This is a genomic window from Streptosporangium sp. NPDC049376 (genome assembly GCF_044466505.1).
Lineage (GTDB): Bacteria > Actinomycetota > Actinomycetes > Streptosporangiales > Streptosporangiaceae > Streptosporangium.
The window spans coordinates 111,462-169,132 of sequence record NZ_JBITMT010000005.1; the positions used below are offsets into that span (position 1 = coordinate 111,462).

The window sequence follows — 57,671 nt, forward strand, 5'->3', positions numbered from 1 at the left end:
ACAAGGCGGGCACCGTCGCCCAGCTCGACATGGGGGTGGGGGACGCTGTCACCGGTGGGCACGTCCTGTGTCTCCTGCACGACTGAACGGTCCGATCAGGACGGGTGTATGCCGGTTCCGTCTCTCGCCGCGCCGCCACAGGTGCCGCCGTAGAGTGGGCGGGGCCCTTCGGCCCTCCCCTACGGAGAGGTCTGCATCCATGGAACGTGAACTGACGCTGATGGCCGTCCACGCGCACCCCGACGACGAGGTGCTCGGGACGGGTGGCGTCTTCGCCAGATACGCCGAGGAGGGCATCCGTACCGTCCTGGTCACCTGCACCAACGGTGAGCAGGGCGACGGGCCCGGCGGGGTGAAGCCCGGGGAGCCCGGGCACGACGAGGCGGCCGTCAGGGCGCGGCGGCTTGAGGAACTGAACGACTCGGTGGCCCACCTCGGGATCGAGCACGTCGAGTTGCTCGGCTACCGCGACTCGGGCATGGACGGCTGGGAGGGCAACCAGGCGAAGGACGCCTTCGCCAATGTGTCCTTCGAGGAGGCGGTCGGCAGGCTCGCCGCGTTGATGGAGCGCTACCGGCCGCAGGTCGTGGTCACCTATGACGAGAACGGCAACTACGGTCATCCCGACCACATCCAGGCCAACCGCATCGCCCTGGCCGCGGCCGAGGCGACCGGCATCCCGGACAAGCTCTACTACACCGCCGTGCCCAGGGAGCGGATCGCCGAGATGTTCGCCGCCCTGCGCGCGGCCGGTGCCGCCGAGATACAGGACCTGCCCGAGGACTTCGGCACCCCCGAGGAACTCATCACCACCGTCGTGGACGTCGCGCCGTACGTCGAACGCAAGCGCAAGGCCCTGCAGGCGCACGCGAGCCAGGGGGACAGCATCTTCCTGCTGCGCATGCCGGAGGAGGTCCAGCACAGGGCGCTGTCCTACGAGGCCTTCGTCCGTCACTTCAGCCGGGTGACCGCCGCCGCCGAGCGTGAGGACGACCTCTTCGACGGTCTCCGCGAGGCGTGAGCAGTTGACCTCAACATTGGTTGAGATTGCAGATTGGAGGTCCGCACCGGCGAGTGACTGAGTGAAGGAGTGTGCGATGAGGGTTGTGGCCGTCACCGAGTTCGGCGGGCCCGAGGTGCTCAAGGTGGTCGACCTGCCGACCCCGCAGGCCGGGCCCGGCCAGGTCAGGGTCAGGGTGAAGGCGGCGGGTGTGCAGCCGTTCGACGTGGCCGTACGGCAGGGCTGGCTGCCCGCCGGGGCCACGGCCGACCTGCCCAGGGTGCCCGGCAACGAGTTCTCCGGCGTCGTGGACCAGGTGGGACCGGGGGTCGACGGGGTGGCCGTCGGCGACGAGGTGCTGGGGTTCAGCCTGCTGAACTGCTACGCCGAGTACGTCGTCGTCCCCGCAGAGAACGTCACGGCGAAGCCGGAGAACATGCCCTGGGAGGTGGCGGGCGGCTTCACCGCCGGGACGCAGACCGCCTACATCGCCCTCAGGCAGCTCGGGGTCGGGCAGGGGGACACCGTCCTGGTCCACGCCGCGGCGGGCGCGGTCGGCACCGCCGCGGTACAGCTCGCCAGGCTGTGGGGCGCCACGACGGTGATCGGCACCGCGCGGCAGGAGAACCACGACTACCTGCGCGCCCTCGGCGCCGTCCCGGTCGTCTACGGTGAGGGCCTGCTCGACCGGGTGCGCGAACTGGCCCCCGGCGGGGTCGACCTCGTCCTGGACGGCGCGGGCGGCGACGCCCTCGACGTCTCACTGAGCCTGGTGCCGGGGGAGCGGATCATCACGCTGGTCGAGCACGACAAGGCGGAGAGCCTCGGCGTCCAGCTGACCAAGGGGGTGCGCCTGGCCTCCAGGCTCGCCGAGCTCGCCGAGCTGTACGCCAAGGGGGAGCTGACCTTCCCGGTGCGCGTGACCTACCCGCTGGACCGGGCGGCGGACGCCCACCGCGAGGTCGAGGGACGCCACGGTCAGGGCAAGGTCGTCCTGGTGACAGGGTGAATACCCGCGCGATGTAGCCGCACGGAAGGTGTTTTTAGTAAGGTTTCTTGTTAATAACGTGCTATCCGTCGGCCGTTGGACATGTCCTGCCTCCATCCCCCCATTCAGGAGGAGTCCACGTGCATCTGCGAAACAAGGCGGTGGCCGGTGCCGCCGCGCTCACTTTGGGAACCGTGCTCGCGCTGGTCCCGGCGACCGCGGCCGACGCCCACGGCAGCATGTCGAACCCACCGAGCCGCGTCTACCTCTGCAAGAACGAGGGGCCGGAGACACCCAAGTCCGAGGCCTGCAAGGCGGCTGTCGCGGCCGGTGGGACCCAGGCCATCTACGACTGGAACGAGGTCTCCCTGCTGGAGGCCGGCGGTAACCACCGCGCGCTCATCCCGGACGGCAAACTCTGCAGCGCGGGCCGCGAGAAGTATCGCGGCCTCGACCTCCCCAGGGCCGACTGGCCCGCGACGCAGGTCTCACCGGGGCCGCTGGAGATCACCTACCACGCCACGGCCCCCCACGGCGGGAGCAACTTCGAGTTCTACATCACCAAGCAGAGCTGGGACCCCACCAAGCCGCTGAAGTGGTCGGACCTGGAGCCCCTCAAGACGTTCAACAACCAGAACCCTGTCACGTTCACCAAGTGGACGCTCAACCTCCCGCAGCGTACGGGCCGCCAGCTCATCTACTCGATCTGGCAGCGCGTCCTGTACAGCAACGAGGCCTTCTACACCTGCTCCGACGTGGACTTCGGTGGTGGGACCAACCCCTCACCCACCCCGACCGTGACGCCCACGGTCACCCCCACCGTGACGCCGACGGTGACTCCCACTGTGACGCCGACGGTGACGCCGACCGTCACCCCCACGGTGACGCCGACGAAGCAGGAGGGCGCCTGGACCTCGGGCACCTCCTACACCGCGGGCGCGACCGTGACCTACAACGGTTCGACCTACCGTTGCCTGCAGTCGCACACCGCGCTGCCCGGCTGGGAGCCGCCGAACGTCCCCTCTCTGTGGCAGCGGGTCTGACCTCGTCGGACCGGGCCTGACCCTGCCGGGTGGGGCGGTCTCGCCGCCCCGCCCGGGCACCCCCCCAACAGGAGTTCCCCATGTTGAAACGCGTCGTCCCGCTCGTGCTGAGCGCCGTTCTCCTCGCGGGCTGCGGCTCACGCAGCCTCCAGGAACTGCAGGGCGGTGGCCAGCTGACGGTCGGGGCCGCCGCCAGCGCGGCACCCGGGCTCGTCGCGGGCCCTGACTTCAACCCGGCCGATGTGATGTTCCTGCAGATGATGCTGCCGCACGACGCCCAGGGGGCGAAGCTGGCGAAGCTCGCCGCAGGCCGGAACATCAGCGAGAACGCCAAGGTCCTGGCCGCGGCGATCGCCACCACCCAGGACGCGGAGGTGACGATGATGACCGGCTGGCTGAAGGGCTGGAAGCGTCCCACGGCCGCTCCGGCGGGCGCGCACTCCGGTCACGGAGGCCATGGGCTGAGCGACGCCCAGATCCGGATGATCTCGAAGTCCCCGGACTCCGAGTTCGAGAAGCGGTTCCTCAACGCGCTGATCTCCCAGCAGGACGACGCCATCCAGATGGCCAAGGTGGAGAAGATGGCCGGTCAGAACGCCGAGACCAAGGCGCTGGCGGACCGGATCGAAGCCTCGCGTACCGCGCAGATCGACCAGATGAAGGCGATCGTCGGCACGTGACCGGCGGGTGACCGCGTTGTCCGTCGGCAGATGATCGGGTTGTCGGCGGACCTTCGCTGTGCCATATTTCCTACTAAATCTACTGGAATTTGGGGGAAGTGTGCGCAGACTGCTGGGAGTCGTGACCGGGCTGATCCTGGCCGGGACCCTCACCGCGTGCGGCGGATCACAGACGACCACGTCCGCGGCCTCGACCGGCGGAGGATCGTCGCCGAAGGCCGACGCGCCGCTCAAGGTCGGCGTGAACCCCGTGCCCCACGGTCAGATCCTGAAGTTCGTCAAGGACACCCTCGCCGCCAAGGCCGGGCTGAACCTGGAGATCGTCGAGTTCACCGACTACGTGCAGCCGAACGTCCAACTCGACGAGGGACGGCTCGACGCCAACTACTTCCAGCACGTCCCCTACCTTGAGGAGTTCTCCAAGGGCAAGGGCGTCACCCTGAGCTGGGTCGCCCCGGTCCACATCGAGCCGCTCGGGCTGTACTCCAAGAAGATCGACGACATCGCCAAGCTGGCCAAGGGGGCCCAGGTCGCGCTGCCCAACGACGCGAGCAACCTGGGCCGCTCGCTCAAACTCCTCGCCGACAACGGGGTGATCACCCTCAAGGAGGGCGTGGGCGTCAAGGCCACCGAACGCGACGTGGCGGCGAACCCCAAGGAGCTGCGGTTCAGGCCGCTTGAGGCCGCCCAGCTGCCCCGCTCGCTCCAGGACGTGGACGCCGCGGTCGTCAACGGCAACTACGCCCTCGAAGCCGGGCTCCAGCCCGCGACCGACTCGCTGATCCTGGAGAAGGGCGAGGGCAACCCCTACGCCAACGGCCTGGTCACCGTCCCCGCCAAGGTCGGCGACCCCCGCGTCAGGAAGCTCGCCGAACTGCTCCAGGGCCCCGAGGTGAAGAAGTACATCCAGGACACCTACAAGGGCGCCGTCCTGCCGGCCGTACCGTAACGCTCACCTCCCCGGGTACGGCCGCACGACGCGGGGACGTTTGAGATCCGTACGGGGGATAGGGGATGGGGCGTTGGTTCAAAGGAGGGAACCCCCATGACCATCGCAGGTGGCATCATCCTCATCATGCTCGGCGCCATCCTCACCTGGGCGGTCGAGTTCGACATCGCGGGGCTCGACATCAACGTCGTCGGGGCCGTCCTGATGATCGGCGGCCTCGTGTGGCTGCTGTTCGCGATCTACCGGGTCAGGATCGCCCGCAGGGCGGTCGCGCCGACCACCACCGTGGTCGAGGAGGACCCGGTGACCCACCGTCGCGTCTACCAGGAGCGTCCCTACGACGACCCGCCGGTCGTGTGACGGCGCTTCCACGCCCCCGTCAGGTCATGGCGGGGGCGCTCGAATGTCTTTCTCAAGGAGAGGGTGAACGATGAGCAGGATCGTTTCCCGAGGGGCGGGCGTCGTGAGCGGAATGCTCGGCGGCGCCGTCGCGGGGGTCGTGTTCAAGCAGGTCTGGAAGCTCCTCGCGGGCACGGATGAGGCGCCCCAGGCGACCTCGGACGAGTACGGCTGGGGCGAGGTCCTGGCCGCGGCGGCCATCCAGGGGGCCATCTTCGGTGTGGTCAAGGCCGCCATCGACCGCTCGGCGACCAGGAGCGTGCACCGGGCCATCGGCGGATAGCCGTACGGCCTTCCCTTTCGTTTCCTGTCGCGTCGCGTGTTGAGTAGTTTGAGGAACGACAGGGAAGAGGTGGCGTGGTGTCGCGGCAGCCGTACACGGTTGAGCAGGTGGCCGACCTGCTCGGTCTGCACGTCAAGACGGTGCGTGGCTACGTGCGGGACGGCCGGCTGAGGGCGACGCGCATCGGCAGGCGGTACCGCGTCGCGCGGGAGGACCTTGAGGCGTTCACCGGGCAGCCGGTCGAGCCGCCGGCCGCTGAGACCGCCGGGACCGCCACGCGCTCCCGCCGCGTCGAGGTGTCCTGTGTCGTACAGGTCGACGCGATCGGCGTCGAGGAGACGATGCGGCTGAGCAACACCCTCATCGCCCTGGCCACCGGGGGCACCCACGACGACGGGCGGCTGCGCGTCGAAACGATCTACGACGAGGAACGGGCCAGCCTGAAGATCATCATTCTGGGCGGGGCGGAGAGCGGCGCCGAGATCCTCAGGGTGATCACCACGCTGGCGGGGGAGCGGGCGTGACCGTGGGTCACTCCTCGTCGGCGGGCAGGGCGAACAGCCTGACGAACATGGGGCGCGCGTCCGGCGGGGCGTCCTCGGCCGGGCGGTTGTACTTCATCAGCAGCGCGATGTAGGCCTCGAAGAACTCCTCGAACTCCTCCAGAGTCATCCGCCCGAGGCCGCGTGAGAGCTTGGCCCACCGGGGGTCGCGCAGGTAGGCGGCGGGGAAGCGCTCGAACAGCTCGCGGTCCTCCGCGAGGTTGGCCCGGTGGAACTCGTTCAGCACGAGCCGGTCCTCCGGGGCGAGCTCCCCGGGCGACGGCAGCCGGATGTCCCTGAGCGCCTGGGTCCTGCGCCACCAGCGCTCCCTGCCGGTCGAGCGTTCCGGGATCTCCTCGATGAACCCCGCCTTCTCCAGTTGGCGCAGGTGGTAGCTGGTCGTGCCGGTCTTGGCGTCGAGCAGCTCGCCGAGCGTGGTCGAGGTCGCGGGGCCGTGCACGCTGAGGTGACGCAGCATGAGTCGCCGCATGGGGTGGGCCAGGGCCTTGAGCCTCACCGGGTCGAGCATCGGCGGCTTCTCATCCTTCATGATGATCAGTCTACTCCCGCAGAAGGAAATCTGCAGAGAACTCTTTGCAGAGACTTCTCTGCAAAGTATGTTCGGCATATGCGAAGAATCCTCCTGACGGCGGCGGTCCTCAGCCTGCTCGCCGTCCCCGCGACCGCCCCCGTGGCGACGGCCGCGTCCCCGCCCGCCGTACCCTCCGACCTGACATCCGTCGAGGTGAGCTTCCGTGGCGCCGGGGGACTCGCCATGCACGGCACGATCATCACCAAACCCACCGAGACCGACAGGACCAACGACAAGACCACCGATGAGCCCGCCGCGGGGGCTGGGCTCACCGGTGGTACGGCGGGAGCCGGACGCCCCGGCGTCGTCCTGGTGCACGGCGCGGGCACGGGGACGCCGCGCACGAAGCTGCTGGGAGAGGCCGTCGAGTTCGCCCGCCGGGGCATGGCCGTGCTGATCTACGACAAGCGGTCGACGGGCTACTCGCTCGTCCACCGGTCCTATCCGCAGCTCGCCGATGACGCGCTCGGCGCCGTGGCGACGTTGCGCTCCCAGCCGGGCGTCGATCCGGCGAAGGTCGGCATCTGGGGGCTCAGCGAGGGCGGCTGGGTCGCCCCGATCGCCGCCTCCCGGTCCAAGGACATCGCCTTCGTCGTGCTCGTCGGCGCCAACGGGCTGCCACCGTTGCGGCAGCAGACCTGGGCCGTGGCCGCCGGACTGCGCAAGGCCGGGGTCACGGGCTCACTGATCGACCGGGCCGAGCTGAACCTCTACCGGACGATCGCCGACGGCGGCATGTTCCCCGAGCCCTACTACGACCCCGCGCCGACCCTGGCCGTGGTCCGCCAGCCGGTGCTCGCCATCTGGGGCACCCATGACCTGCTGACCCCACCGCAGGAGAGCCCGCCGGTGTTCTCCCGGGCGCTCGGGGAGGGCGGCAACCGGTACTACACGGCCCGGTTCTTCCCCGACGCCGACCACGCCGCCCACCTGACCCCCGACGGGGGCGTCACCCGGCTGCCCGAGCTCGCCCCCGGCTACGCCGACCTGGTCGGCTCCTGGGTCGGGGAGGTCACGGCGGGCAGGCCACCTGCGACGAACTCCTCGGGCCCGGCCCCCGTCCAGGCCTCGCTGACCGTGCCGGTCGACCCTCCCGCCTGGTGGGAGTCGGCACCCGCGCAGCTCGTGGCGCTGGCGCTGTTCCTGGTCGCCTTCGTCTCCTACCCGGTGGCCGCGCTGGTACGGCGCCTGCGCGGCCGGTCGAGGGCCCCGGTGACCAGGGCGGTGTGGCTGCTCAGCGCGGGCGGTCTCGTCTCGGTCATCGGCTCGTTCTGCTACCTGGTCTATCTGATGATGACCGGCGGGAAACTGGCCGCCCCCGGCCCCGTACTGCTCGGCCGCCCGCTGGTCTGGCTGGCGCTGCAGGCCGTCGCGGTCGTCTCGGTCGTCGCGACGGTCCGCCTCGCCGTGGCCTGGCGCCGTACCCGGGACTCCGTCGGCGGAGGGCAGCTCGGCCTGCTGCTGGCCGGCGGCGCGGTGTTCGTCCCGTGGGCCCTCTACTGGGGCCTGCTGCTGCCCTGACGGCCGGCACGGGCGGTCGGCCCTGACGGCTGGCCCTGACGGCCGGCACGGGCGGTACGGCTCAGCGCCTCGCCCGGTGCACGGCCGTCGCGGCGGCGGCCCCACCGGCCAGGGCGAGGGCGGCCAGCCCGCGATGCCGGGACAGCCAGGCCTGGACGCTGTGCGGACGGGCGCGCTTGTCGAAGACACCGTGGGCGCCGTAGTCCCGTTCCTCGTCCGCGGGCTCCCACAGGTTGGCCACGTCGGTGGGGAACAGCGACTCGGTCTGCTGGCTTCTCCGTCCGGTGCGGGCCAGGAAACGGTCTATCAGCCCGGGGGCCAGGCGCTCTCCGAGCAGGGTCATCGCCGTCGAGGCGCCGACCCAGTACTCCCGCCGCCGTGGGTGCTCGGCGGCGAAGACGAGCGCCTTGGCGGCGACCTCGGGCTGGTAGATCGGGGGAACGGGCTGCGGATGATGTCTGAGCCTGGACAACACCCAGGAGAACTGCGGGGTGTTCAGCGCGGGAAGCTGCACCATGGTGATCTGGACGCCGCTTCCCTCGCCCATCAGTTCGGTCCTGACCGACTCGGTGAACCCCTTGATCGCGTGCTTTGCCCCGCAGTAGGCGGACTGCAGGGGAATGCCCCGGTAGGCGAGGGCGGACCCGGCCTGGACGATCACCCCCCGGTTCCTGGGGCGCATCAGGTCGAGTGCCACCCGCGTCCCCCAGACGTAACCGAGGTAGGTGACCGCGGTCGTCCGCTCGTACTCCTCGGGCGTGATCTCGGTGAAGGGGGCGAAGACCGAGGAGAAGGCCACGTTGATCCAGACGTCGATCGGCCCCATCTCCTGCTCGACGCGCTCGGCGGCCTGCCTGACCTGCCGGTGGTCGGCGACGTCCGCCTCGTAGACCAGCCCGGTGCCTCCCGCGGCGCCCACGTCGGCCGCCGCGGAGCCCAGGCCGGCCGTCCCCCTGGCGATCAGCGCAACGGACGCGCCCCGCGCGCCGTACTCCTGGGCCACCGCCCTGCCGACCCCGCCACTCGCACCGGTCACGACCACGACCTTGTTCTTCACGGTGTCCTCCATGGTTGCCTCCTTCGCCGGTTCAGGCGCCTCCCGTACCCGAACGGCCACCGACCATGCCCTCGTCCTGGATCACCACACGTTTCGCGGGGGCTTTCCCGGGAACGCGAGGTTTTTCGGAGGAAAGGAGTTCGACGATGGAGGCTCCGCAGTACGTCGCAGCGCGTGTGCAACGCGCACTGGCCGAGGACGACAGGACCAACGAGCTCGGCATCCGGGTCGACGTCCGGGGCGGACAGCTCTTCCTGCGCGGGCAGGTCTCCGGCGACGAACGCCGAACGCTCATCGCCGACGTGGCCCACGAGGCGGCCCCGGAGCTGACGCTCCGCAACGAGATCACCGTCCTCGACGTCAGGGGCCCGGGGGAGGAGGAACGGCTGTGAGGCAACTGCGCATCGCGGCTGTGGGAGACGTCCACCTGGACGAAAGGCTCAGGGGGAGTTACCGCAAGCGCCTTGACGACGTTGAGCAACACGCGGACGTGCTGCTGCTCGCCGGTGACCTGACCCGGCACGGCACTCTGGAGGAGGCGGCCGTGGTCACCGACGAGTTCCGTGACCTGCCGGTCCCGGTGGTCGCCGTGCTCGGCAACCACGACCACCACTCCGACCGCCCCGCCGAGATCGCGGCCATGCTGTCCGACGCGGGGATCACGGTCCTGCACGACGACGCGACCGTGCTCGACATCGACGGCGTACGGCTGGGCGTCGCCGGTGGCAAGGGCTTCGGCGGAGGATACGCGGGCAAGTGCGCCAGCGACTTCGGAGAGCCCGAGATCAAGGCCTTCGTGGGACACACCAAGCGGATCGCGGAACGCTGGCGGGTGGCGCTCAAGGAACTGCAGGCCGACCGCAGGGTCGTGCTGTCCCACTACTCCCCGGTCAAGGACACCCTCGCCGGGGAACCCCTGGAGATCTACCCCTTCCTCGGCAGCTACCTGCTGGCCGAGGCCGTGGACGCCGAGGGCGCCGACCTGATCGTCCACGGGCACGCGCACGCGGGCACGGAGAAGGGTGTGACCCCCGGCGGCATCAGAGTGCGCAACGTCGCGCTGCCGGTGCTCGGCCGGGCCTACGGGGTCTACTGCCTGTAGGGCCCGAGAAGCGGCGGGCCGGACGAATCCGGCCCGCCAGGGCTTCCAGGCGCCTGCACGGCGTTCGGCGTGCGGCGTCGAAGATGGTGCGGGCGAGGCCCGCATCAGACGTTGAAGATGCTCACACCTCCGGGGCCGACGAGGAATCCGAGGACGATGAGCACGATCCCCCACAGGAGGTCGCGGCGGGCCAGGATCACATAGATCCCGGAGATGACGAGAACGACTGCGATGATCCAAAGCAAGGTAGCCATAACGGGCCCCTGCCCTCACGATTCATCACATAACATCCCTGGTCCTGTGAAGATCGATGATCGGCTGGAGAATCCAGAACCACGCGCTGGACAGCGCCACGGCGCCGCCGAACAGTACGGCGGGCCAGGCGTTGATCACGGTCTCGGCCACCAGGGCGACCGAACTGGTCATCGCGATCGCCAGCCCGACGGCCCCGGCGATGCCCAGCTTGTTGGCCCGGTGCAGCATCTTCTCCTTCAGCGGGGTGCGGAACAGCAGGCGGTGCTGCGCGGCGGGGGTGATGAACAGTACGGAGGCCAGCGCGGCGCTCAGCAGCGAGATGAAGAACAGCCAGCGCCCCTCGTCCTCAAGCTTGTGGAAACCGGCGGCGAACGGAAGCGTCAGCAGGAAGGCGAACAGGACCTGCACTCCGGTCACGGCGACCCTGAGGCCCTGAAGCAGCTCGCCCAGCTCCCGGTCCACCCGCTCCTTGCGCGTCTCGTCGGTCTCCGGTTCCTCGACGTGGTCTTGTCCGGGGTCGTTCATTCAGGACTCCTTGAGCGTGGAACCCCTATACGGACGATTCCCAGCCGGCCGCCGACCTCCTCGGCGGACGGCCGGCGGCGAAGCGGTTCGTAGGGGTAAGGCTTAAGAGGGCGCTTTACCCTGGACCAGGTTTGCTATGCCTATCTGGGGATTCATGGGGTACCCGGGGGATATGGGAAGTCACGGCCACGAGGTGACCGACGCCATCCTGGAAACGCTGAAGCGAGCCAGCAGCGGTCTCAAGGACGCGGGCGTCAGGTTCGCGCTGGCGGGGGGATGCGCCGCCTACGCGCGTGGCGCCGCTCCCTCGTTGCACGACGTGGATTTCGTCCTGCCCCAGCAGGATGTGCCCGCCGCTCTGGAGGCCCTGGGAGGCCTGGGGTTCGAGACGGCCAAGCCCCCGGAGGACTGGCTGGTCAAGGCCTATGACGAGGGCAGGCTGGTGGACCTGATCTTCAGCGTCTGCGACCACCCCGTCACCTCCCGGCTGCTGGAGCGCGCGGAGCCGATGAAGGCCTCCGCCGTGATCGTGCCCGTCCTTGAGGCGACCGACCTGGTCATCACCTGGCTGCTTCCGCTGTCGGAGCACGGCTGTGACTACGGTTCGCTGCTGCCCCAGGTCAGGGCGTTGCGCGAGCAGGTCGACTGGGGACGTGTGGCGGCCGTCACGGGAGACTCGCCGTACGCGCTCACCTTCCTGACCCTCCTGGAACGGCTCGGCGTACTGGAGGGCCCCGTCAGCCCGGCGGGAGACCCCTCCTGGCCCTGACCTTCGGGGTTCCTGGAGACCGGTTTCTGAGGACGGCTCTTTCTGAGGACGGCTCCCGAGGCGTTCTCAGAAGGCCGGGACCGGTCACCGCCCCCGGAACGCGGCGAGGGCCCCGCCTCGAAGCGGGGCCCTCGCCGTGCGTGACGTCGCGGAAGGGTCAGTAGACGCCCGTCCCGCCGTAGGGGAAGCGGCCGTAGTATTCACCGACCGTGTCGCGGTAGACCGGCTCCTTGAAGTTCGACTCGTCGAACTCGGGAGCGTTCTTGATCTCTTCCTTGGTGCGCGAGACGTGGACCCGGCGCTCCTGAGGGTCGATCCGGGTCACGGTACCGGCGGGAAGCAGGACCTTCTTTCCGAAGATCCACGGTCCGGTGTCGACGACGATGTAGCTCTCACCGACCTCGTAGGTCGCCTCGTCGACCGAGCCGATCTTCCCGTCGGTGGCCTCCACGTGATAGCCCGCGATGTCGAGACTCTGGTTGACGTCGTAGGCGTCAGCGCGATAGCTCCACAGTTCAGGCTGCATGTTTCTCTCCTTTGGTGTGGTTCGTCGGCCTCCTCCCGCTACCCCGGCTGAGATCTCCAAACGGTCACGACCCCCACGCGTTCCACGATCAAGGCCATGGCCTGGGGCTGAGCGACGAAAAATTATGAAATGGCTGTCATCTCATGGCATGGGATGACAGTTGGGTTGTGTCGCTCCGTGTCCCAAGCACGGTCTCTCGTCCGGTAGTCTTGTCGAAGCCAAGCGCCGCTAGCTCAGTTGGTTAGAGCAGCTGACTCTTAATCAGCGGGTCCGGGGTTCGAGTCCCTGGCGGCGCACAGCGGAGGAAACCCCAGGTCGGCACGCCCGGCCTGGGGTTTTCTCGTCCGGTGACCACCGAGGGGGGACCGCCCGTGGAGCTCCGGCCCGTCGTCGAGGCCGATCTGGACGCCTTCGACCTGGCCTTCCAGAGCGAGGAGGGGGCGACGCCGTACCAGTGGTTCGGGTTCACCCCGACGGTCGCACCGCGGGAGGCCCTGCGCACCCGAGGGCTCCTGGCCGGGGCGGACAACATGCTCGCCGTCACCGTGAACGGCGAGCTGGCCGGGCGGGTCGAGTGGCTGGAGCGCCGCTGGGGGCGCCGCGACACCTCGCTGTGCTGGGAGATCGCCATCGGCCTGCTGCCGTCCTGGCGGGGGCGCGGCATCGGGACCCTGGCCCAGCGGGAGCTCGTCCGCTACCTGTTCACCCACACCAGGGTCGAGCGCGTCCAGGCGACGACCGACCCGGAGAACCTGGCCGAGATCCGCTGCCTGGAGAAGATCGGCTTCCAGCAGGAGGGCCGCGTACGGCGAGCCCAGTGGCGAGGCGGCCGCTGGCACGACCAACTCCTCTTCTCCCTCCTCCGCGACGAACTCCACACGGAGCCTCGTGACGGGGCCGACCGGACGATCGGCGCCTGAGCGAAGTCGTCCTCAGACCGGCAGGCTTCGCCAGGGTGGGGTGGGCAGGCTGGGCTCGTACTCGGCGTCCCACAGGTGCGCGAGCACCAGCATCCCGACCTGCAGGTCACCCGCGTCCAGCATCGGCAGATGCTTGCGCATGATCTGCTGGACCGGCCGGTGACGAACCTGTTCCTCCAGGGAGGAGTGGAACTGCTCGGCGTTCCCCTGGGAGCGGTGGGCGACGATCGGCAGGACGTCGGTCAGGTGCCCCGCCCGGTACAGCGCGATCTGGATCTCCCAGTCCTCGGACGCGGGGAAGCGCCGGTCGTATCCGCCGACCCCCTGTAACACCTCCTTGCGGTACATGCCCGTCGCCCTGCCGTGCGTGTGCATGAACAGGCTCAGCTCAGGGATGAACCCGGCGGGGGCGTAGGTGCTGTGGAGCAGGCCGGTGTACTGGGTGTAACCGACGACGTAGGCCAGGTCGGGATTGCCGTCGAGCGCCCTGCGCGCCGCGTCGAGGAAACCGGGCCTGATCGTGTCGTCGGCGTCGAGCGGCACCACGTAGTCGCCGCGGCCGTGCCGGATCCCGGCGTTGCGGGCGGCGCTGAGTCCCTGACCCTCCTGGCTGACCTTGACCACGCCGTTCAGCCCGTCGAACAACCTGCTCGTCGCCAGGTCCGCAGAACCGTCGTTCACCACCACGATCTCGGCCTCCGGCAGGTCGCGGCGGACCGAGGCGACGGCCTCGTGAACCCGCTGTTCGTGGTCGAACAGCGGGATGACCACGGAGACACGTCCCCGGGGAGTGTCCCCGGTTCGCAGGACGGTCCCGGCGTACCGGCGTACGTATCCGGCGGCCCAGCGGGCGAAGACCTCCGAGGGCGTCCCCGCGACGGTCCCGGTGAGCGGCTCCAGGTCGACCGTCTCGATCGTGGCGTCCTGGAACAGCCCCAGGAGCCTGCGGGCCCGCACGACCGTCAGGGCCAGCGCGGCGCAGCCGACGAAGGTCAGCGTGACGGGCTGCGACTGCCAGTCGTGGGCGAGCAGGGTCTCGAAGACGCGGTCGGCGTCGGCCTGCTCCCGGCACAGGTAACGGTGGCCGGGGTTGGGGTCGACGAGCTCGGCGATCCGCACCCCGGGGTCGATCCCGACGGTGTCCGGAATCAGCCACGGGTCGAGCAGCAGGCGGAGCCGTCTGCCCGCCGCCGCCCGCCGGTTGGCCAGCCGTACGGCCCTGCGCACGCCGGACAGCCCGGCGGCGCCGGTCGAGCACACGATGACCTGGAGAGGTTCACCGCCGGGCATGACGCCTCCCCGGTGCGCTCCCCGCAGGACGCGACCGGTCGTTCCCCGGCCCCGTGTCGCCGATGGACACGGCCGCCCCCCGGCGACCGCCTCCGCCCGGAAAACGCTCAGGAAACTCCGAGGAACGTCCCCGAACCTCCGGGGAGCGACTCGTCCCGCGAGAAACCTGTTTTCCCGGCGGCCCCGGCCTTCTTCCAGTGCCTTTGTCGTCTCGGCTGAACCGAGTTTCCCCCACACCGGCCTCCCACGCCTGGTCGTCTAAGGGAATGAAGCCCCGAAGCACAGTCGAACGCAGTCTTGCAGCACGCTCGCCAAAGCGGAAGTGTTCGGTGTCAGGCCTTTCATCTTCGGCGCTCCAGGCATCCGGCGGGCGGGGCCGGGCACCCCTCGCGGATCTCGCCATTCGGCGTATTCACCGAGCGGTAACGCTGTGAACTGGGAATTCTCCGGGCATCCAAAGCCGCTTCCCGGAGCGGAAGCGGACAGGGCACGTCCTGTCACCGAGAGAAAGCAGGAATGGTGGAAAGTTCTCACCGGTGCCGTACGGTGCTTCCCGTATGAATTTCGCCCGGCCTTTTCCCGCCTTTCTCCGCCTGGGCGAGGGAACTTCCCGACAACCGCCGACGCCGTACGGCCGGGTCTGGACCGGTGTTCAAACGAAGCGGCCGCAGGGCATTTCGGAGGACCGTGACCGGACGCGGTCGCGGGCATTCTCGCGACGCGTCGTCACCGCTTTGCACGGAGAAAGCCCAGGGGAGACCGCGCTCCGGCCGGAGATCCCCTGGTTCCCACCCGTCACCTGCGGCCCACGAGTAGTCTGTCCGTGACCATTCGCGTACTCTCCGTGTCCATTGTGCGGCGGTGCGCCAACCCGTCGCAGGAAACGGCCAAGCAGGCCGTCGGGCCCAGCCGAGGGAGGCTGCGCGTGAGAATCGAAGGCTCCGCGGTGCTCACCACCACGCCGGGAGAGGCGCTGAGCGACGAGGCGATCGACCACGTCCTGCACGCCCTGACCGAGGCGGCCTGTCAAGTCGAGGCCGACTACGTGGCGGCCGTGCGGCTCAGGCAGGAGCTGTACGAGAGCGACGAGCGCGGTTCGCGGCTGCGCGCTACCCAGACGTGGCCCCCGGCGGGTCTCAGGATCGACCCGCTTGAGTCACTGGGCGCCCGGCGGACGCTCCTCGCCGAGGAGACGGCGGAGAAACTGGAGGACGCGGTGACCGTCTTCGCCGCGTGGTACGCCGACGTGGCCGCCTGCGCCGTGGTCGCCCAGCTGGTGGGGACGGGCCTGACCCCCGTCCGCGTCGCGGCGGCCGACCCCTACACCCACATGGACGAACGGCAGCTGGCGCTGTTGCCCGCCATCTCCGAGACGGACCGCGAGCTCGCCGAACTGGCCGTGTGGATGGACGAGGGCCTGACCGACGTACGGCCGGGCGACCGCGGTCCGGCACCGGTCGGCGGTCGTGACTTCGCCGCGGAGCTGGGCATGGTCGTCCGGCGAACCCCCGACGGCAGGCCCGTGCTCGTCCAGGACGGGTGGACGGAGGCGCGACGGCGGCGTCTGTGGGGCCGGATGTGGCTCGACCACCAGATGCCCCTCCTGCCGCCCACCGGCGAGCTCGTCCACGCCCTGGACAGGGCCGGAGCCGCCCCCGGCACGGTCGAGGAGATCAGGCAGGCCTCCCAGGCCGTGGACGCGGCCCTCGGCGCCAGGATGCGCGCCCACGAACTGAACGCGCGGATGGAGTCCGTGCCCCTGGGGGAGGGGCTGGCCGACAGCGTCGCCGAACTCGACGCCGAGGCGGTGCTGCTGTGGAGACAGGCCGACGAGCTTCCCCACCTGCTCATCGCCTACGCCCGGGCCCTGGCCGGCAACCTCCCCCGGCTACGCCTGCTCAGGCGAGCCTAGGGCTCGAAGCCCGGATCAGCGCCTCACCGGCCTTTCGCCGCCCAAGCCGCGTTCCGGCTATAAGAGACGCCTGCGTCGCCTCCCGGGTTCTGGGAGAGGATCAGCGAGGTCCGGCCGCCCGATGTGCTGGACGAAGAACCGTTCGACATATGCTCGGTGCTTTCCTGACGGGGAGAACCGGAGGCGGCGGCGGACCGAACCGTTCGCGATCCACCCTGCCGGTCTCTCGCCAGGGGACGGGGAGCGGCGGGGCCGCTTGGGCTCCCCGGTTCTGTCGGTGCGGTGGAATATGGTCCATGGCATGTGCCGGAGCATCAAAACCCTTCGGGAGCCCTACGCCAGTGACGTGACCGACGAGGACGTGCGGGCAGCCGCGCTCCAGTACGTCCGCAAGGTCTCCGGGTTCCGATCCCCGTCCGCCCGTAACGCCGAGGCCTTCGACAGGGCGGTCGAGGCCGTCGCCGCCGCGACGCAGGCCCTTCTCGAAGACCTGCAACTGGGGCGTCTTCCTCGGACCTGACTCCGTCGTGCGTCAGGTGATCTCGTGGTTCAGCGTCTCCAGGTGTTCCACGTCCGTGCGGAGGTCGTCCTTCCTCGCGGAGGCGCGCCCAGAGAGCACGATCACCGCGTCGTCGGCCTCGAAGACGACCTTCCTGCTCTTCGGCGGGTTCAGGACGACGCCGCCGTCGCCGCGAGCCGTACGGTCTCCTCGGTAGCCGATCGCGATCTCGCCGTACGCACGGGCGGCGGCGACCACGGTGGCGTAGTCGACCGGGACCGACAGCCGCACGTAGTCACCCGCGGGCCTGAGAGAGACCTCCTGGCCCCCGGCGGCGAACAGGTCGGTGAACACGTCGTGGCGCCGGGGATGCTCGGCGATCTGGATCATCAGCAGGCCGGTCACCCGGGTGGGAACGATCAGGTCGTCGACCTCGGTGACCTCGGCCAGGCGCCGGTCGCACTCCCTGGCCATCTCCGTCACCAGGCTGTGCCGCCAGCCGTTGCTCCTGGTCATCTCCCTGACGTGCAGAAGGGTCAGGAGCGTGCGCGAGTCGGCGACATGTGCGCCGAGCCGGTCGTCGGCCAGGATCAGGACGTGGTCGTAGGTCCCGACGCCCAGCGCCTCAAGGGTGCCGTAACGGGTGATGTCGCCACTCTCGTGGGCGAGGGTCACGTTGGCCAGGGATCCCGCGAGGGCGTCCATCCGCGAGGCCATCCGGGAGTCGTGCGCGACGACCCTCACCTGTGACCCCGGCGGCATGCGGCGGTCGAACTCGGTCACGATCGCGGCGCCGCGGCCGTTCCAGCCGAGGATCAGGACGCGGTGCGCCGTTGGGGTGTGCTCCCCGGAGGCGATGATCTCGTGGCTGTCGGGCTCGGCCGAGGTGCGGAACTGCTTGGCGCCGCCGTCGCCCATGATCAGGACAAGCCGGTCGTTCGCGTCGATCCGGGTCTCCCCGGAGGGGTTGAGCATGATCCGGCCCCGGCGCTCCAGGCCGATGAGGGAGCCGTTCTCCAGGGCGGGCAGGGCGTCACCGAAGTTCTCTCCGACGAGGTCGCAGGGCTGCCGGAAGCAGATCTCGCTTCCTCCCGACCCGAGCAGGTCGCCGTAGACCACCGACAGGCCGGGGTTCAGGCAGCTCTGGACCACGACGCGGGCGGAGATCTCGTCGACGTCGACGATCAGGGCGCCGCTCCCGCCCGCCAGCCGGGCGGCGACCAGGTTGTCCGGGTCACGGACGCCGGCGACCAGCTGCACCCTCGGCCGGACCTCGGCGGCGTCGAGCGCGAGCAGGCTCTTGATGGTCCTGGCGTCGGAGTCGGTGTCCTCGGAACCGAGCACGATGACCGCCCGTGCCCGCTCCGGGCTGACGATGGCCACGTCCGCCGGATCCGTCGGGTTGCCCGTACGGCACACGACACGCAGGTTGCGCAGCGCGGCCCTGCCCCCGATGGCCTCCTCCATGGCGGTCCGGTCCATGTCGGCGAGGATCGCCACACAGGTCGTCCCGCCTCTGCCCTCGCCCGCGGCGGCCAGCTCGGACAGGATCAGGAAGACCTGCTCCGACCAGCCGAGCACCACGGTGTGGCCGCGCTCGACCACCGGCGAGCGGCCCTTGCGGAGTCCGGCCAGCCTGCGGTCGAGCCCCGTCTTGACGAGGCCGACGAGCGCGCTGAAGATCACGATTCCGGTCAAAGCGACCACCGGGGTGCCTCGGGGGAGTGGTGGCGGCCCCTCCTCGGGTGTCGCCGTCACCGGGGACAGTGTGCGTGTCAACCCCGACCAGAGCGCGAGGGGCAGGTCGGTGGCGTCCGGGACCAGGACGACGAGGGCCGTCGCCCCGGCGACCGAGACGGCGAGCGCCACGAGGACGAGCAGGCCGAGCACGGCCCAGCCTCCCCGGATGACGAGGTTGTCGAAGCGGTAGCGCAGACGCCTCACGACGAACCCTCCGTTGTCTGACGTTAAGTTACTTGGCAGACACCGAAAGTGATTATGGCCTGTCGTCGGTGGAGGGGGAAGGCGGGGAAGAGCCTGGGGCTCCCGCCGGACTGCCGGTGCTTCGGGGCCGGCGGTCCGGCGGGAGGGCGATCAGCTGACGTTGGCGCAGATCACGTAGACGCTGATGCCGACGTCGCTGTAGCCGTCCTGGCGGCCGATGCCGTACCAGCCGGCGCCGTCCTCGGTCGGGAAGGAGCCGACGAGGATCGCGCGGTTGCCCTGGGCCTCCGCGCCGCCGCCGATGGCGTGCTTGCCCGCCGGGCACCTGACCGCGCGCCGGGTGAAGTTGGGCACGTTGGCGTTGGGCAGCTTGACGATCTGGTAGCCGGTGAAGTCGGCGGCCGTGGAGGAGGCCGTGACGGGCGTGGTGCCCGCCGAGGCCGGGAGGGCGGTCGCCGCCGTCAGGCCCGCGCAGCCGACGAGGGCGGCGAGGGCGACGGTCGTGAGCGTGTTGAGTCGCATGCTTTCTCCTGTGACGGATGGTGCTACTGCGGTCACGAGAAGTAAACAATCCGCTACGTATGGTGTCCAGCCTGGGTTTTGTGGCCTGGGGGTCACATGTGTCGCCTTCCTGGGCTCCATGTCGTGCCACGTCATACCACGTCGTCTCTGGGCGTTACGTACATGTCTCCCATGGGCCGCCCGGCTGTGCGAGGGTGGGGGTATACCGTGTGATCGGGCCGGGCCGCGTCACCGGCGCCGGGAGGGGCAGGGGTGGGTGTGAGCAGGCAGCTGGTCGTCCGTGTCACCCACCACGAGGAGGCGCGCTGCGCCGTGCTCACCGTCGAGGGCGACATCGACCGGACGTCGAGCCCGCTGCTGCGAGAGGCCATCAGGGGGCTGGTCCAGGAGAGTCGTCCCAGGATCGTCCTCGACGCGGGAGGCATCACCTTCTGTGACTCGAACGGCCTGCGCACCCTTCTCGGCGGGATGGCCATGACCTGCGAGGCGGGCGGGTGGATGCGCCTGGCGGGTGTGCGCGGCCCCTTCGAGCGGCTGCTGCGGATGACCGACCTCTACGGCTTCTTCGCCGTCGACTCCGACGTGGTCGGCGCGCTGCGGCAGGCATCCGAGGGGAGCGCCCCGAACCCGGAGTGAGGGGTTGACGGGGCCGGTGCGAGCCGTACTATGACGTAGGGTAATCGTCGATTGACGCACCGTTTCCGGACGTGGGCGCCTCCGGTCGTCCATGGCGTTTCGCCGGTCTCCAGGATGAGAGGCCGCTCCGCTCGCGGGTCGTCGAGAGCCCGAAGAACGCTCAACCAGGTGTCTCCCCGGCTCTGCCATGCCGCCTCACGCTGCCCCATGTCACGGCCGCGGTCATGCCTGGCCGTACGTCCCCCTCGGCCGATGGAGAGCGGTATGCGTCGGTTGCGAAAGGTCATCACGTCGATCCTCTGCGTCCTCGGCGTGCTCACAGGTGACCTCACCGTCCCCGCGGCGGGAGCGGGAACGGCTGTCCCCGACCGCTGGGGGTTCGCCTTCGTCAACACGCCGAACGGCGTCCCCACCCTCGCCCGCCAGGCGGGAAGCTGGCCGCCCGGCCCGGTCGTCTCGATCCTCACCCCGGCCGGAGGCCCGACGTACGTCAGGTTCCCCCGGCTGGCGACCACGGGAGGCGTCGCGCACGTCACGGCCGTCTCCCCCCGCCCCGAGTGGTGCCAGGTCCTGTGGTGGGGCCCCTCGGGCGCCGACCTGCTCGTGGCCGTACGGTGCCACCGGTACGGCGGCGCCCCGGTGACCGTCCCGTTCACCGTCCTGTTCGAGGAGAGCGTCCCGCAGGTGGAGGTCGTGGACGGGAAGGCTTTCGGCTACGTCCACCACGACGGCGTGGCGGTCGTCTCACGCGCCAACTCCGCGGCGGGTGAGAACACCGTCACCGCCGGGCCTGCGGGCACCTGGGACGTCCTCATGCCCGGCCTCGGCACGGCGCGGAGGACGGGCGCCCTGCAGGTGACCGCGGTCGATCCCGAGCGGCCCGCGCGCTGCAAGGTCGCCGCCTGGACGTCCACGGTGGCAGGGCAGAGCGTCCGGGTGCGCTGTCACGACGCGGCCGACACCCCCGTCGGCACCGGCTGGACGCTCACCTACCAGCGTGAGCGGGCCATCACCGGGGTGGCGCTCCCGTCGGAGAACTTCGCCTACACCTTCGACAACCTCCCGGACGACGCCGGGCCGTATTCCCCGCGGCCCGGCGGGATCAGCCACAACTCCCGCGGGGCCGTCAACACCGTGCGCTCCGCGGGAGCGGGGCTGCGTCTGGTGACGTTCCCGCAGGTCGGCGGGCTCCTCGACCACGTGCAGGTCACCGCGTACGGGCCCGGCCCCGAATACTGCAACCTGCCGGCACCGTGGAACACCGGCGCGCTCGCGGTGACCGTCCGGGGCGTGGCCTGCTACAACGGTCTCGTCAGGACGGCCCAGGCCTTCATGGTCACCTACGCCTCCGCCGGGTAGGGACCGGTCCCCGGTGCCCCTCACATGTTGATCATGTGTCCGGCCAGGCCGTGGATCGCCTCCTTGACCGCCTCGCCGAGTGTGGGGTGGGCGTGCACGTTGCGGGCGACCTCGGTGACGGTCAGGTCCCACTTCTGGGCCAGTGTCAGCTCGGGAAGCAGCTCGGTGACCTCGGGGCCGATCAGGTGGGCGCCGATCAGCTCGCCGTGCTCACCGTCGCTGATGATCTTCACGAAGCCGACCGCGTCCCCGAGGCCGTGGGCCTTGCCGTTGGCGCTGAAGGGGAACTTGGCCACCTGGACGTCGTAGCCGAGGTCACGGGCCTGGGCCTCGGTGTAGCCGAAGCTGGCGATCTGCGGCTGACAGTACGTCGCCCTGGGGATCATGACGTAGTCGAGCTCCATGGTCTCGGCGTCCGCGATGGTCTCGGCCGCGATGATCCCCATGGACTCGGCCGCGTGCGCGAGCATCAGCTTGGCGGTCACGTCGCCGATGGCGAAGATGTGCGGCACGTTCGTACGGCAGCGCCCGTCCACGGCGATGGCGCCCCTGTCGGTCAGGGCGACCCCGGTGCGTTCGAGGCCGTAGCCCTCGACGCGGGCCTTGAAGCCGATGGCCTGCAGCACCTTGTCGGCTTCGAGGACCTCCTGCCGCCCGTCGCGCGAGACGGTCACCCGCACCTTGTCGCCGGACTCGTCGATGGACTCCACCCGCGTCGAGGTCAGCACCTCGATGCCGAGCCGCCGGTAGTGACGTGCCAGCTCGGCGGAGACCTCCTCGTCCTCAAGCGGGACGAGCCGGTCGAGGAACTCGACGATCGTCACCTTGACGCCGTAGTTGTGCAGGACGTAGGCGAACTCGACGCCGATGGCGCCCGCCCCGGCGATGACCACGCTGCCGGGAAGTTCCTCGCTGAGGATCTGCTCCTCGTAGGTGACGACCCGGTCGGTGACCGACGTCCCCGGCAGCAGCCTCGTGGTGGCGCCCGCCGCGATGATGCAGTGGTCGAACGTCACCGTCTGCTCGCCGCCGTCGGCCCCGGTCACCCGCAGCGTGTTCGCGTCGGTGAACTCGCCCCGGCCCTCGTACTCGGTGATGCCGTTCTTCTTCATCAGGTAGTGCACGCCCTTGACGTGCCGGTCGGCGACCCTGCGGCTGCGCCTGAACGCCTCGCCGTAGTCGAAGGTGACCGTGCCCTCGACCCGGATGCCGAAGGTCTTGGCCTCGTGGTTGAACAGGTGGGCGAGTTCCGCGTTGCGCAGCAGCGCCTTCGACGGGATGCACCCCACGTTGAGGCACACCCCGCCCCAGTAACGTTCTTCGACGATCGCCGTGCTCAGGCCCAGCTGGGCGGCGCGGATCGCCGCCACGTACCCTCCGGGGCCCGCGCCGAGGACCACGACGTCATAGTGAGTGCTCATGGATCGGACACTATTGAACGGCGGGCCGCTCCGCTCACAGGGGGTGGCGTTCCCGTGAGGTGAGGGGGGCCGGTCGCCACCCCCGCCGGATTCCGCGCGCGGGTTCGCTTTTCAGGCGGTTCGCGATCTCGTCGTGTACCGGCCGGTAGGCCGCGGCGGCGGTCAGGGCGGCGGACTGGAAACGCCCTCGCGCCTCCCGCAACTCGGCGGCGATCCTGCGGCGCCCACCGGGCAGCAGCCGTACGGGGCGCAGCCTGGCCCTTTCGTGCTCGGCGCGCAGCGCGGCGCCCGCCTCGCGCAGGGTCGTCACGTACTCGACCGCGGCCTGCCGCCACCGCCGGACCTCCTCGCCGGTGCACGGCACCAGGTGGCCGGTGCCGCGGTGGTGCAACGTGTAGAGGGAGGACATGCCGGGCGGCATGGGGGAGCCCTCAAGACCGCAGCGGCTCACGCCGACCCGGCCCCCGACGGGGGCGGGCGGCTGCGCCTCGGCCCTGTTCTTCAGGCCGACGTCGTAGAAGTAGGGGTAGACGGCGTTGTCGCGACGGCAACGGCGCAGGCGGCGGTTACGGGCGTTCCTGGTACGGATGTCCGAGACCAGTTCGGACAGCGACGTGCCCTCGACGAGGATCACCATGCTCACGAGAGCGACGAACAGACCGAGCACGAGCAGAATGGTCTGGAGCATCGGAGCTTCCCTCCGGCGTTCGCGAGGATCGCGAACGCTTCGATGACTGGCTTTCCGGACAGTCACTTAAGCGTCAGATTCACGTGCTCGCACTATGGTCAGGCGATTACTCAAGCAGCCCCGTGCTTTCCCCGGCCATTATGCTTTTCCGGATTGTAGTCCCCGCCTCCCTTCATCACACAAGGACACCCTTGTTCGGATGTCGTGACATATCGCGCGGCCACGGATGGGCCTGGACGGGAGCCGCCGGGCGCGGGCCGGTCCACCCGGCCACGTACGCCCACACCCCGGTCTCGCCTTTCGTCCGGCCACGCGCCTACGCCCCGGCCCGCCTTTCGCCCGGCCACGCTTTCGTCCCGGCCAGGCCGGGGACATTCCCCGCCGCGAATCACCGGGTCTTTCACCGGGATGGGCGTCCCGGAATACGGGTGGTTCCTCAGGCGGGCCCGTGACAACCGCTTCGGCGCCGTTTTCCCGTACCGGATGAGGCGGCGACGTCCTCGGCCGCTTAAGGCAAGGGCGCTTTCCGGATAACCGGCGGGGCTTCTTCACGGCGGGCCCTCCACAAAGGGAAACACGTGGGGTTCGCCACTCGCGGGCCGACGCTTTTCCCGGCGCGGCTCACCCCTGTGCCCGCAGGTCGCCGGGGCGGGGTTCTGGTATGACGACGGGGTCGGTGGGGAGACCACGGACACGACCGAAAGCCGCGAACCGCCCACGGGAGCACGTCATGACCGGAGCATCCACCGTCCTCTCCGCCGAGTCCCTGGGACGGGACGTCGGGGCGGTCGCGCTGGTGGACCACCACGTGCACGGAGCCCTGGCCACGGACCTGTCCAGGCGGGGGTTCGAGGAGCTGATCACCGAGTCCGACCGGCCGACGCCGTCCTGGATGACCCAGTTCGACTCCCAGCTCGGCTTCGCCGTCCTGCGGCACTGCGCGCCCGTCCTCGGTCTCGAACCGCACACCGACCCGGAGACCTACCTCGCCCGCCGTACCGAACTGGGCGTCGAGGAGGTCAACCGGCGGCTGCTGACCGCGAGCGGGGTGGGTCACTTCCTGGTGGAGACCGGCTACCGGGGCGAGGAACTCCTCGGCCCGGCCGGGATGACCGAGGCCACCGGACGCCCCGCCGAAGAGATCGTCCGCCTGGAGACGGTCGCCGAACACGTCGTGACCGAGGGGACCGACGCGGCCGGCTTCTCCGCCCGCTTCGAGGCGGCCCTGTGGGAGCGCAGCCGTACGGCACGCGGGGTGAAGACGGTCGTCGCCTACCGGCACGGTCTCGACGTGGACCCGGAGCCGCCGGCCCTCGGCGAGGTGACGGCCGCGGCGGGCAGGTGGCTGCGGGAGGCCGAGCGGACGGGAAGAGTCCGTGTCGACGACCCGGTGCTGCTGCGCCACCTGATCTGGAAGGGGGTCGAGCGCGGCCTGCCGCTGCAGTTCCACACCGGCTACGGCGACCCCGACCTGGACCTGCGCCGCTGCGACCCGCTGCTGCTGCGCGGCCTCATCGAACGGGCGCAACCGAGCGGCGTCCCGCTGATGCTGCTGCACTGCTACCCGTTCCACCGCAACGCGGGCTTCCTCGCCCAGGTCTACCCGAACGTCTACTTCGACGTGGGGCTCGCCGTGAACCACACCGGGGCGCGCAGCGCGACCGTCGTCGCGGAGAGCCTGGAACTCGCCCCCTTCGCCAAGATCCTCTTCTCCTCCGACGCCTGGGGACCCGCCGAACTGCACCACCTGGGCGCCCTGCTGTGGCGGAGCGCGATGACCCGCGTCCTGTCCGGCTTCGTCGCCGACGGGGAGTGGAGCAGGACGCAGGCCGTACGGGTGGCCACGATGATCGGCGCGGAGAACGCCCGCCGCGTCTACCGGCTGGAGGGGGAGCCGGGGGTCACGGTTCCGCGGTGACCAGCACCGGGCCGCCCCGCGGGTCCACGGCGGACAGCATGTCCGTAGGGACGCGGAACACCCGGCCCGGGGCCACCGGCCACCACACCCGCCTGCGCGCCACGACCCGGTCGCCCTGCCACAGCACCACGTGCGGGAGGCGGATGTGGCGATCACCCCACAGCAACAGCCGGCGCCGGGCGGGCACCGGGTCACCGGGACGCAGGATCTCCGGCGCGACCCACCGGAAGGGCTCCCCGGCCAGCAGCCGTACCCCCTCGCCGACCGGCCACGACCCGCCGTCCAGCCAGGTCGTGACGGGACGCGCCACATGGGCGCCGTCGATCGCCGCGACGTCGGCGGTGTCCACCGGGTGGAGCAGGTTGCCCACGGCGAACACACCCGGCCGGTCCGTGCGCAGCGCGCTGTCGACCAGCGGCCCCCGGGTGCCGGGGTCGATGGCGATCCCGGCGGCGCGTGCCAGCTCGTGGTCGGGAATCCAGTCACCGGTGAGGACGAGCGTGTCGCACTCGACGACCCGCCTGCGTCCCGTGTCGAGGTTCTCGATCTCGACCGCGCGCAGGTCAGGCCTGCCGATGATCCGGCTCACCCGGGTGCGGGTGGCGACCTCCGTCCCGAACAGCACCTTTCCCGGGCCGCTGAACACGGCGTAGGAGTCCGGCCTCGGATACTCGGTGGTCATCAGCACCGTACGGCAGCCCGCCTCCCGCAGCGTCAGCGCCGCCGACCAGCTGACCAGCTCCGCGCCCACGACGACGGCCCGCTCACCGACCCTGCCGTGCCGGAGATGGACGAGGTTCTGCAGGTGCCCGGTCGTGTAGACGCCACGGGGCCGGTCCCCGGGGATGAGCCGGGCCGGACGGGGACGTTCCCGGGCGCCGGTGGCCAGGATCACCGCCCCGGCCTCGACGCGGAGACGACCCTCGGGGCTGGTCACCTCGATCGCGCGTTCCCCGGACCACCCGGTCACGGTGGCGTTCGTCCGGATCGTCGCCCCGGCCTCCTCCGCCTGCCGGACAAGCTTGCGGGCGTAGGCGGGGCCGCCCATGAAACGCCCCATGTCCCTGACGCCGTAGCCGGGGTGGTCGCTGTGGCGGGGGATGCCGCCGGCCGTACTCTCGCGGTCGAGGACCAGGACCTCACCGCCGACCCGGGGGGCGAGCACCCGCGCGGCGCTCAGCCCGGACGGCCCCGCGCCGACGACGACCACGTCCGGGGTGAGGGTGGTGACGGTGTCGCTCATCGGTCGGCCTCCAGCAGGTTTCCGATCTCGGCGCCGCAGAAGAACCCCTGGCAGCGCCCGTTCATCGCCCTCGTACGGCGCCGCAACCCCTCAAGCCCGGCGGGCGGGATCGGTGAGGTGAGGGCGTCACGGATCTCCCCCTCGGTCACCCGCTCGCAGAAACAGACCACCTTGCCGTAGGCGGGGTCGGCGGCGATCCGCTCGGCGTCCTGGTAGGGACGCAGGAAGGACTCCCCGAGGTTGGGCATGCGGGGAGGTTCGGGCAGATCGGTCCTCGGCACGAGCGGCAGCCCGGCCTTGCCCGCCAGTTCGGTGACGTACCGGGCGATGGCCATGCCCGCGGTGAGCCCGGTCGAGCGGATACCGCCGACGAGGACGTAACGGTGCTCCGCGTCGGCCTCGATCAGATAGTCCTGGCGGTCGCTCGCCGCGCGCAGTCCCGCGTAGGTCGCGGTGACCTCCTCCCGCAGCAGCTCGGGCATGATCTTGCGCCCCTTCTCCAGGAGGAACTCAAGGCCCCGCTCCGAGGTCCCGGTGTCGGTCCGGTCGAGGAGGTCCTCGGCGGTCGGCCCGAGCAGAACGTTCCCGTAGACGGTCGGGCTGACCAGCACGCCCTTGCCGCGTGAGGACGGCACCGGCAGGATGATCCGGTCGGCCAGCGGGCGGGCGAGCTTGTCGTAGACCAGCAGCTCACCGCGGCGCGGCGTGACGGTGAAACGGTCGTAGCCGAACAGCCGGTCCACGACGTCGGCGCCGAGCCCGGCCGCGTTGACGACCCAGCGGGCGGTGACGTCCCCGCCCGAGGTGCGCAGCGTCGTCGACTCCCAGTGCTCCTCGACGGTCAGGACCCGGTGGTTCAGCAGCAGCGTCACCCCCCGCAGGACCGCCTCGGTGGCCAGCGCCAGATTGGTCGTCCAGGTGCAGATGATGGACTCGTCGGGCACGGTCAGCCCGCCGAGGGCCCCCTCACCCAGGTGCGGCGCCAGCCGGTAGACCTCCTCCGCGCCGACGATCTCCGTCTTGTCGTAGCCGTTGAGCCCGGCCTTCTCCTTCAGGCCCGGCAGCGCGTCGAGCTCCTCGGCGGTCCAGGCGACCAGCAGGGCCCCGGTGTGCTCGACCGGGATGCCCGTACGGGCCGCGTAGCCGTACAGGAGGTGATAGCCCTCGCGCACCAGACGGGATTCGAGGGTGCCGGGTTTGGCGTCGAAACCGGTGTGCAGGATCGCGGTGTTCGCCTTACTGGTGCCGTCGCCGACGTCGTCACGCGCTTCGAGCAGCGCCACACTCAGCTCGTGCCCCGCCAGCTCCCTGGCGATGGCGGAGCCGACGATGCCCGCTCCGATCACCGCCACGTCGAACGTGCCCACCCCCGTGGTGCTCACCGTTCCCCCTCCTGCTCCTGTCTCGTTGTGGTCGTCCGTACGGCCTCGTGCCAGCGGGCGCGGAACTCGGCCGCCCGCTCCGCCGGCCAGTGCGGCTCGTACGTCGTGGCCGGTTTCCACCCGCCGACCGCCTCCCGCAGCGGCAGGGCGGGGTCGAGCGCCGCGCGGGCCAGCGCGGCGGCGCCCAGCGGGGTCGCGTGCTCCGACGGGTAGACCTCGATCGTGACCTGCGCCAGGTCGGCGACCGCCTGCATGAGCACCCGGCTGCGGGTGAGCCCGCCGTCCACCCTGAGGGCGCTCAGCGGCCGCCCGAGATCGGCGGCGACGAGGTCGCCCAGCTCGGCGACCTGCGCCGCGACGCCCTGCAGTACGGCCAGCACCAGGTGCCCCCGGCCGGTGGAGAGCGTCATCCCGGTGAAGGAGGCCCTGGCGTCCGGCCGCCACCACGGGGCGGCGAGCCCGGCCAGCGCGGGGACGCACAGCACGCCCTCGCTGTCGTCGGCCGCCACGACGTCGAGGTCGGCCGCCGAGCCGATCATGCCCAGGTCCTGCAGCCACCGTACGGCCGAGGCCGCCGTGTAGACCTGCCCGTCGAAGCAGTAGGACGTCTCCCCCCTGACCCGCCAGGCGACGGAGGCGGCCAGGCCCGCCGTCGAACGCGTGGCCGAGGTGCCGGTGTTGGCCAGCAGGAACGCCCCGGTGCCGAAGGTGCACTTCGCCTCGCCCGCGGTGAGGCAGTTCTCGGCGAGCAACGCCGCCTGCTGGTCGACGACCAGCCCGCACACCGGCAGGTCCCCCCCGAACGCGGAGGTCGAGCCGACCACCTCGTCGTTGGCGGCGACCCGGGGCAGCCGCTCCCCGCCGAGCCCGAACAGTTCGAGCAGCCCGTCGTCCCAGTCCGCGTCGGCGAGCCGGGTGACCAGCGACCGGCTCGCCGTCGAGACGTCGGTGACGAACTCCCCGGTCAGCCGGTGCACCAGCCACGAGTCCGAGGTGGTGACCACACCCTCCCCGGTCACGTTCTCCCGCAGCCAGGCCATCTTGGGCGCGGAGAAGTACGGGTCCAGGACCAGCCCGGTGGCCTGCGCGACCCGGTCGGCGTGTTCGCGCAGCCGTACGCAGATCTCCTCGGAACGGCGGTCCTGCCACACGATCGCGGTGGACAGCGGCTCGCCCGTCGTGGGGTCCCAGGCCAGTACGGTCTCACCCTGGTTGGCCAGCGCCACGGCGTCGACGGGGACACCGGCCTGCGCGACGGCCCGCCGCCCGGCCTCAAGGACCGAGTCGAGCAGTTCCCTCGGGTCCTGCTCGACCCCGCCACCCGGCAGGTAGACGGGGCGCACCGGGTGCTCGGCCAGGCCGAGCACCCTCCCCTCACCGTCGGTCACGACCGCCTTGGTCCCCGAGGTGCCCTGGTCTATCGCCAGTACGGTCGTCATCGCCGGTTCACGTCCCCCCGATCCTGGGAGACGTCGTGCCCGGCGGCGGCGTCGGCGTCCAGCTCGGCGTCGATGGAGCGCATCTCCGGCATGGCCAGGCCACGTGCCCCGCCCCTGGTGGCGAGCAGGTAGACCAGGTAGGCGGCGCCGATCACCAGCATGATCAGCACATAGGTCCACGGGTCGGCGAACGAGGCGTCGCGGAACAGCAGCAGCTCGAACACCAGCCAGACCACCGCGACCGTGACCACCGGGATCTCCCAGCGGCCCAGGTCGAAGCCCCTGCTGGGCGGCAGCGAACGGCGCTTGACCACGTACAGGGCGACGGTCGAGGCGTAGATGATCGCGGGCAGCAGCGTCGCCGCGGCGAACAGCCCGAACAGCGCGTCCGTCCTGGTCGAGAAGATCGCCAGGATCAGCTGGCCGATGACGCACATGAGCACGGTCGCGTTCAGCGGCGTGCCGAACCTCGGCGAGATCTTCTGCCAGGCCTGCCAGCCGGGGAAGCGCTCGTCACGGGACATCGCCCAGACCAGGCGCACCCCGCTCATGAGGATCACCATGCCACAGGCGAAGATCGCGATGACCACCAGCACCAGCAGGGCCGTACCCACGACCGGGCCGAGGGTCCGGGTGATCACGTCCGCGATCGGCGTGTCCGACTTCGCCAGCTCGACCGGGTCCCCGGCGAGCAGGGTGACGGCGATGAGGAACAGGAAGCCCAGCACACCGGAGGCGAGGACCGCCTGCCACATGGCGCGGGGCACGACGCGGGCCGGGTCCTTGGTCTCCTCGGCCAGGTTGGCCGCCGACTCGAAGCCGACGATCGTGAACGCGCCGAGCAGGAAGCCCAGCATCCACGGGCCCGCCGAGGTGAGTGTGCCGAAGGACAGGTAGCCCTCGGCGGGGACGGCGCCGGTGCTGAAGAGGTTCGCGAAGTTGGCCTCCTTGGCGACGAACCCCACCCCGAGCAGCAGCAGGACCAGGGCGATCATGCCGGCCAGCTCGGCGGAGACGGCGAAGTTGTTGACCCGTTCGGTCCACTTCGTGGACAACCCGACCAGGAACGCCTGGGCGAGGATGACCACCCCGGTGATCACCCACGCGTTCAGCGCCGTCCCCTGGTAGTTCAGCAGCGCCGGAAGCACGGTCGAGGCGATGGTGTAGTCGACCGCGACCACCACGATCGCCAGGAATGTGAACGAGATCCAGCCGATGATCCAGCCCAGGACGGGATTGGCCAGGCGGGAGGTCCACTGGTAGGAGTAGCCGGTCACCGGGATGCGCGCGGCCAGGGAACCGAAGATGAACGCGACCGCGAGCTGACCGATGATCACGATCGGCCAGGTCCAGATGCCCGCGGGCCCCGAACTGTTCAGCACGGAGCCGTAGGTGGTGAAGATTCCCGTGGCGATCGAGACGAAGGCGAAGGCGACCGCGAACGACGCGAAACGCCCGGTTCCTCGCTTCATCGCCTGCTTGTAGCCGAACTCCTCGACGCTCGCCGTGGCCTGATCCGGGGACTCGTGTGGTGAATACTGGGGCATGGGTCCCAACTCCTGTGTTTCCTGTCAGATGGTGCATCGGCTGGGGATCCGAGCCGGGTGGCGTTGCCGCGCCTCCCGGCTCCTCGAACTCTCCGGCTCCTTGGTTTTTTGAGGCTTCGGGCCCTTTGGGACCCGGCCTTCGCTCTTGGGCCCGGCTTTCTGGGCCTGGCCTTTTCGGTCTTGAGCTCCTTCGGCATGGGACCCGTTTTGTGGATCTCTATGCCTACTGTGGTCGCCCATACTTCGTTATGGGCTCCTTCTCCGCCTCGCGGCGCGTCCACCTGGGCGATCCGTGCTACGGCGAAGGCCCGCAAGCAGGCCCAGGGCTCTCCGGAACTCGGACTTTCCTGGGTCTCAGGCTTTCCGGGTCTCAGGTTTTTCTGGGTCTTTCAGGTTTTTCTGGGTCTCAGGTCGCGGGACCTGACGTCTGGGCCGTTTTGGCGTCTTGCCGTACGGCCTCAGGCCTTCTTGGTTCGCGGTCTCGCGGTTCTCGGGGCTCTCGAAGGTCCCGCGGGTCTTGTGGCTCTCACGGCAGGACGACCACCCCGCCTCCGCGGGTGACGGCGTCTCGAATGCTCGGTGGTGGCTCGGTCTCCGTGACAATTCCGGCGAACTCCTCGATCCCCGCGACGCGATGCCGGGCGATCCTGCCGAACTTGCTCGAATCGGCCAGCACGAAGGAGCGGGCGGCGTTGCCGTGGATCGTCCGGCGCACGGCGATCTCGTCCAGGTAGTAGTCGGTCAGCCCGGCGACGGCGTCCACGCCTCCCGAGCCGAGGAAGGCGACATCCGGGTTCAGGTCGGCGAAGAAGGCCTGCGCCAGGGAGTTCGACAGTGCGAGGTCACCACTCCTGAGCCTGCCCCCGGAGACGAGGACCTCGACGCCGGGGCGCTCGGAGAGCTCGGCGGCGACCAGGAGGGAACACGTGGCCACGGTCCCGGTGAAGTCGAGCGGCAGGGCACGGGCCACGTCCACGGCGGTGGTCCCCACGTCGATCACGATCGTCTGGCCCGGCCGTACGAGCGCCGCCGCGGCCCGGCCGATGCGCCGCTTGGCCTCGGCGGCGGTCCCGGTCCGCTCGGTGAAGGGCGCCTCCTCCCCGGAGGAGCGCCCCGAGGCGACCGTCGCCCCGCCGTGCACCCGCGCCAGCCTGCCCTGACGTTCCAGCAGGACGAGGTCGCGTCGGATCGTCTCCACGGAGACCTTCAGCTCACGCGCCAGCTCCTCGGTGCTGACGACCCGGGAGGCCCGCAACGCCTCTCCGATCCGCGAGTGCCGCTCAGCGGGCAGCATGGCTGCCCGCTTCTGTGGATTTCTGTGCCTCCATGACGGGAAGTATGGTTCGCTGTGGTTTAAAGGTCAATGCAGAAGATTGAGACAAAAGAACTTTTTGTCCAAATCTTCACCAACGTGGGTTGGTTTGCGGGCTGTGGGGAGACGCGTGACCGGTGGTGGCCGTGTTCATGGTCATGGTGGTAGGAGCGCCGTCACGCCGACGGCGGACTACTGTCCTCCCGGTGCGTGCGCGTCCCGGTACGCCATGATCACGTGCTCGGGAAGACGCCCTCGGCCGCTGACGTCGTGACCGTGGGCGCGGGCCCAGGCGCGGACCTGCGCCCCCGTCACCTCGGTCAGTGGTTCGTCCACGTCGTCGGAGCCGTCGTCGAGCCCGCCCCAGCCCTCACCGTCCGGCAGAGGCATGGCGCTCCACGACGAGAGCGTGTTGTCCTCCCCAACGGTCACCTCACCGGGGAGGATTCCCCTGCGGTCGAGTTCGGCCCAGAGCGATTCCATCGCCGCCGCCGGATCGAAGTAGAACTCGCTTTCACGGACGCGCCAGAAGCGCCAGCCCGCACGTTTGAGCTCGCGTTCTCGATCGAGATCCGCCTCCCGCTGCTCGGGAGTACCGTGCCAGAAGTCCCCGTCGCACTCGACGGCGAGACGCCCCCTGGCGCCGCTCACCACGAGGTCGATGCGGCGGCCGTTGACCTCCACCTGCGGGACGACGTGGTAGCCGCGCTCGCGGATGCGTAGGAAGACCCGCTGTTCGAAGAGCGAGTCGAAGTCCGGGTGGGAATCGTCGGCGGTGACATCGCCCAACTGGGCCGTGAGCGGTGTCGTGGGCGGGTTCAGCATGTAGGTGAGCAACGACCTGCGAAGGCACATCGGGGACAGCAGGTCGGGACTGACGGAGTGGAACAGCCACATCTGGTCCCTGGCCCGTGAGGCGGCCACGTTGAACCTGCGCTGCCACTCGGTGCTCGTCACCGCCGAACGCCTCTCGGCGATCACCATCGACAGGAACATCACGTCGCGCTCGTCGCCCTGGAAGTCGGGGGGCGTGCCGACCCGCAGCCGTCGTCTCTCCCAGTCCTTCGGATCCATCCGGTCCAGCAGCAGATCGTGGATGAGCTGAACCTGCGCCGAACCCTGCAGCACCACCACGCCGAAGGTCCTGCCCTGATAGGCGGGATCCTCCTCGCAGGTCAGGATCCGCTCCACGATCGCCTCGGCCTCCACCTTGTTGCGCAGCCGGTTCGTGGTCCCCTCGTTCCACGCGCCCTGGACGCGGACCACCCGCAGGGGAGGCAGACGGTCGGCTCCGAACTGCCGCAGCGGAACCAGCGGCTCGTCGGCGTAGAACTGCCGCGAGGAGAAGTCGATGATCTCCGGCATGCAGCGGAAGTGCTCCTTGAGCCGCAGGACCGAACCGAACCTCGTCGCCAGCAGGTCGAACAGGCTCGACTTCGGGGTGAAGGCGTCCCGCAGGTAGGCGGGCATGTCCGGGAGATAGGTCAGCAACTTCGCGAAGATCGGCTCCAGTTCGCCGTGGCTCACGGTGGAGGGCGCGCACTGCTTGTCGTCGCCGACGACGATGACGCGGGGCGCCAGCCAGAGCAGGAAGAGCGCCTCGATGCTCGCCTGGCTGGCCTCGTCGACGATCACGACGTCGAAGGAGTCGCGGACGGGCGGGATCGTCTCCAGCACCTGCTGAAGCGGCATGATCCAGGCGGGGACGGCTCCGCGGGCGTGCGCCATCGCCTCACGGGCGAGTGCCTGGAACTTGCCGGCGTACCGTCCGGTGCCCTTGCCCAGCTTGCCGATGTGGTCCTGGTAGGCGCGCAGCGCCGTCGTCTGACGGGAGGTCATCCTGCCCAGCGCGGCCTGCCAGGCCTGTTCGGCGGCGAGTTCGGCGGTCAGCCGCATCTCCCGCGCGGTCGCGGACTCCAGCTCGCCCTCCAACCGCTGTTCGAGGCCGGGCTGACGCTGCTCGGTGAAGAACGTCTTCGCCCTGGCCCAAGCCCAGGCCCGGTCCCAGGTGGAGAAACAGGACTGCCACGCGCCCGCTTCCACCAGAAGCCTGAGCAGCGCCGGATGGGCGTCGCGGACCCGGCCGGAGAGATCGTCGCAGCGCCGCTGCTCGGCCTGCTGGCGCCGGGCGTCCATCAGGGCGGCGAGACACCGTTCGTACAGGGCGCTGTCCCGTACGGCCACCGCCCGGACCGCCTCGGTCAGCTCGGGAGCGGGGGTGCCGAGCCGGGCCGCCTGCTGGAGTGCCGCGCACAGTTCGTTCAGCGCCACGGTGGCCTGCTCGGCCTCGACGCTCAGCCGTACGGCACGCAGAGCCGTCACATACGACAGCCACTCCGCGTGGTTCCGCAGTCCGATACGCGCCCCTGCCTCGACGAGCAGCCGGGTCGTCTCCGCCACCGCGGACATGACCTGTCGTATCCGGTGCAGCCGGTCGAAGGCGTCGCCGAGCTGGGCCACGGTGCGTTGGAGGGGCTGGTCGTGCGGGAACTCCACCCCCACCAGCCGCCAGCCACGCAGCAACTCCTCGACCACGGCCCGGCTCTCGAAGTCGGTGATGACCAGCGACAGGAGTTCGGCATTGGAGGGCGTGATCCCGTCCACCGCCGTGCCCACCAGCCACGGCTCGGCCTGCTTTTGTACGGCGGGCCTGAACAGACCGCGTTTGAGCTGGTTGCCCGCGGCGAGATGGTCGCGCAGCGCCCGCATGGACTGGATGTAGGCACCCTTCGCGCCCGGCGAGTCCAGGGGCGGGTGGTCGACCGAGCGGAAACCGACCGAGCGGACCGTCTCCTGGGCCAGGGTGAGACGGTCAGTGTAGGCGGAGAGCTGTTCCCAGACGGCGGACTCACGGCCGCCCAGGCCGTCCGCCAGGGCTCGGACGATCCACTCGGGCGAGTCCGCGGAGGCGTCCTCGGACAGGCCGAGCTGGTGAAGGAGGAGATCGACGTCGGCAGCGACCGCCTCCAGGCGGGCGATCGCGGGGAGCGGGAGGTGCTCAAGGCGCCTGGACGTCTCTGTCTGGGCCCGCTGAGCCATGTTCTGCGCGGCGGACTCGACCGCGATCAGATCCTTGATCTTCTCTGTGCCGGGCAGCCCGGAGACGTCGGGGACGCTCTGGGAGAGCCGCGCCCGGCGCTCCGGAGTCTGCCCGGAGAGCAGGGTGATGAGCTCCGCGGCCTCGCCCACGGTGATCGGGGGTGTGAAGGGTGCCGAGGCCGGGAGCGGCACCGGCATCCAGGCGCAGTCGGCCTCCTCCCGCGTCAGCCGCCGGGCCACCTCGGAGAGGGTGCCCGAGTAACCGGCCGAGATCTCGGGATGGCGGTAGGTCTCCGACTCCCGCAGCGCCCGGATGCGCTCGGTCAGCGTGACGGTCGCGCGGTGGGCGGAGTCGAGCTGGTGGCGCTTCTCGGTGATGCCTCTCGCCTGCCTGGCCGGGTCGAAGGAGGAGAAGCGGTTCGACAGCGCCTTCACGCCGCCTTCGAGCTCCGCGGAGCCGCCGCGGCCGAGGTCGGTCATGGACACGCACAGTTTGGCGATCTCCGGGGGCAGTTTGTCGCGCAGGACACGCAGCGCCTGCGCCTTCTGGCTGGTGACCAGCACCCGCTGCCCTTGGGCGAGCAGCGCCGACACCAGGTTGGCGATGCTGTGGGTCTTGCCCGTTCCCGGAGGGCCCTGGACGATGACGCCGTTGTCCGCGCCCAGGCGCGTCATGATCGTGCGCTGTTCGGGGTTGGCGGGGAGCGGGAACAGCGGGTTTCGTCCGAGGACGTCACCCGCCACGACATCCCCCTCCCGCAGGAAGGCCGCGTGTTCCGCCGGTTCGAGGGAGTCGACGAGCTGCGCCAGGCCCAGGGGCGCCCGGGCGTCGGATCTGGTCAGCGAGGAGATCATCTCGTCGTAGTAGGAGATCAGCGAGCCCTGGTCCCGCCTGCGTAGCACCAGTGCCGGCGCGGGCCGTACCTCCGCGAGCTTGACGGCCGCGTCGCCGGGAGCCCAGTCGGGCAGATATCTGGGCCGGGGCTCGATCTCCAGGCCGCGGTCACACCATGACTCCAGCAGTTCGGTCACGCCGTCGTGCAGACCGACGCCCTCTCCCTCCCTGACGCGCCTGCGGAGGTGGTCGGTCCGCTGCGGAGCGAACCCCGCGAGGTCGGCCAGCAGCTCACGGTCCTGCAGGGCGGAGGCCGTCTCGCCCAGCACGACCTCCACCCGCTCGGTGTGCGGGTCGACCCTCAGGTGGAGGCGGGTCGCGATCAGGTGGTTGCGGACGCGGACGCCACCGGGGGCCGTCCAGGACAGCAGGCCGGTCGCCAGCACCAGCTCCCACTCGTCGTCGGCCTGGCCGAGCTGGATGGAGATCGAGTAGAGGTCGCGATGCCAGCATTGCCGCCGTGCGGGCTCCCGTTCCCGGTCGGCCCAGGCCCGCCACAGGGGAAGCCAGTCTCCGTACGCCTCCACCACGTCGGGCCGATCCGCCTGGTTCTCCCAGCGGGAGACCGGATGGCCGTGCTCGTCGGTCTCCTGGATGCGTCGAGGACCGTTCTCCGAGAGCGCGGGGACGTCCCGTTCCGGATCCGGGAGGTCGTCCTGCCGCAGCCAGCCGTGCAGCACCTCCGGGGGAGCCGGATGCGCGGTGATCCGGACGGGGTCGACGGAGAAGAGGACCTCCCCGTGCCCGGCGGAGCGGTTCGGCTCGATCGTGTCCGGCAGGTTCACCAGCCAGAGGGTCTGGTCGTGGTCGCGCAGGTCCCGGACCGGGACGCGGCGGGCGGCCGCAAGATCGCGAAGGAACTCCACCAGTCGCGTGGTGGAGTCGACGAGACGGGGATCGCGGGCCCGGGACTGCTGTATGCTCACGCGGCTCTCTTTCTCCTTCTGGTCGTCCACACGGGGCGGAAGCCGTTCGACGGCGAACTCCGAAGGTCCCTGCCTGTGACAGGCGAGATGCTAGTGGCCACAAGATCTGCGGAGTTGGAACGTTCCCGTAATGAGATCCATTTCCGGTTTCACCGCTAAGCGGGGAGAAGTCCGGTCACTCTCCCCGCCCGGTGTGCCATCGAGGATCAGCCGAAAAGCGCAAGTTGCCGCTCAAGATCCGGCGCCTTCACGAAGTCCGAGGCGGCGACCAGTTCGGGATCAGGATCCGAGGACTCGTCCGTGACGGACGCCGTCTCCTCTCCCAGCAGTCCTTCGAGGTCGTCGGCGGGCGACGAAGCGGTGGACGCGTCGTCCTCGTCGGCGACGGTGGGCAGCACGTACTGCTGCGCCAGGGCCGCCAAGTGGAGCGGCAACGGCAGAGAGAGCGAGTCCAGATAGTCGGGGGCCTGACGCAGCTGGTGCACCGCGAGGGCCAGTGCCTCTGGGCGGTCGCCCTCGTCCGCTTCGAAGGGCTCCGGATGGCACCCCATGACGGTGATCTCCATGAGGGCCGGGTTCCAGGCCGGTACGCCGGTGTCGATGGTCAGCTCGCCTTTGCGTTTTCCCTGGCGCAGTGGGCGAGGAGCGAGCTTGTCGGCTTCGACCGCGGAGGCGCGGAAGGTGGCCGCCTTGTCGGTGGTGCTGTAGAAGACCCGCTCGGAGGCCGCGACAGGGGTGACGGACTCGGCCCACAGGCCAGCGGCGAGCCCGTTGACCCCCGACGGGTTGTCGATCCCCCACCACTGAGGGGTCTCGCGTCCGGCCGCGCCGCGTACCCGCACCAGCCGCAGATCCGGATCGAGTCGACCGGCGGGCGCGTGACCGGTTCTGATCAGGTCCGCTACGGCCTGGCCGTCCTGGAGCCACGGCCAGTGCGACCGGCTGTTCTGGGAATGCGTGAGAAGCAGGGTGGGGTGTCCGCGCAGCGAACGGATCATCCGCTGGAGGTAACGAGCCGTCTTCCTGCGCTGTTCCTCCATGCTCTCCCGCCGGACCCGGTGGGTGACCCGGTGCGGAGTTCCCTCCTCCTCCGGCTCGACGTCCTTGACGTCAGGCGTGGGACCGTCCCCGACTCCGGCGTCACGGAGCTCGGCGAGCTCGGTCAGCCGGATCAGGAACGTGGGGTACGGAACCCAGGCACCCAGGTTCGGGTCCCAGCCGCTGATCACGGCCTGGCCCGATCCCGGCCTTCCGGGACTGACCAGGACGGCGACCGGAACGTGCCGTGGCAACCGGGTGGGGCCGTCGGCCCGGCGCTTGACCATCCACACTGCCGCGTAGCGGAGCCCCGCGGGCATCAGGCCGTCCAGAGTGTGTTCGGGGACGACCCGCACGCCGAGCTGGCGGAGCCCGTCCAGCCAGCCGGAGCGCGCCCTGTGCTCCACGTCCTTTTCGGAGTTGTAGCCTTTGGCCTTCCTGGGAACGGCGGTGAACTGAGTGACCACTCCGGCGTCGGCACAGCCCAGCCGCAGGGCGAACTTGGGGTCGTGGAGAGGTGTCGTGAAGTCGGTGCGGCGGTCGATCTCGACCAGAGCGAGGGCGGGGCCGTCCGGATCGGCGCCGTCGGCGGTCAGGAAGGCGGCGACGGTGGCCCGGCGGACGGCGATGGCCTCGGCCAGGGCCTCCTTCTTACGCCGGATCGCCGGGTCGATGCCGAGGGAGTCGGCGAGCCCACCCGTCAGGGGCAGGCAGCGGAGCCGGACGGAGAGTTCGTGGGTGTCCCACCGCAGAATCACGGGACTGCCGGGCGTGGCCGTGTCGAAGACCTCCGGTCCGGGACGGCCGCCGTCGCCCGGTAGGGCGAGGACTCCGGCGAGGGCCGCGATGGCGGTGTCTCGCATGAGGGCGCTCTGCCACAGCAGGCGGATCTCCACGACCGGGATGCCGCCGGAGTCCGTCTCACCGGTGATCGCCCGTACGGCGACCGCCAGGGAGGCCCGGCGGGCGTGCGCGGCCCGGACCTCCTCGGCTTTCTTGGCCTCTCCCTGGAGCTTGGGCCGGGGGTTGGCGGGGGTGTGCGAGGAGAGTCTGCTGCGTCTGAGGTCGGGAACGCGTACCAGCTCCTCGGGCAGGGCCTGCTCGGCCCATTCAACGAGCTGTGAGCGCTGGTTCGGCATCAGGCCCGCCCCGACTTCGTGCGCGCCCATGTGCGTGCTGTGGACCACGGCGGCCCGCACCCCGGGCCCTTCGCCGATCCACCGTTCTGGCGTGGTGAGCAGGTCCGCGGGATCGGGGAAGGGAAGGCCGAGGGCGAGATCTCTGAGGATTCCCGCGGGGCCGTTCTCCCTCCAGCCATGAGCCTTCGTGCCGCGGTCCCGGGTGAGCCGGGCCACCGCGTAACGGTCACTGGCGGGGGCACCGGGAAGCCACGGCACGGGTGGCAGCAGATAGACCGAGGTGTCGCGGCGGAAGGGCATGCGCAGCTGGCCGTCGCCACCCGGGTGGGTCGCCCAGCGCCGTACCCCGGTGTGGAGGTGCAGCCTGGACCGCACGGAGAAGGGAACGGTGTGCAGGGAGATGGCGAGGACCACGGAGAACCACCAGACGCCGCCGTTCTTGGCGATGTGCGGGAGGGGCTGGGACATCAGCTCCGCCCCCTGCTGGCGTGGACCGCGCGGTACGGCTCGGAACCGCAGCAGGCCGGCCCCCGTGTCGTAGGGGTCCAGGTCCAGGACACGCCGCGCCAGGTGGTCGGTGGCGAGCTGAAACTGTCTGCCGGCCGGGATCGCGGTGCCTCCGTCGGTGTGGGCACAGCCCAGCAGGTCCACCTCGACCTCCCGCCAGCGCGGTGGATCGGCGCGCAGTTCGGCCACGATCTCGGCGATCTGCCGGACGGGAACCGTTCCCGGGCGCAGGTTTCGCACCCAGGCGGTGACGAGCCGCTCGAAGGCCGGTTCCGGCAGCGGGTGGGGACGGTCGGCCGGAGCGTACAGCCAGAAGTCCTCGGCGGAGCCCTGCCTGTCCGCCCCCCTCCCGCGGACCACGAGATCGGGCGCGAGGCTCTGCAGGACTCCGTCCATACGGTAGGTGGGAACGGTGCGGTACGGCTCCGCCTCCGGCCCCCGCCCAGCGTTGCACAGCGCGAGCAGGCTGTCGCGCCAGTGCTCGGGAAAGGGAAGCGCGCGGTAACGACCGGTCAGGAGCGCCGCGTCGGAAGCGAGGACATAGGCGGCGCGGCGGATCTTGTCATAGGTGAATCCCATGAGGGCTCCAGGATAAGGGCGGGGTCAGGGGCGGGTGAGACCGGTGGACATGCCGCACAGCGCGTCGTACAGCGGCTGGTACAGCATCCGGACAAGGGCGGGGTCGGCCGGGTCGGCGAAGAGCGCTGGATCGGTCGTCTCGTCGAAGTAGGGGGCGAGGACGGCCCGCAACCCGGCCAGCAGACCGTCTCCGGGACCGCCGGGGCGGGCGGAGGACGCAGCGACGACACCGGGCGCGGTGGCCGCCGCGTGTTTGGGGGCGAATCTGGCGTCGACGAAGACCACCCTGGCCGGGACGCCCCCGCGCACCAGGCGCCCGATGACCTGCCAGATCGTCACCAGCTGGTCCCACGCGAAGGATCGTTTCTCCTCGGGACTCAGCCGGGAGTAGACGTAACGGCGCGACAGCAGCCTGCGCCACGCGCCTCGGGCCTCGTGCCGGAAGGCGAGTCCCGCCGCGTCGAGGTCACCGGCCTTGGTGACCAGTTCGCCGAAGGTGGCACGGCCCAGGCCGGGATGATCGCGGACGAACCTGGCCGTCCAGTCGTTGATCGCGAAGACCGCCAGCGACAGGTCGTCGGGCCGGGGATGCGGGCGAGCGAGGAACAGCACGGTACCGAACGCCGCCTCGCGCCGCGTGTTGAGGATGTTGTGCCCGCGTTCGATCGCCATCAGCGGGGCGACGAGCAACTCGGCGTCCGGATCCTCGGCGAAGGAGGCCAGGTCCCCCCGGCGTACTGCGGCGGCGTGGCCGCGGCCGTCCGAGCCGAGGCCGCCACCCCGCACGGCCTGCTCCAGGTCGGCGTCGTCCGCGGCGAGCACCCGGACCCGGCCGCGCCAGCGCTCCATCTCTTGCAGCATGTCCGCCGCGGCGCCCGCCTCCCGGTAACTGCCCACCAGAAGCAGGGCCCGGCGCCGGTTGTCGTCGCCGATCTGGGTGAGCTCCTGTTCGAGCGGGCTGGGGAGCCCGCCTCGGCCGGGACGGCCCAGACGTGCGATCATCCGGCGCAGCACCGCCGGGCGCACGCTCGGGTCCTGACCCGACAGGCTCAGCGGGGTGTTGTCGTCGTCATAGAGGAAGTGCGTACGGAAGACGGTGTCCCTGACGGCGGTCAGAGCACGGGCGTCAGGCTTGAGGATCGCTCTGACAGGTGCCAGGACATGAGCGCGGGTGGAGGTTCCTGCCCAGCTCGTGCCCGACATCAACAGCACGTGGGGCCCGTGACGCCCGACGGTGGGGTCGGCGCCCAGGCCGGGCAGGGACAGCAGCAGTTCCCGTCCGACCCCGGCGCAGCGGAAGAACCGCAGCGTGCCGCTGTAGCGGCCCTCGGGGTCGCGCTCCCCCTCCTCCGGGAGGTACTGGAAGCCGATGACGTTGCCCATGGGGGCCTCGGGAACGACCGGCACGTAGTCGAGCGGCGGGCGTCTGGAGAGTTCGTTGTCGGTCGAGTCGAGGTTGAGCGCGGCCTCGACCTGCGGCCACAGGAAGGTGAGCCGGTCGAGCCGCTGGTGTAGCGCGGCGAGCAGGAGCGTGAATTCGAGCCGTTTGGCGGTGCGTTCATACCAGGCCGGCGTTCCGGGCGTGTCGGCCGGATCAGGGACGTCGGCGTCCCGGGGAGCCGGAGGCGGCAGGGAGCCGTCCAGGAGTGGTGAGCCCTCCAGAAGCAGGTCCAGGACCGCGCGGACCCGCTGCCGGGTGCCCTTCTCGTTCAGGGTGTGCATCAGGTCGTGAGTGGCCTGGACGAGCCGGTCGGCGTCCGTTCCGTACGGCCCGCGGTCCCCGAGCGGATCGTCACGGAACCGGTCGAGGACGGTGGTCACCTGCTGCCGGCGGTCGGCCCACGGGACGGTCTCCCGGGACGCGGGCGGTGACGTGGTCTCCGGAGGGAGGAGGCGCTCGTCGTCCTCGTAGAGATCCACCTCGTCCGGTGCGTTCTCCGCGACTCCTGAAGCCGTGCCGGGGAGCGGATACCAGGTGGAGACCAGTTTGTCCTGCAGCGTCCAGGCGCTGAAGTACTCGATCTGGGCCCAGCCGCGCAGGTCCCCGTCGTTCATCAGCATCGCGTACAGCCGGTCGGTGGCGGCGCTCACCACGGTGAGCGAGACCGCCCAGCGTTCGACGTCGCGTTCGGACAGGGGAAGGCGTCCCTGCCTGGCCAGTTCGTCGATCTTGTGAGTGTGGAGCCTGTCCAGCCATGACTCCGGCCCCCTGGTCACCAGGGTCGCCGACGGGGCGAACATGGTGTCCAGCTGCATCTGCACCCGGTCGGCCTCGTCCACGATCACGATGTCGCTGCGCAGGCAGGCCAGCTCCAGGTAGCGCAGCCGTTCCTCGTTGAGGTGCCGCGGCACGGAGGTCTGTACGAGGCTGGCCGGGTTCGCGACCCAGATCAGGGCGTCGACCAAGTCCCGGGCGGCGCCGTGCCGAGGGCAGGCGCTCCAGATCGGGCAGCCGTGCTCGCGGCCGAGACGTTCCGGACGGTCATCGTCCTGGACAGGAGGGCGGGCCTGGTAAGGATCGGGTGGCAAGGTGGTGCCGGAGTCACGTTCGGTCGTCTTCGGGGCTGGATACAGGGCGGTGCACGGCGCGTCGGCGTAGCGCAGCGGTTCGGCGGCCTCGTTGCCGCGCAGGGCGTCTACCACACAGGCCGTGCTCAGATCGTCGAACCCCGGATCGTCGTGGGTCAGCAGGGAGCCGGGAACACGGGCGGCGAGGCGGCGGTGCAGCCGCTGCACGTGAGTCTCCCTGGTGGTCGGGCCCAGCACCGGGGCCGCGGCCAGTCCGAGGTCTCGGAAGAGCGCGGTGAGCGTGAGCTGCTCGGCGACGTCGCCGACCACCAGAGTGGTGCGCCTGCCCTGCCGGGCGGACCAGACCGCGATCAGCGACATCAGGGTGCTCTTACCCGCCCCGACCATGCCGACCAGATGGAACAGCCCGCCGAGGTCGAGTGCCTCGGCGCGGGTGAAGCCATGACCGTCGGGGGTGCGGACGTCCAGCTCCAGGTTGGCCAGGCGCCGCTCCCAGCCGCCGGGCCGCAGGTCGTGTCGCCGCTCGGTCTCGTCCATCCAACGGGCGGTGTCGGAGAGCTCCGCGAGCGACACGCGCAGCGGCCGGTTCCCCCGTACAGAGGCTCCGGCCAGGTCGTGCCCCGGCACGGGGGCGGGACGCGGGGTCTCGGGGAGGGTGACGGAGGTGATCCGGCGACGTTCGACGAACCGGGCGGGGCCGGGACCCGCCAGGGGCAGCTCACGACGCACCAGGTCGGGAAGGCCGTCGAGCGCGGTGTCGTACACCGCGAAACGGTCGACCACGACGACCGGGTTCGCCGGAAGGGCCGGGCTGTCCGCCGAGCGCAGCCGGTAACCGCGCAACCGGTCGGGGACCTCCCGGTATGCCTCCAGGCACTGCAACCACATCCGGCGCCGCCGCAGGGGCCACAGCAGGTGCCTGGCCGAGACCAGGAGTCTCTCCTGCTCCGGTCCTCCGACGAGCCCGCGGGCACGGGCGAAGGGGTAGCCGCCGAGCAGTGTCCACACCCCGTCGGCGGGGTGCTCGGGGGAGAGGCGCTCCATCAGGCGCAGCCCGAGTTCGACCTGGAACAGCAGGGACGGCCTGATCTCGCGCTCCTCCGGGGGCCAGACTCCGGCGAGCCCGGCGACGAGGGGCCGGTACCAGCTTTCCGCGTCACGCATCGAAGGCTCCGTTCGTGAAGATGGTGGAGAGGCGGGTGGCGGGACCGGTGTCCCCGCGCAGCCGGGCACGCGCGGCGGCGACCAGTTGCCGGTCGGTGAGCAGGGGAAGGCCGTCCGCGGCGGGCGTGCGGTTGCGGGTGTAGATCTCCAGGTAGTCAGGACGGGCCTCGACGCGGTGCCGGGGGACCACCCAGCAGGCCTCGTCGTAGGGCGGCTCGCGCCGTACGGCGGTGGCGGCCCGGCTGAGGAGGCCCGGATGGGCCCAGTCCTTGACGTCGACCGCCCACACCCAGCCGTCGGGGAAGGTGATCCGCAGGTCGTAGGCGTCGAAGCCGGGCCACATCTCGACGGGTAGCCGCAGCGCCCTGAGCTCCCTCTCCAGGTCGACCTCCGCCCGCCCCGGGCCGGTGACGAACTCCCGGAGCGGACGCCTGAGCTGCGACAGGGCGCCGACCTCGTCGATGTGCAGTCTCCATCCCGCGGGCGGCTGCCCCTGGCGGCGGCAGCGGTCACGCTCGCACCACCAGCCGCCGTCGGTGAGGGGGACGAGCAGCGTCAGGCAGCGGGCACAGGTGACGTACACGCCGTCGCGGCAAAAGCCGGCCGGGACGCGGTCGTAGATCTGCCCGATGAGCTCGCGGACCGGTTCGAGGGCCAGGTCCGTGGCGACCTCGAACATGTCGTTGCCGGTCAGGACGGGTCTTTCCACCAGCAGGCGGCGGAAGGCGGTGTAGGACTCGGGGGCCTCGTTCTCCCGGCACAGCCGCATCGCCCAGCGGATCACGGTGCGGTCGTACTGCTCCGCCGCGCTGTCACGGGCGCGGACCCACCACTCGTGGCACAGCTGGGTCGGCGTGGCCGAGTCGGGGTCGACGAGGAAGTCGTCCGGGCCGAAGGCGTCCTGCGGCAGGTCCAGGGGCCAGTCCTCGATCGGCCGGGTGCGGCACCAGGCGAGCAGCTCGGGCAGGCTCGCGGGGGGCTGGGCGCCCCGCAGCAGGCAGGCGAGCACCGTGCGGTCCAGGGCGCGTTGCGCCTCGGCGGGATAGGGCAGGGTGAAGGACTCCAGGTCGGTGATCTCGGAGAGCCGGACGACGGCGGTGGCGATCGTGTGCAGCAGCGTGACCCCGCTGTGCGCGGACCAGTCCGCGAGGGACGGGGGAGGCTGGGATGAGGACATGACGCTCTCCTGGGACTTCCTTTGGTGGGGGTTGCGCGGGATCAGGCCAGGAAGGAGGGGATCAGCGGGACGGAGGCGGTGACGCGGCGAGGTGCTCGCGACCCGGTCGGCACCAGTCGAGGGCCTCGCAGCCTTCGCAATGCCTGCCGGGGGCCGGCTCATAGGAGCCGTCCCGCTGCCAGGGGGCGGCCAGCTCGGAGATCACGGCGCGGGCCTCGTCGACGACGGCGGGAAGGCCGGGGTCCAGCTCTTCCAGACCACAGCCGTCCGGGTACAGCATCTCCAGCTCGATCCGGGAGCGGCGGAGGTCCCCGCCGAGCACCCCCGAGGCCATCATGAGGACGGCGACGGCAAGCTGGGGGTAGGTGCGCATCAGCGACCTGCCCTCCCACAGGGGGGTGGCCTTGGTCTTCACCTCCCGCCAGATCCACCCGCCCGCGCGGGAGTGGACCAGATCCGGGGTGGCGACGACGACGAGGTCGAGCGCGGGGTCGTAGCAGACCAACTGGGGTTGCACACGTACCTGCTCGGCGGGGGCAAGGCCGTCCAGCGGGCACAGCGCCGCGTGCTCGGCGATCATGCGGGCTCCGAGCCGGGCCTCCTCCCCGGTGAGGACGTGACCTCCGGCGGACCACTCGTCCGGGTTCCCGGGGCCCCTCGTGTGCCGGCACGCCCGGCGGGGAACGGCGGAGTGCCGCTCGTTGAGCCACGCGTCGACGGCACGGCCCCGCAGGATCGCGCCGTTCTCCGGACGCGGCGACCTCAGCTTCAGCTGCCGGGTGAGATGGAAGTGGGCGGGGCACTCCCCGTAGGACCGCAGGTCGCTGGCCGACACGCTGCGGCGGGGGCGCCGCCCGCCGGGGAGCGGGCCCAGCAGACCGGGTGCCCTGGGCAGCGCCGCGCACCCGCCCAGGGCCCTGCAGCCGACACAGCCGGAGCCGGGACGGCGCTCGGTGCCGTCCACCGCTCGGCCCAGGGCCGGTACGGTGTGCTCGGCGTAGTCCCGGCGGATCTCCTGCGGTTCCCCGTCGAACAGGACGACGCTGCCGCCGTCGCCGCACCCGACTCCCACCACCCGGATCCGCCGGGGGAAAGCCGTGCGGGCGGCGGACAGTCCCTCCACCGGCTGGTACGGCTTGCCGTACCCGGCCGCGCCGGGCACGCCGAACGCGACCGTGTGTGCCGCGGCCGCCACCTCCGCGCTGGAACGTTCCTCCCTGGCCGGGCCGAAGGACAGCAGCCACAGCTCCCGGACGCTCCCGTCGGCGGAGGCGTACCGGCGTCCCCACGCGGTCTGCTCGTAGCGCGTCGCGCCGCGCCGGTCGGGCTTCCCCAGACGCCTGATCACCACCCACTCGTCCTCCACGGGCAGGGTTCGCACCACCCCCTCGGCGTCTCCGGCCGCACGGGCGGCCAGATAGTGGGACACCGCGGCGGCGGTCCACTCGACCAGCCCGGGGTGGGCCGGAGGGCGGCCCTTCAACCGGAAGGTGCCCCGGGTCCGGCGGAGTTCCTCCAACGCCTGCGCGACCGGCCATTTTCGGTGTTCAATCAAATCGAGTGTGTCCATCAGCGGCTTCAGGGTGAATCCCTGCAGCCTCTCGTAACGACGCGCCGGCTCGGGCTCCGCCCGGACCAGCGGGCGTGTCCTGACCGCGATCGCGATGGGACAGTCACGGACGTCCTCCCGGGTCGCGGGCAGGCCGGTACGCACGAGCGAGCCGTCACCGGCGGTGCCGGGCGGCGGAACCCAGTCGGACATCGGACCCCCTGTTCGGTCGGAGATGCGGTTGAGGCTCGCGTGACGAGACGACGACGAGCGCTCTTAGAAGAGCATCCTCTGTGAACTAAGTCAAGCGATGTATTTTCGAGCTTCGAGTTCACGATACACTTCTCGTGTCGTTACGCACGGCGACATGAGTGATACACGGGACATGTGTGAACATCGCCGGAAGGTGAACATGAAGCCTGGAGACATGCTGGGCGGCCGGTACCGATTGGTGGAACCTGTCGGCAAGGGCGGCATGGCCGAGGTCTGGAAGGCATGGGAGGGCGAGGCGGCCCGTGAGGTCGCGATCAAGGTGGTCTGCCCGGCTCGCGACCTCGTCGGCCAGTGGATTGACACCGAGAACATGAACCAGGGGCGCCGGGAACTGCACGGCCGCTTCCGGCGGGAGGGGGAGATCCTGGCCGGCCTGAGTCACCCCGGCATTCCGGAACTGTACGGCAGGGGCACCCACGGAGACCGCCCCTACATCGCGATGCGGCTGGTGGAGGGGAAGTCACTGCACCGCTTCCTGCTGACCCAGCGGCCGCTCACACGGCCCGTGGTGGTCGCGATCGCCTGGCAGATCGCCGACGCTCTCGCCTGCGCGCACGCGGCCGACCTCGTTCACCGCGATCTCAAACCGCACAACGTCCTCATCGACCGGGACGGCACCGCCGTCCTCATCGACTTCGGTATCGCTCTCCCCCTGCGGCCCGGCGTCACCCGCTACACGGAGCAGGGGGCGACGCTCGGCAGCAGGGGATACATGGCGCCCGAACAGATCAGGGAGGAGCCGCTCGGCCCGGCGACCGACGGCTACGCCTACGGGTGCGTGGCCTTCGAGCTGTTGACCGGCCGGCGGCCGTTCGAGGCGGAGACGGAGCTGAGCATCGTCCGCCAGCACCTGGAGAGCGTCCCGCCGTCGGCACAGGAGTTCGCCCCCTGGGTTCCGGACGACATCGCGGACCTCGTCGCGGGGCTTCTCGCCAAGAAACCGGATGATCGGCCCGACATTCGAACCGTCTTGGAGGTGTTGACGGCTCACCTCCCGGCTCCCGGAGATCCGGCCCCGGATCCCCGGGCCGACCCCGACCCGACACTCAGGTTCAGAGAACCGGACGGACCCTCCGCCACGGCCGCCAAGGCCGTGCGTCTCCCCATCACGGTCGCGCAGGTCGCCCGGTCACGTCGGGGAGGTGCCTGGATCAGCCGCCGGAGCATTGAGGACGCTCTGGCCGAGGTCGTCGGGGAACTGGCGGAGGGGCAGGCGGGTCCCGCGACGGAGCGCCTGGCCGGCATCCTTCCCGCCGCGCGGCGCCAGTTCGGCACCGATCCGCTGGTCATGGATGCGAGAACGGTGTGCGCCGACAGCCTGCGCGTCGCGGGGGAGTGCCTCAGGGCGGAAGACATCTACCGGCAGCAGGTCGACGACCTCGGCCGGTCGGCGGATCCGCGGGATCAGGCCGGGAGATTGACCGCCCTGCTAAGGGTGGCCGAGTGCCGCATCCCGTCTGGAGAGATCGCCGCGGCCCTGGAAGGACTACGTACCGTGGTCGGCGTGGTCGGCACGCTGCCCGCCGGCCTCGCGGACCCGATCGTCGTGCACTGCGAGGAACTCGGCGTCGAACTGGACGAGCTGGGATTCGACGCGGAGGTGAACGAGATCCTCGCACCACTCCGGCGCCGCGCCCCGTAACCGCCGGGCGAGGTCTCACCCGGGTGGCCGGCGCCCGGGTCCCAGCCGCTGACGCCCGCCCGTACCCCTACCGGGCGAGGCCTCGCCCGGTAGGGGTACGACGACCGGAGACCTCCGAGACCGGCACCGCGAAACGGCCTGGGCCGGCAGGGACGTCGCTCAGGCGGGTGCGTGGGGCAGCCTTCCCGCCGACAGGCCGTCGGTCAGCCCGTTCACCAGCTCCCTGCCCACCGCTCCCGCCTCCCGCAGCGAACGTTCGAAGACGGACAGGCGCCGGAAGACCTCCCCGTAGACGCGCTGCTCCCGCAGGGGCAACCGCAGGACCTGGAGCCTGCGGACATCGACGCGGGAGGAGGTGGAGGCGTGGGTTCCCGCCCGCCTCGCATTGGCCGGGGCGCGCAGGCAGCCGGCCAGGAACCAGGGGTCGAGCAGTGCAGGGTCCACCCGTAGCGCGAACAGCTGCGGGCCCAGCACGGTGGGCGCCTCGACGTCCACCCAGGCGGTGAAGGCCCGGTACGACCCGACGACCACCACCTCGTCCGGCGTCGTCACCGTGAGACCGCCCGACTCCTCTCCTGCGGAGGCCTCACGTTGTGACAGCCAGCCTGCCGCCCTGCCACCCGCCGCCACGTCCGGGACGGTCAGCACGGCCACGGCGTCCGCCGGCGCGTCGCCGGTGCGCATGGTGTCGTCGGCGGGTTGCTGTCCTGCACGCAGGGTCACCGCACCCGCCCTGACCAGGTCACCCACGGTCACCGTGCCCTGGGCCGCCCCGGCCTCCGTGCTCACTTCGAGTTTGGACAGCGTCGTGGTCAGGTCACGCAACTCGTCGAGCAGAGCGTCGAACCGGTCCCATGAACGTCGCAGGCCCGGCCCCGCCGACGTGCTCGCCTTCGGGACATGCCGCGCCGGAGTGAGGTCCACTTCATCGTCCAGCAGGTCGATCACCGGCACGGAGGCGTAGCCGCACGGTCCGCCCTCACCTTCGCCCCCGGCCAGGACGGTTGAGATCACGCTCCTGCGCAGCAGGGACCAGTCGATGCCCGCCCTGCCGCCGCGTTGCGTACCGTCACCCGCTTCCGGCTGCACATTGGCCGCGTCCACCATGAGGACTTCCACCCCGGGATCCACACCGCCCGTCTCGGGGGCGCGCAGCACCCACAGGTGCAGGGCGACACTGTGCGGGGGAGCGCAGCCAGGGGGCAACGCGACGACCGCGCGCAGCACACCCGCGCGCAGCAGCGCGGCCCTGATGCGGCGCCCGGCCTTGCGTGAGGCCACCGCCGGGGGCAGCAGCACCACGGCGGTTCCGCCGGGTGTCAGGCGGGCCAGGGCGTGCTGCACCCAGGCCAGCTCGGACTCGGTGCGGGGCGGCAGGCCGTACGTCCAGCGCGGGTCGGTGGCGAGCTCCTCGTATCCCCAGTCGCGCTCGTTGAACGGCGGGTTGCACAGCACCACGTCGGCGCGCACGTCCGGGTGCGGGTCGACGCGCAGGGTGTTCCCCGGCCGCACGTCGCTCTCCCAGGCGGCCTTCCGGGGGGTGTCCTGCCCTGCGGCCTGCCCCGCGAGCAGCAGCCGCACGTCGGCGAGGGCCGCCTGAATCGGGTCGGAGTCCTGACCCAGCAGTCTCAGCCGACTGCCGGGGTCACGCGTGTCGGCCGGATCCGCCCACCGGCGGGCGGCGGCCAGGAGGATGCCGCCCGTACCGCACGCCGGGTCGAGCACGGTCCTGGCGCCGTCGTCGCACCAGCCTTCGCACGACACCTCGGCGAGCTCGGCCATCAGGTCCGCCAGCGGTTGCGGGGTGGCACTGATCTGCCGTACGTGGGTGTCGAGCCAGCGGCCGAGCAGGAAGTCGAAGACGTCGTAGGCGCCGTGCTTACGCGCCAGCCCCACCGCCCGGTCGACGAGGTCGCGCTGCGTCCGCGACAGCTCCGCCTCCAGCGGCCCCGCGTCCGGCGGTTTCGTCCCGGTCGCGGGCTTCTCCGCGGTGGCGAGTCGCGCGCCGGCCACGGCGATCGCCGCCCCCATCGCGTCGCGGTTCCCGAGTGCCTCGAACTCCGGCCACAGCCGTTCCCGGCTGCCGACCTCCCCGATCTTGTTGTGGTCCCGCAGCCACCCTTCCACCTGTGACAGCGCGAATTGCGGACTGGTGTCCGTACCGCCGACGGGAGCGGGGAAGCTCTCGTGGCGGCGCCGCCAGTTGCTCACGGCCGCGCGGCCGACACCGGCGATCCTGGCTATTTCCGCCAGGGTCACCGAGACGGACAGGTCAGCAGAGTCGGGCATGGCGTCTCCGGGTAGGGACGGGACGGTGGCGTCCCGCTGTCGCGTCGCGGTGGCGGGGTGGTGCCACCGCGCCTCCCTGGGGAGGTCTCCCTGGGCAGCTTATCCGTTGACTCAGTTCACCCGGTGGTCGGCTCGGCGGCGGAGGACCGTCCGAGCGCCGTCGAGACGTCCTCGCCGTCCCAGTCGGTGCCGTTCCTCCAGATCGTCGTGACGGCGGACATCTCGTTCACGGCCTTGGCCGCCCAGGCGGGTTCGGGAGCTTGGGGGAGCACGAGGAACAGACGTTTCGCGCTCTCTCCTGCCGCGTACTCCACCTCCAGGAGGCGCATCACGGCCTCGCGCATGTGCCGGTAGGTGTACTCACCCTCTCCTAGCACCTCGTAGATCATCGTCCCCTCGGGGCCCTCACAGATGACGTCGATGAGATCGGTGCCCCGGGAGACGACCCTGGCCCCGTGAAGCTCGGCGATGAGGCCGTAACGCAGCTGCTCGTGGACGTGACACCGCCGGTCGGCGCGGGCCCGTTCCTCCAGGGAGGAGACGAAGTCCTGGAAGTCATCCCGCTGTTCGTCCTCGGAAGGCGTGCCGAGCCCCATGTTCATGTTCTCCTCGGTGAGGGTTTCGGAAAGCTCGGACATGTTGGCAGGCGTCGTGTCGGCCGGTCCGCCCAGCTCGACGGGGAGCGGGGCCGCGTGTACGACGGTGAGCGACTGGGTGCACCGGGTGATCGCGACGTAGAGCCTGCGCGGTCCCGCCGCTCCCTGACTCGCGATGGCGGCGGGCTCGACCACCACGACGTGGTCGAACTCCAGTCCCTTCGCCAGGGTCGCGGGCAGCACCACCACAGGTGGGGTGGCGTCCTCCGGCACCTCTCCCTGAGCCGCCGTCATCTTTCCGGCTATCTCGTCGAGCAGCGCGGTGCCGTCCGGGACGATCAAAGCGACCGACCGTCCCCGTTCGGGGAGCGCGGCCGTCCGTCCCCGCCCCACGGTCGCCGTGGCGAGGTCCAGCGCCCGCTCGACGGCCTCGTCAACCAGCCGGTCGGCGTCGGTCGGCACGATCCGCAGGGACGTCTCGTCGGCGGCACGCACGGATGTCGGAACGACGGTCGAGGAGGACACGGCCTCGGCCAGCGGCGCCGCGAACCGCATGACCTCGTGCGGGACCCGGTAGCCGACGGTGAGTTCGGCCATGTGCCAGCCGTCGTCACCGCTCAGGATCACGGCCAGCCGCTCCCACACGTCGTACTGCCGGGCCCCGGTCGTCTGGGCGAGATCGCCGAGCACGGTCATGGAGCCGCCGGGGCAGCGACGGGCGAGGGAGCGCGCCTGCATGGGGGTGAGGTCCTGGGCCTCGTCCACGACGATGTGACGGTAGCGCCGAGGGCCGTCTCCGGACAGCAGATGGCGCAGTTCCTCCAGGCAGACCAGGTCGTCGAGCGTCCAGGGCTCCTCGGAGGCTCGGGTCACCCGGGGCCGCACGACGGCCGCCCGCTCCTCTGCGGTCAGCAGGCCCGGAGCGGCTACACCGATCGCCTCCGGGTCGTTCAGCGTCTTACGGAGGATGGTCTCGGCGTTGAGCGCGGGCCATACGGCGTTGATCAGGGAGGCCACCCGGCCGTGCTTCTCGATGCCGGAGCGGAGGGCGCCGTCCGGGCGGCGGCCGGGAAGGGCCTTGGCGTATCTGTGCAGCAGGCGGTCGACGAAGGTGTCGACGAACTTACGGCGGCGGACCAGGTAGGGGCCGCTGGAGTCACGCGCCTCCACGGCGAGCGCCTCGATCTCGGCGGCGGGAAGCGTCAGAGCCGCGCCTTTGTACGGCGTGCTGAAGATGTCCTCCCCGAGGTGGGCTGTCACGGCCTCGGGACGGATGCCGCTCTCGACGACGCGGCGCAGCACCTCGGCCATGCGCTCGTCGGACTTGACCAGGTGCGCCTGCGGAGTGTCCTGGGCGCGGACCTCCCCGTCCCAGAGCTTCGACACCTCCACGGTCGCCACCCCGCGGCTGCCGAGCCTCGGCAGTACCTGGCCGACGTAGCGCAGGAAGCTCCGGTGTGGTCCCACCACGAGGACGTCGTCCGGGGAGAGCCCTCTGTTCGTCGGGTCCAGAAGCCAGACGACACGGTGCAGGCCGACCGCGGTCTTGCCGGTCCCCGGTCCGCCCTGGACGACAAGCACTCCGGGCCGCCCGTCGGAGACCAGCTCCAGCTGGTCGCGCTGGATGGTCTCCACGATGTCGCGCATCAGTCCGTCGCGCGCCCGGTTGAGGTCCGCGAGCAGGAAAGCGTCCGCGTGTCCTCCGGGAGCCTGGCGGGGGCTGGGGATGGCCAGGTTCTCGAAGGCGGTGGCGGCCAGGCCTCCCGGACGAGGCGTCGCCGCCTTCCGTTTCGCCGTGGCCGGCTGGATGTCGTCGAGGTAGTCGGTCACGGTGCGTCCGTCGAGGCGCAGTCTGCGGCGGAGCCGGATCTCGCCGGGGCGGGAGGGGTGTGCCTTCATCCATTTGACCGCCAGATCGTTGGTCCAGCCGATCACGACGAGGTCGCCCTCGGGATCGCGGACCGCACGGCGTCCGATGCGCCACGTTTCCGGTCCCTCCGTGTCGTCGGCGACGTCGACGCGCATGAAGACCAGGGGCTGGTCTCCGAGATCCTCGTACACGCCGAACTCAGGGGGAACGTCCGGCAGGAAGGGGAGGCCCGTGTCGGGATGCTCCGCGCCGCGCGTGCTCCTGACCCGCTCGGCCTCCAGCCGTCTTCGCTCGACACAGTCGTACGCGTGGTCGACGGCGTGCTGTTCCTGGGCGATCACGGTGGCACGCTCGGCGCTGCCCATGTTTCCTCCGGGGTCGGGGCCTGGCGGTGCTGCGGTTGGAGCGGGACTTCTTCAGGCGGGGGCGTGCCTCATGCGACGTCACGGAGAAGGGGCGCTCCGGCCGTAACCCGAGCGGAGGCGGCCCGCGTCACACGAATGGACAGTAGAGCATCTCTTTGAAAATGTGAACTAAGCGCACAGATGATTTTTTGCGTGGACATGAAACAGGAAGTGGCGTACAGTTCCCTCCGCGTCCTCGGGGAACGTTCCCGGGACGATTGACTTTCTGGCCTCCCGACTCCTGCCAGACTGGTTTGACCGCCCTTCGCTGTCCGTGCGATCGCCGGGGAGTGGGGCGTGGGCGGGTGCCGGTGGGAAGCCGTTGACGAGGAGCGAATGGTGACGAGTGCGACGTCCGTGGGACCGGCCATCGGAGACCTGGTCTCGGTCCGTGGGCAGAGCTGGGTGGTCGGTGAGGTTCACACCGGAGGCACCGGCACCCTGGTGAGCCTGCAGAGCGTCGAGGACGGCCGCTACGACGACAGGCTCGACGTCATCTGGGAGATCGAGCCGGGCCGTCGCGTCCTGCCGAGCGGCTCGCTGCCCGACGTCACCCCCGAGGGCTTCGACCCGCCCGAGCGGCTGGCCGCCTTCCTCGACGCGATCCGCTGGTCCGCCGTGACCAGCGCCGACGTCAAGACGCTCCAGGCGCCGTTCCGCTCCGGCGTGGCCATTGAGGACTACCAGCTCGAACCGGTCGCCCGCGCCCTCGACGCGCCCCGCGTGAACCTGCTGCTCGCCGACGACGTCGGCCTCGGCAAGACCATCGAGGCCGGGCTCGTCGCCCAGGAGCTGCTGCTGCGCCAGCGCGCCCGTCGCGTCATGATCGTCTGCCCGGCCGGGCTCACCCTCAAGTGGCGCGACGAGATGGCCGAGAAGTTCGGCCTCGACTTCACCATCGTCGACACCGAGCGCTGTGCGACCGTGCGCCGCACCTACGGCAGCGCCGCCAACCCCTTCAAGATTCACCCCTTGACGATCGTCAGCCTGCCGTGGCTGCGCGGCCAGAAGGCGCAGCGGCTCCTCGACGAGGTGCTCGACCCGTCAGGGCTGGAACGCCGCTTCGACCTGCTCGTCCTCGACGAGGCCCACCACGTCGCCCCCGCCGCGCCCAAGCAGGTCTACGCGGTCGACTCCCAGCAGACCAAGCTGATCCGCCGTCTCGCCCCGCACTTCACCCACCGGCTCTTCCTGTCGGCCACCCCGCACAACGGCTACCAGGCCAGCTTCACCGCGCTGCTGGAGATCCTCGACGACCAGCGCTTCGCCAGAGGCGTCGACCCCGACCAGGCCGCTGTCGGGGAGACCGTGGTGCGCCGTCTCAAGCGGCACATCGTCGGCGCCGACGGCACCAAGCGCTTCCTGGACCGCGCCGCCCACGCCATCCCGGTGCGTTACCCGGACGACGAGCGGGAGATCCACGCCCTGCTCAAGGAGTTCGCCGAGATTCGCCGTTCCCGGCTCAACCGGAGCGTGAAGGGACGCAAGGCCGCCGACCTGGTCACGCTGCTGCTGAAGAAGCGGTTGTTCTCCAGCCCCGCCGCCTTCGCCCACACCGTCGGCGTCTACCTGAGCAACGTCACCTCCGCCTCGCAGACCGTGGCGGACGACGATGAGACTCCGGACTGGATGGAGGACTTCTGGGAGGAGACGGCCACCCTCGACGACGAGCCGCTCGCCGAGGCGGAGGACGACGCAGTCGGCATGGCCGCCCCGCTGCAGGGCGCCGCGACGGAGGAAGAGGTCGCGCTGCTCACCCGCATGCGCGGCTGGGCCCTTGACTACGCCGCCGCCCCCGACGCCAAGGCCCGCGAGCTGATCACCTACCTTCGGGCCGTCTGCCGCCCCGACAGGGACTGGACCAACGAGCGGGTCGTCGTCTTCACCGAGTACCGCGACACCCAGAAGTGGCTGGCCGAGCTGCTCCGCCAGGAGGACCTCGCCGGGGAGCGGCTCGCGATCCTGCACGGCGGCATCGCGGCCGAGGAGCGCGAGCAGCTCAGGGTGGCCTTCCAGACCGACCCCGCCGAGCACCCCGTCCGCGTCCTGCTGGCCACCGACGCCGCCAGCGAGGGTATCGACCTGCAGAACCACTGCCACCGCCTGGTCAACTACGACATTCCGTTCAACCCCAACAAGCTGGAGCAGCGCATCGGCCGCGTCGACCGGTGGGGGCAGAAGAACACCCCGGACATCCGCCACTTCGTCGGCACCGGCTGGGACGGCGCCGTCGACTCCTACGAGGCCGACCTTGAGTTCCTGGCCCGGGTGGCCAGGAAGGTCGCCCAGATGGAGGACGACCTCGGCTCGGTCAACGCCGTGCTGGCCGAGGCCGTGCAGAGGCGGATGCTCAACGACATCCCCGACTACGACGTCGAACGGGCGGGCGGCAGGGGCACGGTTCCCGCCGAGATGAACGTCGGCGAGCAGGTGCGCAGGCTTCGCGCCAACCTCGACGACACCGTGCGCGAGCTGGGCATCACCCCGGCCGGGGTGAGAAGGGTCGTCGACACCGCGCTCGGCCTGGCCCGCCAGCAGCCGCTGCGCGACCACCTCGACGACAAGCACCTCGCCGAGGACCTGTACGACGTGCCGCCGCTCACCGGCTCCTGGGAGCGCGCGACGGCCGGGCTCGCCACCAAACTCAGGAAGAAGGACGAGCCGCCCCGGCAGCGTCCGGTCACCTTCGACGCGAAGGCGACCCTCGCCCCGGACGGCCGGATCCGCGACGACGTGGTCCTCGCCCACCTGGGTCACCCGCTCGTGGCCATGTCCACCCGGCTGCTGCGGGCCGCCGTCTCCAACCCCGAGATCGGCCTGCACCGGGTGACCGCCGTCGTCAGCGACGACCCCGAGCTGGAGACCACGCTCGTTGGGGCGTTCTTCCGCTTCGTCCTGGTCGGCGGCGACGGTGTCCGGCTGCACGAGGAGGTCCTGCACGCCGGAGGCTGGATCCCCGAGAACGGCCGGTTCAAGCGCCTGGAGAACCTCACCACGCTCAGCGGACTGCTGGGCCGGGGGCTCGCCCACGGCACCCCCGCCTCCACCCCGGTACGGCATCGCCTGGCCGGACTCTGGCCGAGGGCCGTCGACGCCGTCGTGCAGTCGATCGACTGGCGCGTCAACGGGAAGGAGCAGAAGCGCGAACAGCTCGCGCGCAAGCTCACCCAGCGCCTGGAGTCCGAGCAGGCCAGGATCAGGGCCAACCTGGAGCGGTTCGAGGCCACGCTCCGCGCCAAGCTCGCCGAGGGAGACGACGAGGACGCCCTGTTCAGCCGCGTCGAGGCGGCCAGGAGCAAGGAAGAACTCGACCAGTACCGCAAGGACCGCAGATCATGGGAGGAACGCTTGTCCCGCCTCGCCGAGGAACGCGACCGCGAGCTTGACACGATCGCGGCCCGCTACCACGACCCGAAGCCGCACCGCTTCCCGGTCGCCGTGGTCTTCGTCGTGCCGAAGCGGGAGGCCGTCCGATGAACCGCCGTTTCCCCCAGAGCCGCGACGCCGGCCACCAGGAGTGGCTGAGCCTCGTCGAGGTGTCGGGCCCGTTCCTCAGCCTGCCCGTCCTCCGCTCCGCCTGGCCCTCACTTGACTCGCTCGACAAACGGCGGCGCGAACGACTCCGGGTCGAGCACGCCACCTGGCAGGCGGGCGGTGACCACCGCGCCTGGATCGGCTACGTTCTGCGCGAGCTGCTGCGCTGGGACGACGCCGTCCACGTCGGCGGCCTTGACGCGCTGACGGTCCAGGTGCCCGAGCACGACACCTCCATCACCCCGTCGTTCGCGCTGG

The 57,671-nt window shown here is 70.6% G+C and carries 44 protein-coding genes and 1 tRNA gene (2 of these 45 cut by a window edge); 23 read left to right on the forward strand and 22 right to left on the reverse strand.

From position 1 onward, the window contains the following. The 9 genes from ACIBVQ_RS16085 to ACIBVQ_RS16125 all read left to right on the forward strand — a co-directional run. Window positions 1-86, forward strand: partial view of an acetyl/propionyl/methylcrotonyl-CoA carboxylase subunit alpha gene (locus ACIBVQ_RS16085; protein WP_399178156.1) — the end only. The gene continues 1,678 nt to the left of window position 1, outside the view; 86 of the gene's 1,764 nt are visible here — the last part of the coding sequence; its start codon lies off the left edge, out of view; its stop codon occupies window positions 84-86. Window positions 87-199: 113 nt separating this feature from the next. After that, window positions 200-1,021 carry a PIG-L family deacetylase gene (locus ACIBVQ_RS16090; RefSeq protein WP_352010365.1) on the forward strand — a complete coding sequence of 274 codons (822 nt, stop codon included), beginning with the start codon at window positions 200-202 and terminating at the stop codon, window positions 1,019-1,021. A gap of 76 nt (window positions 1,022-1,097) precedes the next feature. After that, a complete protein-coding gene (locus ACIBVQ_RS16095; protein WP_399178158.1) occupies window positions 1,098-2,009 on the forward strand; it encodes an NADP-dependent oxidoreductase in 912 nt (303 codons plus the stop codon). Window positions 2,010-2,128: 119 nt separating this feature from the next. Continuing rightward, window positions 2,129-3,031: a lytic polysaccharide monooxygenase gene (locus ACIBVQ_RS16100; protein ID WP_399178160.1), complete on the forward strand. Its 903-nt coding sequence runs from the start codon at window positions 2,129-2,131 to the stop codon at window positions 3,029-3,031. 80 nt (window positions 3,032-3,111) lie between these two features. Beyond that, window positions 3,112-3,711 (forward strand): DUF305 domain-containing protein, encoded by a 600-nt coding sequence (locus ACIBVQ_RS16105; protein ID WP_352010368.1) that lies wholly within the window; start codon window positions 3,112-3,114, stop codon window positions 3,709-3,711. Window positions 3,712-3,811: 100 nt separating this feature from the next. Further along, window positions 3,812-4,660 carry a MetQ/NlpA family ABC transporter substrate-binding protein gene (locus tag ACIBVQ_RS16110; protein ID WP_362909307.1) on the forward strand — a complete coding sequence of 283 codons (849 nt, stop codon included), beginning with the start codon at window positions 3,812-3,814 and terminating at the stop codon, window positions 4,658-4,660. A gap of 96 nt (window positions 4,661-4,756) precedes the next feature. Beyond that, complete coding sequence (locus ACIBVQ_RS16115; RefSeq protein WP_352010370.1) at window positions 4,757-5,020, forward strand: DUF6458 family protein; 264 nt, start codon at window positions 4,757-4,759, stop codon at window positions 5,018-5,020. Between the two features lie 70 nt (window positions 5,021-5,090). Then, window positions 5,091-5,342 (forward strand): DUF4235 domain-containing protein, encoded by a 252-nt coding sequence (locus tag ACIBVQ_RS16120; protein WP_352010371.1) that lies wholly within the window; start codon window positions 5,091-5,093, stop codon window positions 5,340-5,342. Between the two features lie 77 nt (window positions 5,343-5,419). After that, window positions 5,420-5,866, forward strand: coding sequence for a helix-turn-helix domain-containing protein (locus ACIBVQ_RS16125; protein ID WP_362773975.1), 447 nt, complete (start codon window positions 5,420-5,422; stop codon window positions 5,864-5,866). A 7-nt stretch (window positions 5,867-5,873) separates the two neighbouring features. Here ACIBVQ_RS16125 and ACIBVQ_RS16130 read toward each other — a convergent pair whose 3' ends face one another. Then, window positions 5,874-6,434 (reverse strand): ArsR/SmtB family transcription factor, encoded by a 561-nt coding sequence (locus ACIBVQ_RS16130; protein WP_399178164.1) that lies wholly within the window; start codon window positions 6,432-6,434, stop codon window positions 5,874-5,876. Window positions 6,435-6,512: 78 nt separating this feature from the next. Between ACIBVQ_RS16130 and ACIBVQ_RS16135 the strand changes: the two genes are divergently transcribed. Continuing rightward, window positions 6,513-7,997 (forward strand): alpha/beta hydrolase family protein, encoded by a 1,485-nt coding sequence (locus ACIBVQ_RS16135; protein ID WP_399178165.1) that lies wholly within the window; start codon window positions 6,513-6,515, stop codon window positions 7,995-7,997. A gap of 61 nt (window positions 7,998-8,058) precedes the next feature. Here ACIBVQ_RS16135 and ACIBVQ_RS16140 read toward each other — a convergent pair whose 3' ends face one another. Then, window positions 8,059-9,066, reverse strand: coding sequence for an SDR family oxidoreductase (locus ACIBVQ_RS16140; protein WP_362909299.1), 1,008 nt, complete (start codon window positions 9,064-9,066; stop codon window positions 8,059-8,061). 134 nt (window positions 9,067-9,200) lie between these two features. Here ACIBVQ_RS16140 and ACIBVQ_RS16145 point away from each other — a divergent pair, with 134 nt between their 5' ends. Further along, complete coding sequence (locus ACIBVQ_RS16145) at window positions 9,201-9,446, forward strand: BON domain-containing protein (protein ID WP_352010376.1); 246 nt, start codon at window positions 9,201-9,203, stop codon at window positions 9,444-9,446. Continuing rightward, window positions 9,443-10,156, forward strand: a complete 714-nt coding sequence (locus ACIBVQ_RS16150; protein ID WP_352010377.1) for a metallophosphoesterase — start codon at window positions 9,443-9,445, stop codon at window positions 10,154-10,156. The genes ACIBVQ_RS16145 and ACIBVQ_RS16150 overlap by 4 nt, the downstream gene beginning before the upstream one ends. 104 nt (window positions 10,157-10,260) lie before the next feature. On the opposite strand, the gene ACIBVQ_RS16155 is transcribed toward ACIBVQ_RS16150, so the two are convergent. After that, window positions 10,261-10,410 carry a GPGG-motif small membrane protein gene (locus ACIBVQ_RS16155; protein ID WP_184719841.1) on the reverse strand — a complete coding sequence of 50 codons (150 nt, stop codon included), beginning with the start codon at window positions 10,408-10,410 and terminating at the stop codon, window positions 10,261-10,263. Between the two features lie 25 nt (window positions 10,411-10,435). Continuing rightward, window positions 10,436-10,936, reverse strand: a complete 501-nt coding sequence (locus tag ACIBVQ_RS16160) for a DUF6328 family protein (RefSeq protein WP_352010378.1) — start codon at window positions 10,934-10,936, stop codon at window positions 10,436-10,438. A 172-nt stretch (window positions 10,937-11,108) separates the two neighbouring features. Between ACIBVQ_RS16160 and ACIBVQ_RS16165 the strand changes: the two genes are divergently transcribed. Then, a complete protein-coding gene (locus tag ACIBVQ_RS16165; RefSeq protein WP_352010379.1) occupies window positions 11,109-11,705 on the forward strand; it encodes a nucleotidyltransferase family protein in 597 nt (198 codons plus the stop codon). A gap of 157 nt (window positions 11,706-11,862) precedes the next feature. Here the strand turns inward: ACIBVQ_RS16165 and ACIBVQ_RS16170 are convergent, their stop codons facing one another. Continuing rightward, window positions 11,863-12,231, reverse strand: a complete 369-nt coding sequence (locus tag ACIBVQ_RS16170; protein ID WP_386187144.1) for a PRC-barrel domain-containing protein — start codon at window positions 12,229-12,231, stop codon at window positions 11,863-11,865. Between the two features lie 222 nt (window positions 12,232-12,453). On the opposite strand from ACIBVQ_RS16170, the gene ACIBVQ_RS16175 reads away from it, so the two are divergent. After that, window positions 12,454-12,527, forward strand: a tRNA-Lys gene (locus ACIBVQ_RS16175). A 75-nt stretch (window positions 12,528-12,602) separates the two neighbouring features. Further along, window positions 12,603-13,151, forward strand: coding sequence for a GNAT family N-acetyltransferase (locus ACIBVQ_RS16180; RefSeq protein ID WP_399178169.1), 549 nt, complete (start codon window positions 12,603-12,605; stop codon window positions 13,149-13,151). A 12-nt stretch (window positions 13,152-13,163) separates the two neighbouring features. Here ACIBVQ_RS16180 and ACIBVQ_RS16185 read toward each other — a convergent pair whose 3' ends face one another. After that, entirely contained in the window at window positions 13,164-14,441 is a 1,278-nt protein-coding gene (locus ACIBVQ_RS16185; protein WP_399178171.1) for a glycosyltransferase family 2 protein, read from the reverse strand. A gap of 925 nt (window positions 14,442-15,366) precedes the next feature. On the opposite strand from ACIBVQ_RS16185, the gene ACIBVQ_RS16190 reads away from it, so the two are divergent. Both ACIBVQ_RS16190 and ACIBVQ_RS16195 read left to right on the forward strand, forming a co-directional pair. Continuing rightward, window positions 15,367-16,353 carry a hypothetical protein gene (locus ACIBVQ_RS16190; protein WP_399178173.1) on the forward strand — a complete coding sequence of 329 codons (987 nt, stop codon included), beginning with the start codon at window positions 15,367-15,369 and terminating at the stop codon, window positions 16,351-16,353. A gap of 301 nt (window positions 16,354-16,654) precedes the next feature. Further along, a complete protein-coding gene (locus ACIBVQ_RS16195; RefSeq protein WP_352010387.1) occupies window positions 16,655-16,873 on the forward strand; it encodes a DUF2277 domain-containing protein in 219 nt (72 codons plus the stop codon). Between the two features lie 12 nt (window positions 16,874-16,885). Here ACIBVQ_RS16195 and ACIBVQ_RS16200 read toward each other — a convergent pair whose 3' ends face one another. Together ACIBVQ_RS16200 and ACIBVQ_RS16205 are read right to left on the reverse strand one after the other, a co-directional pair. Further along, window positions 16,886-18,796, reverse strand: coding sequence for a potassium transporter TrkA (locus tag ACIBVQ_RS16200; RefSeq protein ID WP_399178175.1), 1,911 nt, complete (start codon window positions 18,794-18,796; stop codon window positions 16,886-16,888). Between the two features lie 150 nt (window positions 18,797-18,946). Beyond that, complete coding sequence (locus ACIBVQ_RS16205) at window positions 18,947-19,318, reverse strand: hypothetical protein (RefSeq protein WP_386187129.1); 372 nt, start codon at window positions 19,316-19,318, stop codon at window positions 18,947-18,949. A 258-nt stretch (window positions 19,319-19,576) separates the two neighbouring features. Between ACIBVQ_RS16205 and ACIBVQ_RS16210 the strand changes: the two genes are divergently transcribed. Both ACIBVQ_RS16210 and ACIBVQ_RS16215 read left to right on the forward strand, forming a co-directional pair. Then, complete coding sequence (locus ACIBVQ_RS16210; RefSeq protein WP_352010390.1) at window positions 19,577-19,954, forward strand: STAS domain-containing protein; 378 nt, start codon at window positions 19,577-19,579, stop codon at window positions 19,952-19,954. A gap of 264 nt (window positions 19,955-20,218) precedes the next feature. After that, window positions 20,219-21,313 carry a hypothetical protein gene (locus tag ACIBVQ_RS16215; RefSeq protein ID WP_399178178.1) on the forward strand — a complete coding sequence of 365 codons (1,095 nt, stop codon included), beginning with the start codon at window positions 20,219-20,221 and terminating at the stop codon, window positions 21,311-21,313. A 20-nt stretch (window positions 21,314-21,333) separates the two neighbouring features. On the opposite strand, the gene lpdA is transcribed toward ACIBVQ_RS16215, so the two are convergent. Both lpdA and ACIBVQ_RS16225 read right to left on the reverse strand, forming a co-directional pair. Further along, a complete protein-coding gene (lpdA, locus tag ACIBVQ_RS16220) occupies window positions 21,334-22,734 on the reverse strand; it encodes a dihydrolipoyl dehydrogenase (protein ID WP_362773948.1) in 1,401 nt (466 codons plus the stop codon). A gap of 34 nt (window positions 22,735-22,768) precedes the next feature. After that, window positions 22,769-23,422 (reverse strand): hypothetical protein, encoded by a 654-nt coding sequence (locus ACIBVQ_RS16225; RefSeq protein WP_399178181.1) that lies wholly within the window; start codon window positions 23,420-23,422, stop codon window positions 22,769-22,771. 730 nt (window positions 23,423-24,152) lie between these two features. Here ACIBVQ_RS16225 and ACIBVQ_RS16230 point away from each other — a divergent pair. Beyond that, window positions 24,153-25,340: an amidohydrolase family protein gene (locus ACIBVQ_RS16230; protein WP_399178183.1), complete on the forward strand. Its 1,188-nt coding sequence runs from the start codon at window positions 24,153-24,155 to the stop codon at window positions 25,338-25,340. On the opposite strand, the gene ACIBVQ_RS16235 is transcribed toward ACIBVQ_RS16230, so the two are convergent. From ACIBVQ_RS16235 to ACIBVQ_RS16280, 10 genes are all read right to left on the reverse strand, one after another. Beyond that, window positions 25,324-26,583 carry an NAD(P)/FAD-dependent oxidoreductase gene (locus ACIBVQ_RS16235; protein ID WP_399178185.1) on the reverse strand — a complete coding sequence of 420 codons (1,260 nt, stop codon included), beginning with the start codon at window positions 26,581-26,583 and terminating at the stop codon, window positions 25,324-25,326. The genes ACIBVQ_RS16230 and ACIBVQ_RS16235 overlap by 17 nt on opposite strands. After that, a complete protein-coding gene (locus ACIBVQ_RS16240) occupies window positions 26,580-27,965 on the reverse strand; it encodes an NAD(P)/FAD-dependent oxidoreductase (protein ID WP_399178186.1) in 1,386 nt (461 codons plus the stop codon). Before ACIBVQ_RS16240 ends, ACIBVQ_RS16235 begins: the two co-directional genes overlap by 4 nt. Next, window positions 27,962-29,404, reverse strand: a complete 1,443-nt coding sequence (locus ACIBVQ_RS16245; protein WP_399178188.1) for an FGGY family carbohydrate kinase — start codon at window positions 29,402-29,404, stop codon at window positions 27,962-27,964. Before ACIBVQ_RS16245 ends, ACIBVQ_RS16240 begins: the two co-directional genes overlap by 4 nt. Next, window positions 29,401-30,951, reverse strand: a complete 1,551-nt coding sequence (locus ACIBVQ_RS16250; RefSeq protein ID WP_399178190.1) for an amino acid permease — start codon at window positions 30,949-30,951, stop codon at window positions 29,401-29,403. Before ACIBVQ_RS16250 ends, ACIBVQ_RS16245 begins: the two co-directional genes overlap by 4 nt. Before the next feature lie 526 nt (window positions 30,952-31,477). Further along, a complete protein-coding gene (locus ACIBVQ_RS16255) occupies window positions 31,478-32,245 on the reverse strand; it encodes a DeoR/GlpR family DNA-binding transcription regulator (RefSeq protein WP_399178192.1) in 768 nt (255 codons plus the stop codon). Window positions 32,246-32,455: 210 nt separating this feature from the next. Continuing rightward, window positions 32,456-37,123, reverse strand: a complete 4,668-nt coding sequence (locus ACIBVQ_RS16260; protein ID WP_399178194.1) for an AAA domain-containing protein — start codon at window positions 37,121-37,123, stop codon at window positions 32,456-32,458. Window positions 37,124-37,329: 206 nt separating this feature from the next. Further along, window positions 37,330-40,386, reverse strand: coding sequence for a pPIWI_RE module domain-containing protein (locus ACIBVQ_RS16265; protein ID WP_399178196.1), 3,057 nt, complete (start codon window positions 40,384-40,386; stop codon window positions 37,330-37,332). A 24-nt stretch (window positions 40,387-40,410) separates the two neighbouring features. After that, complete coding sequence (locus tag ACIBVQ_RS16270) at window positions 40,411-44,079, reverse strand: hypothetical protein (RefSeq protein WP_399178198.1); 3,669 nt, start codon at window positions 44,077-44,079, stop codon at window positions 40,411-40,413. Then, window positions 44,072-45,256 (reverse strand): hypothetical protein, encoded by a 1,185-nt coding sequence (locus ACIBVQ_RS16275; RefSeq protein WP_352010404.1) that lies wholly within the window; start codon window positions 45,254-45,256, stop codon window positions 44,072-44,074. The genes ACIBVQ_RS16270 and ACIBVQ_RS16275 overlap by 8 nt, the downstream gene beginning before the upstream one ends. Before the next feature lie 61 nt (window positions 45,257-45,317). Beyond that, window positions 45,318-47,018, reverse strand: a complete 1,701-nt coding sequence (locus ACIBVQ_RS16280; protein WP_399178200.1) for a PD-(D/E)XK nuclease family protein — start codon at window positions 47,016-47,018, stop codon at window positions 45,318-45,320. Between the two features lie 199 nt (window positions 47,019-47,217). On the opposite strand from ACIBVQ_RS16280, the gene ACIBVQ_RS16285 reads away from it, so the two are divergent. Continuing rightward, a complete protein-coding gene (locus tag ACIBVQ_RS16285; RefSeq protein WP_399178202.1) occupies window positions 47,218-48,720 on the forward strand; it encodes a serine/threonine-protein kinase in 1,503 nt (500 codons plus the stop codon). A 159-nt stretch (window positions 48,721-48,879) separates the two neighbouring features. Here ACIBVQ_RS16285 and ACIBVQ_RS16290 read toward each other — a convergent pair whose 3' ends face one another. Together ACIBVQ_RS16290 and ACIBVQ_RS16295 are read right to left on the reverse strand one after the other, a co-directional pair. Beyond that, window positions 48,880-51,009: a class I SAM-dependent DNA methyltransferase gene (locus tag ACIBVQ_RS16290; protein WP_399178204.1), complete on the reverse strand. Its 2,130-nt coding sequence runs from the start codon at window positions 51,007-51,009 to the stop codon at window positions 48,880-48,882. A 116-nt stretch (window positions 51,010-51,125) separates the two neighbouring features. After that, window positions 51,126-53,840, reverse strand: a complete 2,715-nt coding sequence (locus tag ACIBVQ_RS16295; protein ID WP_399178206.1) for a HelD family protein — start codon at window positions 53,838-53,840, stop codon at window positions 51,126-51,128. 375 nt (window positions 53,841-54,215) lie between these two features. Between ACIBVQ_RS16295 and drmD the strand changes: the two genes are divergently transcribed. Then, window positions 54,216-57,356, forward strand: a complete 3,141-nt coding sequence (gene drmD, locus ACIBVQ_RS16300) for a DISARM system SNF2-like helicase DrmD (protein ID WP_399178208.1) — start codon at window positions 54,216-54,218, stop codon at window positions 57,354-57,356. Then, window positions 57,353-57,671 carry the beginning of an Eco57I restriction-modification methylase domain-containing protein gene (locus ACIBVQ_RS16305; RefSeq protein WP_399178210.1) on the forward strand. It continues 3,728 nt past the right edge of the window, so the window shows 319 of its 4,047 coding nt (coding positions 1-319); the start codon lies at window positions 57,353-57,355; the stop codon falls past the right edge of the window. Before drmD ends, ACIBVQ_RS16305 begins: the two co-directional genes overlap by 4 nt.

Coding starts and splice junctions, on each gene's coding strand:
- ACIBVQ_RS16090 (WP_352010365.1), top strand. CDS start 200: ATGGAACGTGAACTGACGCTGATGGCCGTCCACGCGCACCCCGACGAC.
- ACIBVQ_RS16095 (WP_399178158.1), top strand. CDS start 1,098: ATGAGGGTTGTGGCCGTCACCGAGTTCGGCGGGCCCGAGGTGCTCAAG.
- ACIBVQ_RS16105 (WP_352010368.1), top strand. CDS start 3,112: ATGTTGAAACGCGTCGTCCCGCTCGTGCTGAGCGCCGTTCTCCTCGCG.
- ACIBVQ_RS16115 (WP_352010370.1), top strand. CDS start 4,757: ATGACCATCGCAGGTGGCATCATCCTCATCATGCTCGGCGCCATCCTC.
- ACIBVQ_RS16120 (WP_352010371.1), top strand. CDS start 5,091: ATGAGCAGGATCGTTTCCCGAGGGGCGGGCGTCGTGAGCGGAATGCTC.
- ACIBVQ_RS16130 (WP_399178164.1), bottom strand. CDS start 6,434: ATGAAGGATGAGAAGCCGCCGATGCTCGACCCGGTGAGGCTCAAGGCC.
- ACIBVQ_RS16135 (WP_399178165.1), top strand. CDS start 6,513: ATGCGAAGAATCCTCCTGACGGCGGCGGTCCTCAGCCTGCTCGCCGTC.
- ACIBVQ_RS16140 (WP_362909299.1), bottom strand. CDS start 9,066: ATGGAGGACACCGTGAAGAACAAGGTCGTGGTCGTGACCGGTGCGAGT.
- ACIBVQ_RS16145 (WP_352010376.1), top strand. CDS start 9,201: ATGGAGGCTCCGCAGTACGTCGCAGCGCGTGTGCAACGCGCACTGGCC.
- ACIBVQ_RS16155 (WP_184719841.1), bottom strand. CDS start 10,410: ATGGCTACCTTGCTTTGGATCATCGCAGTCGTTCTCGTCATCTCCGGG.
- ACIBVQ_RS16160 (WP_352010378.1), bottom strand. CDS start 10,936: ATGAACGACCCCGGACAAGACCACGTCGAGGAACCGGAGACCGACGAG.
- ACIBVQ_RS16165 (WP_352010379.1), top strand. CDS start 11,109: ATGGGAAGTCACGGCCACGAGGTGACCGACGCCATCCTGGAAACGCTG.
- ACIBVQ_RS16170 (WP_386187144.1), bottom strand. CDS start 12,231: ATGCAGCCTGAACTGTGGAGCTATCGCGCTGACGCCTACGACGTCAAC.
- ACIBVQ_RS16185 (WP_399178171.1), bottom strand. CDS start 14,441: ATGCCCGGCGGTGAACCTCTCCAGGTCATCGTGTGCTCGACCGGCGCC.
- ACIBVQ_RS16195 (WP_352010387.1), top strand. CDS start 16,655: ATGTGCCGGAGCATCAAAACCCTTCGGGAGCCCTACGCCAGTGACGTG.
- ACIBVQ_RS16205 (WP_386187129.1), bottom strand. CDS start 19,318: ATGCGACTCAACACGCTCACGACCGTCGCCCTCGCCGCCCTCGTCGGC.
- ACIBVQ_RS16215 (WP_399178178.1), top strand. CDS start 20,219: ATGCGTCGGTTGCGAAAGGTCATCACGTCGATCCTCTGCGTCCTCGGC.
- lpdA (WP_362773948.1), bottom strand. CDS start 22,734: ATGAGCACTCACTATGACGTCGTGGTCCTCGGCGCGGGCCCCGGAGGG.
- ACIBVQ_RS16225 (WP_399178181.1), bottom strand. CDS start 23,422: ATGCTCCAGACCATTCTGCTCGTGCTCGGTCTGTTCGTCGCTCTCGTG.
- ACIBVQ_RS16230 (WP_399178183.1), top strand. CDS start 24,153: ATGACCGGAGCATCCACCGTCCTCTCCGCCGAGTCCCTGGGACGGGAC.
- ACIBVQ_RS16235 (WP_399178185.1), bottom strand. CDS start 26,583: ATGAGCGACACCGTCACCACCCTCACCCCGGACGTGGTCGTCGTCGGC.
- ACIBVQ_RS16245 (WP_399178188.1), bottom strand. CDS start 29,404: ATGACGACCGTACTGGCGATAGACCAGGGCACCTCGGGGACCAAGGCG.
- ACIBVQ_RS16250 (WP_399178190.1), bottom strand. CDS start 30,951: ATGCCCCAGTATTCACCACACGAGTCCCCGGATCAGGCCACGGCGAGC.
- ACIBVQ_RS16255 (WP_399178192.1), bottom strand. CDS start 32,245: ATGCTGCCCGCTGAGCGGCACTCGCGGATCGGAGAGGCGTTGCGGGCC.
- ACIBVQ_RS16265 (WP_399178196.1), bottom strand. CDS start 40,386: ATGGGATTCACCTATGACAAGATCCGCCGCGCCGCCTATGTCCTCGCT.
- ACIBVQ_RS16270 (WP_399178198.1), bottom strand. CDS start 44,079: ATGCGTGACGCGGAAAGCTGGTACCGGCCCCTCGTCGCCGGGCTCGCC.
- ACIBVQ_RS16275 (WP_352010404.1), bottom strand. CDS start 45,256: ATGTCCTCATCCCAGCCTCCCCCGTCCCTCGCGGACTGGTCCGCGCAC.
- ACIBVQ_RS16280 (WP_399178200.1), bottom strand. CDS start 47,018: ATGTCCGACTGGGTTCCGCCGCCCGGCACCGCCGGTGACGGCTCGCTC.
- ACIBVQ_RS16285 (WP_399178202.1), top strand. CDS start 47,218: ATGAAGCCTGGAGACATGCTGGGCGGCCGGTACCGATTGGTGGAACCT.
- ACIBVQ_RS16290 (WP_399178204.1), bottom strand. CDS start 51,009: ATGCCCGACTCTGCTGACCTGTCCGTCTCGGTGACCCTGGCGGAAATA.
- ACIBVQ_RS16295 (WP_399178206.1), bottom strand. CDS start 53,840: ATGGGCAGCGCCGAGCGTGCCACCGTGATCGCCCAGGAACAGCACGCC.
- drmD (WP_399178208.1), top strand. CDS start 54,216: ATGGTGACGAGTGCGACGTCCGTGGGACCGGCCATCGGAGACCTGGTC.